Source organism: Pseudomonas sp. P39-UII1 (genome assembly GCF_039672635.1).
Lineage (GTDB): Bacteria > Pseudomonadota > Gammaproteobacteria > Pseudomonadales > Pseudomonadaceae > Aquipseudomonas.
The window spans coordinates 1-57,671 of sequence record NZ_JBDFPP010000022.1 but is presented as its reverse complement, the minus strand read 5'-3'; the positions used below and the strand labels follow the sequence as shown (position 1 = coordinate 57,671).

The following is a 57,671-nucleotide window of genomic DNA, read 5'->3' as shown; positions in this document are numbered from 1 at the left end:
ATTAAGCCACCTAGCATTCACATCGTGCCTGAGCCACCACGATACTGGCACATTGGAAGCAATGATTATCAGCAGGTAATTGTGAGCATTAATCTCATCTGAATATGTCCAGCCGTTTGATCTAGCTAACCTCTGAAGTGTAGGCTTCCTGCCCTAGCCACGAGGCAGTAGACAGCGAATTTCAGGGAGAGACGCTATGAGCATGAGTCAAAGCCAACTCAGCCAACTGGATCGAGAGATGGATCAGAATCACCTTGAAATGGTGATGCTGCCCATAGAGCACTTCATGGTTCAGGCCCGGTCCACGCAAACACAGGTCAGCACACAGCCACCGCAGGTTTGTAGCCGCACGACGAGCGAGCTCTTAACCGGTATAGGGCAAGGCCTTAAGTCTACTTATAATGGCTTGCCTCACACGTTCGTCAACACGACATGGGGCGTACCCGCAACCATGGCCGCGTGGGACTTACGCAACGCGGCTATTTTCGTCCGTGATATGGGTGGAGTCGGCACCAAGGTGCGCTTCACCGTGCACAAGGGTAAGCAATTCGTGATCATAACGGGTTACCCTGGATTGCGTCAGACGCTCAATGCACCCCGCTATGGCATTCAGAACGCGAAGCTGATCAGCATGGGTATCGGCAAATATGGCGTTCGCGGTTCGTCCATCAAAGGATTCAAGCTCTCATGCTGGGTTGCCGTAGGTATTGAAGTGGCGGAGTGGGTGTTTGGCGACGAGCATGTGATGACTGATTTGTTCGGTGGCGTTGGGGTCGAGTTGATCAAAGCAGGTATTGCCTCGGCCGTAGGCTATGCATTCGCGGTAGTGATTGGTTCGATGGCCACATTTGCCGTCGCACCCGTGATCGCAGGGGCGGCTATGGTATTCGCAGTGGGTTGGGGTCTCAACGTACTTGACACTCAATACGGTATAAAAAACTCTGTCAAAGCCGGACTGCGCTATGCAGTGGACAACCTTGAGAACCTGCATCAACAAGCCATTCGCATCCGCACTGAGGATATGAAAAGATACGCAGAGGAGAAAATCACTAACTTAGCGGGTGAAATCGCGGACAACCTCTATAACGAGGCCAAGCGCTGGGCGCTGCGAAAACTCCAACCGGGAGACCTCAATCTACCTGGTTGGCCGTCGATGCCTGAGCTACCCTCTATGCCTTCACTCCCGACTTTCAATCTGCCAAAGTTCTGATAATGACTACACATCAACCCTACGAGTTTCACGAACGCTCTCCCCATCTATTCCGTGTTGTGGCTTTTATCACCTGCCTGTTTACCATCACTATGGGCCTGTTGTCGGGGTACTGGCTGATTAACGATGTGCTGCCATTATTCGGTAAGTTATTAAGCAACGCGCCCATTGTGATTACGCCCTATCTGGGTTTTATGCTAATTGGCATGTGCACGGTTAGCCCCATACTGGTCATCACGACAGCCTATGCCTGTTGGCGCGCAAAGAAATTTGATCCACCCACCCATTCTCTCCTCTTCAAATTCCAATACTACTCGTACAAATTAACTCTGTGGTCAATGATCGGCATGGCGCCGGCAATTGCGATACTTGTGACACTTGGCTTATGGGGCAAGGGTTATACGCCCTGCCAAAAATTATTAATTTCGGGGTCGGCATGGAAAGTGTACTGGGTGAATGATGCACGGTATTGCTTCACACCTGATTCTTACACCAGCGACAACCAACCTTGCAAGCGTATAGGGGATAAGAATATTTGTCTACAGGCTGATGGGCAGCGATGATTACTCCGAATATGATAGGCACCATTTCCAACCAGGGCTGAACATGAACACTCAAACGCTAAAGCAGAAGTCACTGAAACTTCGGCTGATCATCGATAGCCTGAAAGCGCAAGATCCCGCTGCCCTGAAATTGAGCGTCGAACTTGAGCCGTTGATGACCGCGGCAGATCAGGAGTTGATTCGTACACCGATGGAGTGGCGCGATATCCCGGGTCGCTACCTGTTTACCGAGAGAAGGGCTGCAGAGATATGGAGAATTGGAACACGCTTTTGCGGAGTTTCGTATCGAATTGACGGGCGGCGAGTCACCTACCCTGCGACGCCTCAAGGCGAGCATGGGCGAGAAACCTGACCGGGGGTGAGTACTGCACGCTGGATGGCACGGGCTTCGCCCGTGTTCGCGGGGCGAGCCCGCTCCCACACGGACTGCGTAAGCAGTGAGAACGCTCCAATGATCGTTAGCCCTCTAGGTATTGCCTCCTGAAATTCAGACTACTCGCCACGCTGACGCTTCTGATCTGCTCTGCCGTGGGCATATTTTCGGCCTATTGGCTAATTGCACACGTGCTGCCAATCTACGGACAGATCTGGCGCCAAGCCTCTGCCATTGAAGTGCCCTATATGGCTTTTGGTTTGCTCATGGCGCCGCCGGTCATGCTTGCGTGCGTTGTAGCGAGCGCATTCGCAATCTGCACTGGCAAAAAATTTGCACCGCCGGCCAAGTCGGGGCTTGCAAAGTTCGAGACTGGAATGATGAAAACTTCGGTTTACGCTTTAGTTCTAATTGCACCGCTCGCGGCTATTGCTACCACGCTGACACTCAACGCCCTGGACTATACAACCTGCCCACAATTGAGAAAATCTGGCTCGGCCTGGCAGACCTACTGGGTAAGCCACCCAGGTTTCTGTTTTGTGCCTGACAGCTACACGGAAAACAAATGGCCCTGCAAAAAAGTAGAGGGTAAAAAATTATGCCTTAATATGGATGAATAATACTGACTATTGCTTCATACCTTAGTTCTCGCCTTGGCGGTACCAGCGCACCAGAGCGTCGGCAAAGGTAGCGTAATCGAACCTGCCCTTGGCTGCGTAGGTATCCGCCAGGCATAGCGCCATGCTGGTATCGTCGGTCTATTCTCCCGGCGCCAGGCGCAACGGCCCACCGCCCATCATGTCGAGGACGTCACCCTGATCGCGACGTTGAAATTCCAATGTCGTACCCACCGCATCTCCAATTGCCAGGCCGAGCAGTGCGCAGCTCCATACAGCTCTGGCAAAATCAACGATCAAGCCCAGCAAGGAACGCTGCCGTCATCATGAAATCCCATCCCGAACTCCATGTCAGATCCCCGCTGCTTTTTCGCTGCGTGGCCATCGGCTTTGCGCTGTGCATGCTGATGGCGTGCGCACTTGCATTTTACGTACTGTGGGCCGAACTGCTGCCGCTGTATGGCCGCATCTACAGAAACGCGCCGGTCGTGGAGACTCCGCTCAAAAGCTTCTTCGTACTCGCGGCCATTCCGGGAACGCCCTACTGTCTCGTTGCCTGCGCCTTCGCGGCATGGACCGGTCAGAAATTCGACCCGCCCAGGAAATCGAGGCTTCACACCTTCGAAATCCGGTCGTTGCAGTTGATGGTCGCGATGATGTGCTTCGCTGCCCCGGCCATGATCATCGCGACCACAGCCACACTTTCTGCTAAGGGCTACTGGTCTTGCCCAAAGCTCCGAATTTCTGGCTCCGGATGGCAGATGTTCTGGGTGAACGATGAGCGCGTGTGCTTTACACCCGATTCCTACATCAACGACCACTGGCCGTGCAAAGTTGTCGGGGACAAGAATATTTGCATCCAGGTGGATGGCAGGTAGCCACCTGCTCCTTCCAAACGAGCGACATGGCGCGCACTGCCTGGTTTTTGCGCGATGAGGAATACCCCGGGTGGGCCCGGGGTACTTTCAAGTTTTGGGCCAGGTGGTTGCTTGAAGATCGACGGCCCGTGCGCCGTATTTCGTCGCATTGCCATCATTGGATGGCCCGGAATAAAGCGCCGCGAGTGGGATTTCACACCGCCAGAAATGAGACCTGCTTCACCTTTTGATAAACATTTTTTGATCTTTTTTCCAGACCATTTGTGTCGCCTGAAACCCCTTACCTGTGGGGCCAAGCCCCTATTTTACGTGCCCAAAACGCTCAAGCAATATCATTGAGACATCATTGCACTGCATCACAAACCGGGAAAAAATCGCGCCCCTCGCAGGAACTTCTTCCCTAGCGAGGTGCCCTACACGGCATTGCTGGCAACACGATATTCATGTGCCAGTACCGAGTTTCAAGTCCACGCCACCGGCGTATCAGGACGATTCAAAAAGGCTCATGGACGATGTACCGATGACACAGACGTTCGATGTCGAAGCACTGATCCGGCTGCGCAGCCAGACGCGGGCAATTGCCGACGCGCTCAAGGCGCAGGCGTCGGATTACCTCGCTACCATGGCGCCGCTGATTCGTCCGCAGACGCTGTTTGGCGAATACCTGCAGGGCGCGCAGCGCAGCAGCGGGCGCGAAACCCAGGGCCACTTCCAGTCGCTTATCGAACTGTACGAGCGCATCGGCTCGGCCGCGCCGTTCCAGCTGGTCAGCGAGCTGGAAGTGCCGCTCAACCTCATCAGCACCACCCCCGAACTGTTCCCCCTGGAATACGACAAGGCCCTCGCCCCGAGCGGCCAGGTCATCCGCATCACCAGCCCGGTGCGCTGGGTGGTGGGTTTCCAGGGCTTCGAGCTGGCGCGCTTTCGCACGGTCATCAACGACCCCAACCGCAGCAGCGCCGAGCTGTACCGCTTCGTGGTGCACTACCTGGTGCTGTTCTATTGCCTGAGCAAGTCGCCAGGCCTTGGCCGGCTGTTCGAAGGCCTGCGCTTCGGCTTGAGCTTCGAGCGCCTCAAGGGCCTGGGCGACCTGCCCTTCTGCGTCATCAGCTCGCCGGTGCGTTCGGAACTTCCGGACGATTCGGTCATCCGTAGCAGCACGCAAATTGCCGGTAACACCAGCTTCGAAGAGCTGGTGGGCCGCGACAACATTCTGGAAATGAACGACGAAATCCGTCAGCGCCTGCTGGCGACGATCGAAGGTCTGTAACGCGCAGGGCCGGGCAACCGGCCGCGCAATGATTCGCAGCGAACTGCTCGCACTGGAGAACACGATGGCGAAGAAGGAAAGTACCCAGCACAAACTCGACCGCGTTCGCGCGCCCCGGGTCCATATCACCTACGACGTGGACATCGGCGATGCGCTCGAGAAAAAAGAGCTGCCCTTTGTCGTCGGCGTGCTGGGCGACTTCTCCGGCAACCCGCTGGAGCCTTTGCCCAAGCTCAAGGACCGCAAGTTCGTCTTCATCGACCGCGACAACTTCAACGGCGTACTCAAGGGCATCAAGCCGCGCCTGACCTACCGCGTCGACAACACCCTGGCCAAAAACGGCACTCAGCTGGGCGTGGAACTCAACTTCAACGCCCTGGAAGACTTCGAGCCGCAAAACGTGGTCAAGCAGGTCGAGCCGCTGCGCAAGCTGCTGGAAGTGCGTAACAAGCTGGCCGACCTGCGCAACAAGATGGGCGGCAACGACAAGCTCGAAGAGCTGCTGATGGACGTGCTGCAGAACACCGAAAAACTGAAAACCCTGGGCAAGGAATTCGGTCGCGAAGCCGCCGTCCCCGCCAACGACGGCAAAGAGTAAGCAGGAGCCAGACGATGACCGACAAGCAAACACTGCCACAACAGGACGCCGACCTGGTCGAAGTGGAAAGCTTCGCGCCGCAGGCCTCGCTGCTCGACAGCATCATTTCGCAAAGCCGTGTGGCCCGCTCCGACACCGAGCGCAACCGCACCCGCGACCTGATCGGCGAGCTGGTCAACCAGGTGCTCGAAGGCGAAATGACCCCGAGCAAAGACCTGATCGCCGTACTTGACGCGCGCATCGCCGAGATCGACTCGATGCTTTCCGAGCAGATGAACGAAATCATGCACGCCCGTGAGTTCCAGCAGCTGGAAGCCTCCTGGCGCGGCCTGAAGTACCAGGTCGACCAGACCGAGACCAGCACCACGCTGAAAATCCACCTGCTCAACGCCTCGAAGAAAGACCTGGTACGCGACCTCAAGGCCGCCAGCGAATTCGACCAGAGCGCGCTGTTCAAGAAAGTCTACGAAGAAGAGTACGGCACCTTCGGTGGCGCGCCGTTCGGCATGCTGATCGGTGACTACGAGTTCAACCGCAACCCCGAAGACATGTACCTGCTCGAAGAGATCTCGCACGTGGCTGCCGCGGCCCACGCGCCGTTCATTTCGGCCGCCTCGCCCGAGCTGTTCGGTTGGGACTCGTTCACCGACATGTCCGGCCCGCGCGACCTGGCGAAAATCTTCGACACCGTCGAATACGCCAAGTGGAAGTCGTTCCGCGCCTCGGAGGACTCGCGCTATGTCGGCCTCACCCTGCCGCACGTGCTCGGCCGCCTGCCGTATGGCCCCGATACCACCCCGGTGGAAGAATTCAACTTCGTCGAGAGCGTCGACGGCCGCGACCACAACAAGTACCTGTGGATGAACGCCGCCTACGCCCTGGGCACCCGCGTCACCGACGCCTTCGCCCGCTACGGCTGGTGCGTGGCGATCCGCGGCGTGGAAGGTGGCGGCCTGGTCGAAGGCCTGCCGACCCACACCTTCAAGACCGACGATGGCGAAATCGCCCTCAAGTGCCCGACCGAAATCGCCATCACCGACCGCCGCGAAAAAGAGCTATCGGACCTTGGCTTCATTCCGCTGGTGCATTGCAAGGGCACCGACTACGCCGCGTTCTTCGGCACCCAGTCGGCGCAGAAGCAGAAGCAGTACAACACCGACATCGCCAATGCCAACGCACGCCTGTCGGCGCAGCTGCAATACATCTTCGCCACTTCGCGCATCGCCCATTACATGAAGGCGATCATGCGCGACAAGATCGGCAGCTTCGCCTCGCGCATGGATGTCGAGCGCTTCCTCAACCAGTGGCTGGCCAGCTACGTGCTGCTCGACGACACCGCCAGCCAGGAAGCCAAGGCCAAGTTCCCGCTGCGCGAAGCGCGCGCCGAGGTGTTCGAGGTGCCGGGCAAGCCTGGCGTGTACAAGGCCGTGACCTACCTGCGCCCGCACTACCAGCTGGACGAACTGACCGCCTCGCTGCGCCTGGTAGCCGAACTGCCACAAGGCGCGCGCGGCTGAACCGGCCTACGTGTTCAAGGATGACACATGAGTAATCAGGCCCGCTTGCTGCCCTCGCTGCTCGACCGACTGCTGGACGACCGTCCATACCAGTCGGCCGAGCCCGCTTTGCAGCGCACCTGTTCGCTGGCCGAGTACAAGGCGAGCATCGTCCGCGACCTGGAGGTGCTGGTGAACACTCGCCAGTCCCTGGTCGCCGAAGAGCTCGACGGCTTCAGCCAGCTGGGTGGGTCCATCCTTGAATACGGCATGCCCGACTTCATCAGCCGCAGCGTGCTCGACCCGCATGACCGGCGCCTGATCCAGCAACAGCTGGAGCGGGCGATCAGCACGGGCGACCGGCGTTTCCGCCGGGTGCGCGTGCAGCTGTTGGCCCAGCAGAACGGCCATCGCATGTTGACCTTCCGCGTGGACGCCGTATTGCGTCTGCAGGACATCAGCCGCCAGGTGTCGTTCGACGCCGTGCTGCAGGTCAACACCCAGGAATACAAAGTGCAGAACCTCAACTGATGCTCGACGAACTGCTGCCCTACTACGAAAAGGAACTGTCGCACCTGCGCTTCCTCGGCCAGGAGTTTGCTGCGCAGTACCCGAAAATCGCCTCGCGGCTGCTGATCGAGGGCGACAACTGCGAAGACCCGCACACCGAGCGGCTGATCGAGGCGTTCTCGTTCCTGTCGGCGCGCGTGCATAAAAAGCTCGATGACGAGTTCCCCGAAATCGTCGAGTCGTTCCTTGAGGTGCTGTACCCGCACTACCTGCGCCCTACGCCGTCGATGTCTATCGCCGAGCTGAGCCTGGGCAAGCACGAAAAAGTCACCGAAGCCTACCGCGTGGCCCGGCATACCGAGATGCACGCCAATGCCGTCGAAGGCGTAGTGTGCAAGTTCCGCACCTGCTACCCGGTGGAGTTATGGCCGATTGCCGTGCAACAGGCATCGTTCGCCGAGATGGAACGTTCGGCGTTCAACGGCCACAGCGCCGACCTGGTGGCGCGCCTGCGCATCCGCCTGCAAGCCACCGGTGATGCGCTGTTCGGCCAGTTGGAAGTTGATCGTTTGCGCTTCTTCCTCGATGGCGAAGCAACGCTGATGCACCAGCTGTACGAGCTGCTGTTCAACAACCTGGCCAAAGCCACGCTCAGCTTCCAGGATGAAGGCCGCAACCGCGAAGTGGCGCTGCCGGCCGATGCCTTGAAAGCCGTGGGCTATGCCCGCGACGAGGGCCTGGTGGACTATTCCGAGCGCTCGTTCCTGGGCTACCGCCTGCTGCACGAGTACTTCACGTTCCCCGACAAATTCATGTTCTTCGACCTTTGCGGGTTTGCCCGCATCCTGCAGGGCAAGGCCATCGAGCAAGTCGAGCTCAACTTCTATTTCAACGACTACGACCTTAGTGACCGCCTGTCACGGTTGACCCAGAACATCGGCCGCAACAACTTCAAGCTCAACTGCACGCCGATCATCAACCTGTTCCGCCAACAGGCCGAGCCGATCAAGCTCACCCATACCCAGCACGAGTACCCGGTGACCCCGGACATTCGCCTGCACAACGCCGCCGAGGTGGTGTCGATCGACCGCGTGCGCCGCGTGCGCAAACTGGGCGGTATCGACCACGTTGGCACCTGCCAGCCGTTTTTCGAACCGCGTGGCGAGCAAGACCCGCACAACAGCTACTGGATCGCCCGCCGGCGCAACCAGGGCGATGCCACCGCCATGAGCATCCGCGTGGTCGACCGCGACCTGGAGCTGATCGACGGCAACAGTGACACCCTCAGCATCAGCCTCACCTGCAGCAACCGCGATGTACCGCTGATGCTGCCGTTCGGCGGCGAGCGTGGCGACTTCAACATCCCGGCCAACTCGGTGATCAAGGACATCCGCTGCCTGCGCAAACCCACCGCCACGGTGCGCGTCCCGTTGGGCAAGGGCCTGATCTGGCGGCTCATCGCGCACCTCTCGCTCAACCACCTGTCGCTGGTCAGCCAGGGCCGCGAAGTGCTGCTCGAACTGCTGTCGCTGTACAACTACCGCAACGTGTCGGCCATCCGCAAACAGATCAACGGCATCAAGGCGATCAGCAGCGAGCCGGTGGTGGCACGCATCGGCCACCCGCGGCCGAACTTCGTACGCGGCGTGGGCATCACCCTGACCTTCGACGAAAGCCAGTTCACCGGCAGCGGCGTGTTCCTGTTCGGCATGGTGCTGGACCACTTCTTCGGGCAGTACTGCTCGATGAACAGCTTTACCCAATTGACCTTGCGCACCCAACAACGAGAAAAGAGAGTCGTCCAATGGCCAGCCCGTACTGGCGATCAGCCCCTGGTCTGATCGATCAAGCCAGAGCCGAGCCGCACCGATTCGAATTCTTTCAATTGGTGCGCTTGCTCCGCCTGCATTACAGCCGCACCGGCCGCATGGACCTGGCAACCCGGCCGCACGAAGACCCGCTGCGTTTTCGCAGCCAGTTGTCGTTGGCGTTCCCGGCCAGTGAAGTCAGCGAGCTGCACTTCGAACGTGAAGGCAAGGTGTCGACGGCCGGCCTGCCGCTGTCGGAAGTGCAGGTGACGTTCATGGGCCTGGTCGGGCCGTCGGGCGTGCTGCCGCGGCCATACACCGAGCTGCTGCTGGAGCGCCACGTGCAGTACCGCGACGATGCCGCCCATGCGTTTCTGGACATCTTCTCGCACCGCATGACCACGCTGTTCTACGAAGCCTGGCAGAAGTACAAATTCCATATCGAGCACGAGCGCAACGGCACCTCGGGCTTCGATGGCTACCTGCTCAACCTGGTCGGCCTCGGCCCGCGTGCGCAGCACTTGAAGTTCGAGCAGCCGCAACCGGTGCTGCGCCGCGAACTGTTCAGCTACTTTGCCGGGCTGCTCAGCCAGAAGCCGCGCAACGCGCTCAACCTGGAGCGCATGCTGGGCTTCTATTTCGGCCTGCCGATCCAGGTCAAGCAGTTCGCCGGTCGCTGGCTCAACCTGCAGCCCGAGCAGTGCACCCAGCTGGGCCGCAAAAACGCCCAGCTTGGCCATAGCGCCGTTGCCGGCAACCGCGTGTGGGATTACCAGTCGTGCATCCGCATCGAACTGGGCCCCTTGGCCCTGGCCGATTACCAGCGGTTTCAGCCGGGTACCGAGTGCTACAAAAAGCTGGTCGAGCTGGTGCGCTTCTATATAGGTGCCGAGCTGGACTTCGAAATTGCCCCTCGCCTCAAGCGCGAGGCCGTGCCGCGCGCCCAACTGGGCCGCAGCGGCAATGTCGCGCTGGGCTGGCTGGGCTGGCTCAAACGCCCTGGCCGTGACGCGGAGCCATCGCGTTGCGCCGTCTTCCACATTCCTTACGATGGGGTCGCCTTGTGAACCTGAAGTCTCTGTTCGCCAAGCTCAACGAAACCAGCCGCACGGCCACTGAAAGCGCGGCGGCCCTGTGCCTGTCGGAGCACCACTATGACGTCGAGGTGGAGCACCTCTTGCTGCAACTGCTCGACAACAGCGACAGCGACCTGCCGGTGATCCTGCGCCATTACGACGTGGTCGCCGAGCGCCTGCAGGCGCAACTGGTCACCGCCCTGGGCACCTTCAAAAAGGGCAACACCCGCACGCCAGCCCTGTCCCCGCACATTACCCGCATGATCGAACAGGCCTGGGTGCTGGCCTCGATCGAGTACGGCGTCGGCCAGGTGCGCAGCGCCCACCTGCTGCAAGCGTTGCTCGACGACGCCGAGCTGCGCCGGGTGGTAATCGCCTCTGCACCGGAGCTTGAGAAAGTGAACGCCGACGACCTGCGCCTGAACCTGGCGGCACTGGTCGAAGGCAGCGCCGAATCGAAGCTGGCGAGCCCGTTGGCCAGCCCAGCTGCGCCGGTGACCGGCGCTGGCAAGGTGGGTGGCAAGACCCCTGCCCTGGACCAGTACACCGTCAACCTCACGCAAAGCGCCCGCGACGGCCGTATCGACCCGGTGCTCGGCCGCGAGTTCGAAGTGCGGCAGATGGTCGACATCCTCACCCGCCGCCGCCAGAACAACCCGATCCTTACCGGTGAGGCCGGGGTCGGCAAAACCGCTGTGGTCGAAGGCCTGGCCCTGCGCATCGCCCAGGGCGATGTGCCGGCGGTGCTCAAGGACGTGGCCCTGCACACCCTCGACCTGGGCCTGCTGCAAGCCGGTGCCGGGGTAAAAGGCGAGTTCGAAAACCGCCTGAAGGCGGTGATCGAAGAGGTCAAGCGCAGCCTGCACCCGATCATCCTGTTCATCGACGAAGCCCACACCCTGATCGGCTCTGGTGGCCAGGCCGGGCAGAACGACGCCGCCAACCTGCTCAAGCCAGCCTTGGCCCGTGGCGAGTTGCGCACCATCGCCGCCACCACCTGGGCCGAGTACAAGAAGTACTTCGAGAAAGACGCCGCCCTCGCCCGCCGCTTCCAGGTGGTCAAAGTCGAAGAGCCTGACGAAGACAAGGCCATCTATATGCTGCGCGGCTTGCTCGGCAAGATGCGCGAACACCACAAGGTGGCGGTGATGGACGAAGCGCTGGTGCAGGCTGTACGCCTGTCCAACCGCTACATCACGGGCCGTCAGCTGCCAGACAAGGCAGTCAGCGTGCTCGACACCGCCTGCGCGCGCATCGCCCTGGCGCAATCGTCGCAGCCAGGTGCCCTGGAAGACACCCGCCGCCACATCGACAACCTGCAAGCCGAAATCGCCGTGCTCGACCACGAGGCCGGCAAAGGCCACGACCATGCTCGCCGCCTGGCCGAGCTGCAAGCCGCCCTGCAGGCCGAGCAGGTCCAGGAACAGCGCCTGGCCGCCCAATGGCAGCAAGAGCTTGAGCTGGTCGAGCAGCTCAAGGCCCTGGACAGCGCCAAGCAGGCCGATGCAGAGCAACTCAATGCCCTGCGTGCCGAGCTCAGCAATGTGCAAGGCGACCAGCCACTGGTCCACGCCCTGGTCGACGCCGGCGCCATCGCCCAGGTGATCAGCGGCTGGACTGGCATCCCCCTGGGCAAGATGCTGCGTGACGAGATCGACACCGTACAGCGCCTGCCAGCCCTGCTCGGCGAGCGCGTGCTGGGCCAGGACCACGCCCTGCACGAGATCGGCAAGCGCATCAAGATTTCCCGCGCGCGCATGGAAGACCCGAACAAGCCGATCGGCGTGTTCCTGCTGCTCGGCCCCAGCGGCGTCGGCAAGACCGAAACCGCGCTGGCCCTGGCCGACACCCTGTACGGCGGCGAGCGCAACTTGATCACCATCAACATGTCCGAGTACCAGGAAGCCCATACCGTGTCGAGCCTCAAAGGCTCGCCGCCCGGCTACGTCGGTTACGGCGAAGGCGGCGTGCTGACCGAAGCCGTGCGCCGCAAGCCGTACAGCGTGGTGTTGCTGGACGAGGTGGAAAAGGCCCACCCCGACGTGCTGGAACTGTTCTTCCAGGTGTTCGACAAGGGCGTGCTGGACGACGGCGAAGGCCGGGAGATCAACTTCCGCAACACGGTGATCATCCTCACCTCCAACACCGGCACCGAACGCATCATGCACACCTGCCTGAACGCCGAAACGCTGCCAACGCCGGAGGCTATCGTCGAAGGCCTGCGCGATGAGCTCAACCGGGTGTTCAAGCCGGCCTTCCTCGGCCGCCTGAGCATCGTGCCGTTCTACCCGGTACAGGACCAGATCCTCGAACGCATCGTCGCCCTCAAGCTCGACCGCATCGCCAAGCGTTTCGCCCGTAACCATCAGGCCGAACTCAGCTACGACGATGCACTGGTCAAGGCCATTGCGGCGCGTTGCACCGAGGTCGACAGCGGCGCGCGCAACATCGACAACATCCTGTCGCGCACCTTGATGCCCGAGCTGGCCCAGCACGTGCTCGAGCGCATGGCGCAGGACGCGCCGATCGAGCGCCTGACGATCGAGCTGGGCAGCGATGGCGATTTCGCCTATCGCCTGGCCTGAATCAGTACCTGGAGGTTTAGCCGTCATGCAACGCAGCCACACCACACTCAAGCGCCTGAGCGCTGTCGCCCTGCTGCTGGCACTCGCCGGTTGCGGGGTTACCGACCGCATCGGCAAGCGCATGGACGACAGCTGGGCAGCTGACATGCTGGCCGACAGCGAGAAGGTCATCCTGACCTCCGATGGTGGCAACCAGCTCAACCCCGATGCCGAGGGCAAACCGTTGTCGGTGGTGATGCGTGTGTACCAGCTGACCGACCTCGAACGTTTTGCTGCCACCGATGCCGACACCCTCTGGGAAGCCCCGGAAAAAGCCCTGGGCAACACCCTGGTGGAGGCCCGCGAGCTCACCCTGCTGCCAGGCATCGGCCAGATCGACCAGTGGCCGCTGGCCAAAAGCGCCCGGTACGTCGGTATGGCCGCGTTCTTCCGCGACGACCAGGATGCCCGCTGGAAGGTTGCCTTCGACGCCAACTCGCTGCGCAAGGACGGTATCTGGTTCTCCTCCGATGGCCTGCGCATTCTCGTTGACAAGACGGCGATCACCGCCGTGCGTGGCGTGGACGTGCTGAACAAGCCGCCCACCGCCGAGCAAGTGGCGGCCGCCCAGGCCAAGGACACCGCGCCGACCATCAGCGACAAAGTGCAAGACGCGGTGATCGACAAGGCCACGGACGCTGCCGGCCAGTCGGCACAAAACGCCATGGATTCAAAATTCAACTCTTTAGTGGATAGCGTCAAATGAGCAAGCAGAGCCGAGTGATGTGGTCGGAAGGCATGTTCCTGCTGCCCCAGCACTTCCAATACCAGGATGAGTTCCACCAGCACCAGCTGGCCGAGGCGACGCTGCGCGGCACCCCGTTCCATTGGGGCGTGCAGGCGTTGCAAGTGGACGAGGATGCCCTGGCCAACGGTTCGCTGCAGCTCAAGCGCCTGAAACTGGTGTTCCCCGACGGCAGCCTGTACGACGCGCCGCAGCACGACCCGCTGCCGGCCGCCCGCGACCTCAAGGACCTGCTCAAGGCCAATGACCTGAAGGTTTATGCCGCGCTCAAACTGCCCGAGCCCTTCGGCCTCAACTATGTCGAGGATGGCCAGGAGCACAAGGCTGCACGGCGCTTTCGCAAACAGTTCGATACCCTGCCCGACCTCAACGAAGGCGAGCTGGAAAACGAAATCACCAGCCTGCGGCTGAACGTGGTGCTGCTGGTGGACGGCGACAGCCTCGATGGCTACAGCCATTGCCCGTTGGCCAAGCTGACGCGCAACAGCATGGGCGGCTTCAACCTCGACCCGCATTTCGTTCACCCCACCCTGCACCTGGGCAGCCACGACACCCTGGCCGGTATCGGCAAGCGCCTGCTCGGTGCGCTGCAGGCCAAGAGCAAGGCGCTGTCGGGCCGGCGCCGAGAACGCGCTGACCAGATCGCCGAATTCGGCTCCAGTGACGTGACCCTGTTCTGGCTGTTGAACACCGTCAACCGCGCGCACCCGCAACTGGCCCACTTGCTGGCTCACCCGCGCCTGCACCCGGAGCGCCTGTACCTGTTCCTGGCAGACCTGGCCGGCGGCTTGCTGACCTTTACCCTGGACACCCAGCTGAGCGATGTGCCGGATTACGACCACCACGACCCGGCCGCGTCGCTGGTCAAGCTGGACGAGATGATCCGGGTGATGCTCGACAATGTCGTGCCCAACCAGTGCATCGTCATCAACCTCACCCAGACCAAACCGAGCTACTGGCAAGGGCAATTGCGCGACCCGCGCCTGGCCGAAGCCGACTTCTATATCTCGGTACACGCCGACATGCCCGGTGCCAGCCTGCTGGAACTGGTGCCGCGGGCGTTCAAGGTCGGCTCGCCGGAAGACATCGAGGTGGTGGTCAACAGCGCCATGCCGGGGGTCACCCTCAACCATGCCGCGCGGCTGCCCAACGCCATTCCGGTGCGCCTGGACAACCAATACTTCGCCATCGAGCCACACGGCAATGTCTACGAGCGAATGATGAACGCCCAGACCATCTGCTTCTACGCGCCCAGCGCCTTTACCAACCTCAAGCTTGAACTGATGGCGGTGCTCAAATGACCGAAGCCGTATTGCAGCAAGGCGCCGTTGCGGCCGCCGACGACAAACCGAAGCTCAAGGACCTGGTCCAGGACTTCATCAGCATGGCGCTGATCGTGCGCCGCGGCCGCCAGGTCACTTCGGTGCAGGCCTTCGAGGGCAGCGTCGAGCGCTTCTTCGCCAACCTGGAGCGCGATGCCCGCGCCGCCAACTACAGCGTCGAGCAGGTCAAGGACACCCAATACGCGCTGTGCGCATTCCTCGACGAAAGCGTGCTGCGCTCGGGCGATAGCGAGCTGCGCCGGCATTTCGAACTGCAGCCGCTGCAGTTCCGCTACTTCGGCGTGCACCTGGCCGGTGAAGGCTTCTTCGAGAAGGTCGACGCCCTGCGCGCCGACGTGAAACAGAACCTCGATGTGCTGGAGGTCTACCACCTGTGCCTGGCCCTGGGCTTCGAAGGCAAGTTCAGCCTCGGCCAGAAAGACCAGCTGCGCTACCTGGCCAATTCCCTGGGCCAGGACATCGCGCGCTACCGCAAGGCGCCGAAGGCCCTGTCGCCGGACTGGGCCCTGCCCGACCAGGTGTCGCAGATGCTGCGCCACGAGGTGCCGCTGTGGGTGTACCTGGTGTTGATTGCGCTGGTCTGCGTTGCGGTGTACCTGACGCTCGACTGGTTGCTCGACAAGGACGTCGCCGCCCTTTCCGAACAAATCCGCCAGCTGTTCAGTGCCTGAGCCCCTATCAGGTAGCCGAGTCAGGAAGACATGAAAACATTACTGCGTCTGTTGAAGAGTTTCTGGATCCTCCTGCCACTGCTGTGGCTGGTGAGCTTGTTGATCTGCTGGCTGGTGGCCCCACTGGTGCCTTGGCTGCGCCACCACGTGCCCGAAGCGTTGGCCATTATCAGTGCCTGCTTCTTGCTGGTGATCGTGCTGCGCCAGTACCAACGCATCCGCGCCGAACACAACCTGGAGAACCTGCTGCAGCTCGAGGTCGATCGCTCGTGGAACGCCACTGGCGAATTCCGCGACCAGCAAGTGCTGCGCGAGCGCCTCAAGCACGCCATCGCCATGCTGCGTACCGACCGCTCAGCCGGCGGTGGTGGCAAGGCGGCGCTGTCGGACCTGCCCTGGTACCTGGTGATCGGCATGTCGGCCGCCGGCAAGACCTCCCTGCTGACCCACTCGGGGCTGTCGGCGAGCATTGCGACGGCCAACGACAGCGAAAGCGGCACCCAGCACTGCGACTGGTACTTCAGCCCCGACGCGGTGATGATCGACACGGCGGGCCGCTACCTACGCGACGACCAGTCTGCCAGCGAGTTCTCGGCCTTCTTGCGCATGTTGCGCAAGCAGCGCGGCAAGGCGGCGATCAACGGCCTGGTACTGGTGGTCAGCCTGCCCGAGTTGTTGGCGGCCAACAGCGACGAGCGTAACGCCCTGGCGGCACAACTGGTGACGCGGGTCGAGGAATACGCCGAGTGCCTGGGCACCAACCCGCCGATCTACCTGATGCTGAGCAAGACCGACCAACTGCCAGGCTTCAACCAGGCATTCGAAGGCCTCGACCTGCACCAGCGCCAGCAGCCACTGGGCATGACCTTTGGCCTGTCGGAGATCCGCAACAATGGTTTGCACAGCGTCATCAATGCACGCCTGAAAAACCTGCAGAGCCACATCCGCCAGCATGTCGATGCGCAAATGGTCAGCCTGGGCGCCGATGCCGACAGCACCCTGGTCAACTTCCCGCAATATTTCGCTGCACTCAATGGCGTGCTCGAGCAGTTTCTCGAACACTTCACGCGCAGCCAGCACGGCAGCGCCCCACTGCTGCTGCGCGGCCTGTACTTCACCAGTGCACTGCAGACCGACCAGCAGTTGGGCCACGTCTACGAAGACGAGATCGCCGACAGCTTTGCCCTGCAAGCGGCCTATGATGATGGCGCGCAGGCCGATGGCAAGGCGCCGGGCAACCGCAGCTACTTCATCACCGATACCTTCCGCCAGGTGATTTTCCCCGACCGCGACCTGACCCTGTACCAGTCGCGCCTGGGCCGCCAGGCCGCGTTCAGCCCGCTGATGCTGGGCCTGGCCGCGGCTGCCGGGGTGGCGTTCATCGGCTGGCAGGCGCTGTCGTTCGCCAACAACCGCCAGTGGCTGGACAGCCTGCGTGGGCAGTTGGCCGAGATCGAGCAATCGGCTGACCGCGAACAACTGCTGGCAGCCGGCAAAGGCCTGGAAGTGCTGCGCGGGCAGATGGCCACGGTCGAGGCTCACCGGCTGCAGGGCGTGCCGCTGCAGCTGAGCGCCGGCCTGTACCACGGCGAAGCGATCCACCAGGTCGCTCGCACCGCTTACCTGGCGCAACTGCGCAGCCAGGCACTGGAGCCGATTGCCCGCAATCTGCAGGTACAGATGCGTGCCTTCAACACCTTTGCCAGCGGTATCAATCAGGAACTGGAATTCACCCCGGCACCGAAGAGCCGCAATGGCAAGCCACTGGCGCCACGCCTGGCGGCCAAGGCCCAGGCCGCGCTCAACAAGACCCGCGCCAGCGCCTACGCCGCGAAGGTCAACCTGGCGACCGCCAGCGATGCTGCCGAGCTGTCCGCAACCACCGGCGGCCTGTCGCTCTCCGAAGAGATGCTTGGGCGCCTGGATGAGCAACAGGTCGCGTCGATCATCGAGGCCTACAACACCCTCAAGCTGTACCTGCTGCTGACTGAGCCGCAGGCCCACCCGGACGCCGCCTTCGTTGCCGCCAGCCTGCCACAGGCCTGGGCCGCCGCAGCCTCCGAAGGTACACCGGCGGACGAAGGGGTTATCAGCGAGAACGCACCGCTGTACGTGCAATTGCTCGAACAGGGCCAGGCCCCTTCGCTGCCACGCAACGCACAACTGATTGACGAAACCCGGCAGAACCTCAAGTCGTTCATGATTTCCAGCTCGCTGGTCGACCGTGAATACCTGCGCCTGCAGCTGGAGTCGAGCCGCCAGTTCCCGGCCCTGAGCCTCAACGACCTGGTGCCGATGCCTGGCCGCACGCTGCTGTACAGCTCAGCGGGCGTGCCGGCGATCTACACCCGCCAGGGCTGGGACACCTTCGTCAAACCTGAACTGATCAAGCTGGTGTCGGGCAACCTGCGCAACGATACCGACTGGGTACTCGACGGCGAAGGCGGCGATGCCATCGTGCAGAAGGCCAACTTCGTGCGCGAGTTCATGACCCGCTACAAGCGCGACTACACCCAGGCTTGGTACAAGATGGTCAACAGCGTCGGCGTGCGCCACTTCGCCGACCTGGCGTCGGCCACCGAGCACCTGGGGCTGCTCAGCGACGTGCAGAACTCGCCAGTGAAAAACTTGCTGGCCGCGGTCAATGACAACACCCAGTGGGACCTGCCGGCGCAGCGGGAAGCAACGCCTACGGGCAATGCCCGCGTGGACGGTTTCTGGAGCAAGGTCAGCGGCCTGCTCGACGACGCCAAGGACAGCGTACCGGACGCCGTCGCGCCGAGCCTGCCAGCGGTCGACGACGGCAGCCTGGCCAAACGCTTCGAACCGGTGGCGCGTGTGTTTGCCGCCAACAACGCCGAAGGCGCCGACAGCACCATCATGGACCGCTACCTGGCCGCCCTGCGCAAGCTCAAGGTGCGCATGAACAACATCCAGCGCTCGCAGGACGTCGGCAAGGGCAGCAAGCTGCTGATCAGTGAAACCCTGGAAGGTCAGCCGAGCGAAGTGACCACCGTACGCAACTACGTGGAAACCAGCGTCGACACCAGCCAGGACGGCCTGTCGCGCTCGCTGCAGGGGCTGTTCAGCCTGCCTATCCAGTACGCCTGGGAAACCCTGCGCGACCCGGCCGGCCAGCAGATCGCCAAGGCTTGGGCACAGCAGATAGCCAAGCCCTGGGAACAGGTGATGGCGCACCGTTACCCGATCGCCACCGGCAGCCGCAACGAGGCGTCGGTCAAAGACCTGCAGCGCTTCGTCGACCCCGACAGCGGCCTGCTGCCGACCTTCAAGCGCAACGAGATCGGCAACCTGTCCGGCGGCGAAGGCCTGGGCCTGAGCAACGGCAAGGCGCCGGCCCTGGTCAACCCTGGCATGCTCAACAGCATCGACAAGGCCAGCTCTGTGGGCCAGGTGATCGCCAGCCTGTCGGACCGCGACAACGGCTTCGAGATCATGCTCGAACCGTCGGCCAACTTCACCGACATCGTGTTCACCCTTGACGGCCAGGAACAGCACTACCGCAACGGCCGCAGCAGCTGGAACCGCTTCGCCTGGCCTGGCACCAGCAATGCGCCGGGCGCACGTCTGGACGTGGTGACCCTGAGCGGCGCACGCCTGAACGTATTCGACTTCCCGGGCCGCTGGGGCCTGCTGCGCATGAACGAAAGCGCGCGGGTGGACGACCTCGACGGCATCCAGCAACGCTTTAGCTGGAACACGGCCAATGGCCGCGTCAGCCTGGTGGTGCGCAACTTCGGCGGCGTCAAGCTGACCGACCTGGGCGACGTCAAGGCCTTGAGCGCGCTGAACGGCGCTGGCAGGGGCGCACAATGATCGGTTGCTTCGGCAAGCTCCCGTCGAGCGCGGACTTCGTCAGCCTGCATGGCGCGGCGGAGGAAGTCTGCGAATTCGACGCCTGGCTGCAGGCCTCGCTGGCGGCGATGCGCCACCGCGAGGACTGGCAGGCGTTGTTCGACGCGCTGCCGATGTGTTTCTTCAGTTACCGCGCGCGCAATGGCAACCGGTTGCTGGGCGGCCTGCTCAGCTCCCGCGATGCCAGCCAGCGGCGCTACCCGTTTTTCATCTTCCAGGTGCTCAAGGGCCAGGAAGGTGAAGCGCTGCTCAACCCGTTCACCCTGGGTGAGCTGTTCAGCGCCCAGATCAAGCCGCTGCTGCACCAGGCGGTGCAAGGCTCCGAGCCCGCTGCTGTGTTCGAGCGCATCAAGGCCTTGCGCCCACTGCAGGCCCAGGACCTTGACCTGTTCCGCCGGGTGCACGCCAAGTTCCTCCATGATTTCAGCTTTGCCGACGTTGCCCGAGCGCTGCACGGTTCCTGGCCAACCTTTGACGGCGCTACTGCGCTGGCACGCCTGCAGCTTGCACACGCGTCGCTGCACAGCGACTTCGAGGGCGCTATCGAGTTGCCACTGCCAGCCGAGCGTGGCCTGAAAAACCCCACCGCCGACCTGTGGCTCACCTGGCTCACGCGCATGAGCGGCCGCCAAGGTGCGCCTGCAGTCAGCCTGCTGGCAGACAACTTCATGCACCCACGGCTGTTGTGCTTCCCGTCGCGCCATGCCAATACGGCCTATCGCCTGCTCAGCGGCACGGCCGATGCCCGCCAGCACCTGGACCTGCTCAGCCCATTGGCGCAACCGGCCCGCGCACACGATTACGACCGACCTCTTGAACACGTCATCGACCAGTTCGTCGATACGCTGGATGCGACGCCTGTATGAACAAGATCAAGTACTACTGCCTGCGCTACCAACCCTACCTGCTGGGGCTGGCCTTCTTCCTGGCGATTTTCGTGGTCTGGGCCATTGGCCGGGCCCTGGGCTTCGCCTCGCTGCACAGCCTGCTGGCAGGCATCGGTGTGTTCCTGCTGTTGTCGGCGGGCTATGTGCTGCTGCTGTACCGCGGCGCCGGCCAGCACCACAACCTTGAGGCGTTGCTGCGCGATGACGCCGACCAGGCCGTACTCAACGCCACCCCGGCCGACCGCGAGGAGGTCAGCCTGCTGCGCGAACGGCTGCTGCAGAGCATCGAGCGCCTGCACAGCAACAAGCCACGCGGCACCCCAGCCAAGGACGCCCTCTACGCCCTGCCCTGGTACCTGGTGGTGGGGCAGCCCGCCGCGGGCAAAAGCACCATGATCCTGCAATCGGGGCTGAACTTCCCCTATGCCGAGCGTGAAGGCGCTCGCGTCGCAGGCCTGGGTGGCACGCGTAACTGCGATTGGTTCTTCAGCTCCGAAGCCGTGCTGCTGGACACCGCCGGGCGCTACATGAACAGCCCTGAAGAAGCCGGCAAATGGCGCGGGTTCCTGCAGCTGCTGCGCCAGCAGCGCCAGCGCCGCCCGCTCAATGGCCTGATCGTCAGCGTCAGCATCGCCGACATCCTGCACGGCTCGGCCGAGGACCAGGAGCGCGTGGCCAAGCGCTTGCGCGAGCGCATTCAGGAAAGCTGCGCGTTGCTCGAGGTGCGCCTGCCGATCTACCTGGTGTTCACCAAGTCCGACCTGATCCCGGGCTTCACCCCCTTCTATCGCCAGCTGGACGACAGCGCACGTGGCGAAGTAATGGGCAAGACCTTCTCGCACAAAGGCTTCGAGCAGGCCGACTGGGGCCAGCGCTTTGGCAAGGCCATGGACGAGCTGACCGGTTACTGGCAGCAGGTCGCGAGCCAACAGCTGGTGCAGCAGGACATTCAGGTCACCCGGCATAACGACGCGGCCTACCGCTTCCCGCTGGAGCTGGCCGCGCTCAAGCCGCGCCTGCAACGCTTCGTTGACAGCCTGCTGCGCGCCAACCCGTACCAGAATGCCGAGCTGCTGCGTGGTTTCTACTTCACCGCCGCGCTGGAAGCCGACGAGGCCCAGTGGGGCAGCCACGGTGAGCATGTGGCCGAGCGCTTTGCCCTGGCGCATGGTGAGGGTGCCGCCCAGGGCGGCAGCCAGCCGTCGCCGCTGTTCATCAACAGCCTGTTCCGCAAAGTGATCATCCCCGACCAGCACCTGGTGGCGCTGTATACCAGCAACCGCCGCGAGCGCCGGCGCAAGGCTGCCTGGGTGGGTGCCGCCAGCCTGGCGGGCTTGCTGCTGTGCAGCCTGTGGGGCTGGTCCTATTTCAACAACCGCGCCACCCTCGGCAGCATCGCCGGCGAGCTGGCTCAGGCCAAACGCGAAGATCAGGCCAACCCCGGGCAGTACGCCGCCTGGCACAGCCTGGACCGCCTGCGCTTCTGGGCCGCGCACTACTACCAGCAACACCACGAGCACGCCGTGCCACTGGGTATGCGCCTGGGCCTGTACCAGGGCCATGCGGTCGAGCCGGTGCTGCGCACTCGCTACTTTGCCACTCTGCAGAACGTGATGCTCAAGCCCACGGCGGACAACCTCACCCGCACGCTGTACCTGCTGACCACGCTCAAGGTGTACCAACGCAATACCCGCGAGCTGCAACCGGTCACCGGCGTGGACAGCGTCGAGGCCGAAGCCCTGCCCCATGACAACCGCGCTCAGTCGATCGCCGACTTCGGCAAGGCAGCCCTGGACACCTACGTGATGCTGTCGCCGGCGCAGCGGGAAAAGGCCGACCCGGCGTTCCTCAAGGCGCGCCTGCCAGACTACTGGTACCCCGCCATCGCCCGCCACACCGGCAAGAGCATGGTCGCCACCGGCAGCGACAGCACCGCCAGCCAGGACTACCAGTACGCCAGCCGGCAGATCGTGTTTTACAGCGACCAGATCCGCGAACCGGACGTGCCGCGCATTCTTGACAATGCGTTCCTGATGTCCAGCTCGCGCAACTACATCAACAGCCTGCTGACCCAGTCGTTGCGCTCGATCGAGACCATCACGCTGGAGTCCGACACCCTGTTCGCCTTCGCCCGTGCCGACTTCCAGAGCCTCAAAAGCGAAGGCCAGAGCCAACTGAGCGCGATCGCCAACAAGCTGCTGAACACCCCGAACATCGGCAAGATCGTCATTTCTGGCCATGCCGACCAACTGGGTGACGCGCAGGGCAATTTGCAGGTTTCCCGGCAACGGGCGCAAACCATCCGCACCTACCTGGTGGGCAAGGGTGTGCCCGCCGAGCTGGTCACCGCCCAGGGCGAAGGCAGCCGCAAGCCGCTGGTCAATTGCGACATGCAGCAAGCACGGGCACAGCTGATCAAGTGCCTGGAGCCCAACCGCCGGGTAGAAATCGAAGTGCGCGGGCTCAACTGAGGCCGCGCCGCAAGAACCGGCCAGCCGGGCCTCACAGGAGGAGGCCCGGCTGGCGGCAAGCTACCTCTGCTGACGCTGTCAGAGAGGTCAACACGAAGGGACGCATGAGCGACCTTTAATTGATGTTAATGGAGAGTTTCACAATGGCATTTGACGCGTATATCCAAATCGACGGCATCCCGGGCGAAGTACTGGATGACAAGCACAAGGACTGGATCGAAGTGCTGGGCTACGAGTACGGCGCCACTCAGGCCACTTCGGCTACCGCAAGCTCCTCGGGCGGTGCGTCCTCCGAGCGCGTGGCGCTGAGCGACTTCAAGATCCGCAAGGCAGTCGACAAGGCTTCGGCCAAACTGTTCGAACACTGCTGCACCGGCAAGCACATCGCCAAGCTGAAGCTGAACGTCAACCGTGCCGGTGGTGACAAGGTCACCTACCTGACCATCGACATGGAAGAAGTGGTGGTGTCGTCGGTCAAGTTCGTGGCCGGTGGCAACCAGGGCGGTGAAGACAAGGCGGTCAGCGACCTGCCGATCGAAGAAATCAGCTTCAACTTCGCCCGTATCAAGACCACCTACACCCAGCAGAACCGTACCGACGGCCAGGCTGGCGGCAACATCGTCGGTGGCTGGGACCGCACCGCGAACAAAGTGTTCGCCTAAGCACTTGCTTGGCATGGGCCGCACATGCGGCCCATATCCTGCGGCGTGCCGGGGCTCCCGGCACGTTGTTCACCCCTGATCAGAGTGTTTTATGCCTGAATTCCTCAACGACCTTTCGCTGGCCGAGCTGGCCGCGCCGATCGACGGTGGCAGCGGCGAAGACTTGAGCTTCTCTGCCTTGTTCGACCAGATCAAGGAGGCGCGCCGGGCAGACCCTGATTACCTGACCCAGGGCGACTGGCAAACCGACTTGAAGACTGCCGACTGGGAAAAGGTCATCAACCTCTCGGCCCAGGGGCTTGCGCAACAGAGCAAGGACCTGATGCTGGTCGCCTGGCTCAACGAAGGGCTGGCCCAGCGTGACCACTTTGAAGGCATCACCTTTGGCCTCACCCTGACCGAACGGATCCTGGAAAACTTCTGGAGCAGCGTCTACCCGTCGCTCGAAGATGGCCTGGACGAGCGTGCCGCACGGTTGTCCTGGCTCAAGACCACGCTCACCGACATCACCGGTGGCTTGCCCATTACCCAAGGGCAGAATTTCGGCGTGTTGCGTTACGACGAATCACGCCATGTAGAAAACCTCGCCTTGCAGAACCCCAAGGCGATGCAGACCGCGCTCAATGAAGGCAAGATCAACGCCGAGATTTTCCAGCGTTCGGTGGTCCTCAGCGATAGCGATTACCTGCGCAGCAAAGCCTTGCAGATTACCGCCAGCTTGCAGGCCTGCCAGCGTCTGCAAGCGACCACCGACCGCCTGTTCGGCGCCGAAGCGCCCAGCTTCGCCAGCCTCGCCGACATGCTGTCGCGCGCCAGCCAGCTGGCAGAGAAACTGCTCAAGGACCGCGGTATCGAGCTGCACCCCGCAGCCGCTGCGCCTTCAGAACCTGTTGCCCCCCCCAGCGCTGCGCCCACCGAGCCAGGAGAAGCGATGAACAGCCCCGTCCAGGCTGCGGCCCCCGCAGCGATGCGCACGACGCCACTGACCCGTGACGAAGCCTTCACCATGCTCGCGGGCATTGCCCAGTTCTTCAAGCAGAGCGAGCCGCAAAGCCCGGTGCCGTACCTGATCGAACGCGCCATCAAGTGGGGCAACATGCCGCTGGAAGGCTGGCTGAGCGATGTGATCAAGGACAGCAACGTAGTCGACAACATCCGCGATGTGCTGGGGACGCGCGAACAGCGGTCATGATGACTGCCGTTACTGCCCGCGGCTGAGCAACGCGGTGATGCGCGGGGCACCCGCCGAGCGCCAGCAGGGTCAACGCCCTGCCGTCTGCTCGACCAGCAGCTGCCAGTTGCGCGCCTCTTGCCGGTCCTCGCCAAACGACAATTCAACCCAGCAAGGCTGCTGCCCAGCGCTCTGCAACTGAATGCCTAGCGTGTAATCGCGTAATACCTGATGGGTGGTGGTCGACTTGGAGCGCGAGGTGCCTGGGCCAATCACGCCCCAAAAAGAGGTATAGGCGAGCACGCTGCGCCGGCCATGCTTGGTGGTGGTCCTGGTGGTGCTGCTGGTAGTCGTGTGCTCATCTACGCGCACCTGCTTGACGACGCGTGGCGCGGCCATGAGGGCATGCTGGTTACCGCTGTCCGGTGAGAGTACGTAGAGCATCTGGCTTTCGGTAAAGACACCTAGCATTCGGTCGCGACGGCATACCCAGCGGTAGGCGCCAAGCTGCTGGCTGGCCATGAACGCTTTGCCCGCCTCCACCCGTGCCGCGTTGGCGTTGCGATAAGCCTGGTCTCGTGCGCGCTTGCTCGGGTACCACAACAGGGACAGCGGCCAATAGAGCAACGCCAGCACAAACCACATCACGACCGCAAGAACAGGCCCCAGGATGTAATGGCCGCTGAACATCCAGCTGATCATCCAATAGCCGCAAAACAACGCCTGAACGACCAGGAACGCGAGCGTGATCTGCGCTTTGCGCTGTTCGAAAATACGTTCGGCCTGTTGCGCTTGTTCTATGGCTTCGGCGAGGAACGTTGGCGGTGTGGTAAACGTGGCATCGGGGGTGGTTAACGTTTGTTGAGACGACATATGCATCCTGCACGGGGTGAGGCCCACGGCTGTGGGCACGAAGAGGTGGGAGTATAGCGCGCGTGGAAAGCCGGTTCGACCCAGTGATCGGCCGCACTCGCCCATGGCGCCTGCAATCCTGTTAACGTGAGAACTTTCCACCCACCAGGACCGCCCCATGCCGCCCCGCCACCCTACCCCGCCAGGCTTCATCCGCGTACGTGGCGCCCGTGAGCACAACCTCAAGAACGTCGACGTCGACATCCCGCGCGACGCGTTGGTGGTGTTTACCGGGGTCTCCGGCTCGGGCAAGTCCTCGCTGGCCTTCTCCACGCTCTACGCCGAAGCCCAGCGCCGCTATTTCGAATCGGTCGCACCCTATGCCCGGCGCCTGATCGACCAGGTCGGCGTGCCGGACGTGGACGCCATCGAGGGGTTGCCGCCGGCCGTGGCCCTGCAACAGCAACGCGGTACTCCCAGCGCGCGCTCGTCGGTGGGTAGCGTCACCACCCTGTCCAGCTCGATCCGCATGCTCTACTCCCGCGCCGGCAGCTACCCGGCCGGGCAACCGATGCTGTATGCCGAGGATTTTTCGCCGAACACACCGCAAGGCGCATGCCCCGAATGCCACGGCCTGGGCCGGGTGTACGAGGTGACCGAAGCGACCATGGTGCCTGACCCGTCGCTGAGCATCCGTGAGCGGGCGGTGGCGGCCTGGCCGATGGCCTGGCAGGGGCAGAACCTGCGCGACATCCTGGTGACGCTGGGCTATGACGTGGATGTGCCCTGGCATGACCTGCCGCAAGCGCAACGCGACTGGATTCTCTACACCGAAGAGACACCCACCGTGCCGGTGTACGCTGGCCTCACCCCGGCGCAGACCCGCACCGCACTGAAGCGCAAGCTCGAGCCGAGCTACCAGGGCACCTTCAGTGGCGCACGACGCTATGTGATGCACACGTTCATGCATTCGCAGAGCGCGCAGATGCGCAAGCGCGTGTCGCAGTTCATGCGCCCCAGCCCCTGCCCGCTGTGCCAAGGCAAGCGCCTGAAGCGTGCAGCGCTGGACGTGACCTTTGCCGGGCGCGACATTGGCGAACTGTCGCAGCTGCCTTTGCAGGCACTGGCCGAGGTGTTGCGCACGGTGGCCGCACCCGGCTACCTGGAGCAGCATGAAGACACCCTGACGCTGGAAAAGCGCCTGGCTGCCCAGCGCATTGCCCACGAGCTGCTGGAACGCATCGCACCGCTGCTTGACCTGGGCCTCGGTTACCTGGCCCTGGAGCGCAGCACGCCGACGCTTTCCTCGGGCGAGCTGCAACGGCTGCGCCTGGCCACCCAGCTCAACTCGCAGCTGTTCGGCGTGATCTATGTGCTCGACGAACCCTCTGCCGGCTTGCACCCGGCCGACAGCGAAGCGTTGTTCGGCGCCTTGCAACGGCTGAAGCAGGCCGGCAACTCGGTGTACGTGGTGGAGCACGACATGGACACCATGCGCCGCGCGGACTGGTTGGTGGATGTCGGCCCCGCGGCCGGTGAACATGGCGGGCAGGTGCTGTACAGCGGCCCGCCGGCAGGCCTGGCCGAGGTTGAGGCGTCACGCACCCGCGCCTACCTGTTTGCCGCGCCGGAGCCAGCCGCGCGGGTGCCACGCCAGCCGCAGGGCTGGCTGCAGCTGGACGGCATCACCCGCAACAACCTGAGCAACCTCAGCGCAGCCTTCCCGCTGGGCTGTTTCACCTCGGTCACCGGCGTTTCCGGGTCGGGCAAGTCGAGCCTGGTCAGCCAGGCGTTGCTGGAGCTGGTGGGTGCCCACCTGGGCCATGCCGAGCAGCGGGCCGAGCCAGAGGAGCAGAGCCTTGAGGATGAACCCGAGCAAACCAGCAGCGGGCGCGTGAGCGCGGGGCTTGAGCAGGTCAAGCGGCTGGTGCAGGTGGACCAGAAACCCATCGGCCGCACGCCGCGTTCCAACCTGGCCACCTACACCGGGTTGTTCGACCATGTGCGCAAACTGTTTGCCGCCACCGAGCAAGCCAAAGCCTGCGGTTTCGATGCCGGGCGGTTCTCGTTCAACGTCGCCAAGGGCCGCTGCGAAAACTGCGAGGGCGAAGGCTTCGTCAGCGTCGAGCTGTTGTTCATGCCCAGCGTCTACGCGCCCTGCCCGACCTGCCACGGCGCACGCTACAACCCCGAAACCCTGGCCGTAACCTGGCAGGGCATGAACATCGCCGACGTGCTGCAGCTCACCGTCGACCAGGCATTGCAGGTGTTCACCGAACAGCCGCCGGCGCGGCGCTGCCTGCAGGTGCTGCAGGACATCGGCCTGGGTTACCTGCGCCTGGGCCAGCCGGCCACCGAGCTGTCCGGCGGTGAAGCGCAGCGCATCAAGCTGGCCACCGAGCTGCAACGCATGGCCCGTGGTGCCACGTTGTACGTGCTGGACGAGCCCACCAACGGGCTGCACCCGCAGGACATCGATCGGTTGCTGGTGCAGTTGAACCGCCTGGTCGAGGGCGGGCACAGCGTGGTGGTGGTCGAGCATGACATGCGCGTGGTGGCGCAGAGTGACTGGGTGATCGATATCGGCCCGGGGGCCGGGGATGCGGGGGGGACGGTGGTGGTGAGTGGTACGCCGGCGGTCGTTGCCCAGTGCGGTGATAGCCGCACGGCTGAGTTCCTGGCCAGAGTGCTTTAGCGTCGGTACTGGCCCTATCGCGGGCAAGCCCGCTCCTACAAGAACCTGTAGGAGCGGGTTTACCCGCGAAAGGGCCGTTGTTGTCGCAACATCTTCGGCAGGTCAAATCCTTCCTATACTGCCAAAGGCATCCCCAAATGCCATCTGCCCAAAAGCGTGCAAAACCTCACACAACAACAATCGAGGTGGCAAATGGTCTGGCAGCAAATCTACGACCCGTTCGCAAGCCCGGTGCTCTCCACCCTCATGGCCGCCGTCCCGGTGGTGGTCATGCTGGCAGCCCTGGCCTTCTTCCATATAAAAGCCCACATCGCCGCCCTGCTCGCCCTGGGGTCGGCGCTGTTGATCTCGATCGTCGCCTTCGGCATGCCCGCCAGCATGGCCGGTTCGGCGGCGCTGTACGGCGCCGCCAACGGGCTGCTGCCGATCGGCTGGATCGTGCTCAACATCATCTTCCTGCACCGGCTCACCACCGAGAACGGCTCGTTCAAGGTGCTGCAGGACTCCCTGGCACGCATCACCGACGACCGCCGCCTGCAACTGCTGCTGATCGCCTTCTGCTTCGGCGCCTTCTTCGAGGGTGCGGCGGGCTTCGGCACGCCGGTGGCGGTGACCGGAGCCATTCTGATCGGGCTGGGCTTCTCGCCGCTGGCGGCCTCGGGCCTGGCGCTGATCGCCAACACCGCACCGGTGGCGTTTGGCGCGCTGGGCACGCCGATCATCACCCTGGCCAAGGTGACCGGGCTGGATGAAATGGAGCTGTCGGCGATGGTCGGCCGGCAACTGCCGTTCTTTTCGGTGATCGTGCCGTTCTGGCTGATCTGGGCCTTTGCCGGCTGGCGCAAGATGCTTGAAGTGTGGCCGGCGATCCTGGTGGCCGGGGTCAGCTTTGCGGTGCCGCAATTCGTGGTCTCCAACTACCACGGCCCGATGCTGGTGGACGTGATCGCGGCGCTGATTTCCATGGCCTGCCTGACTGGCTTTCTGCGCGTGTGGAAGCCGGCCACCGTGCATACCTCGGCGGCGCTGACCGGGCGTGTCGACAACTCCAAGGTCGAGCCCGACGACCGGCCGGGCGCCACCACCACGTTTACCCAGACAGACCAGCGCAGCGTGCTCAAGGCCTGGATGCCGTGGATCATCCTCACCGTGTTCGTGTTCGCCTGGGGCACAGCGAGCTTCAAGAACCTCTTCGACACCCGTGCGGCGCTCGACCCCGCTAGCGGCGTAGCCATGCTCGACCCGCAAGGCAAGCCGCTGCGCGAGGCCAACCCGGTGTTCGCGCCGGTGTTCACCTTCGACGCCATCCACCAGCAGATCGAAAAGGTGCCGCCGGTGGTGGCCACGCCGAAGAAAGAAGACGCCCAGTACAAGTTCACCTGGTTCACCGCCACCGGCAGCGGCATCTTCCTGGCAGCGATCCTCGGGGGGCTGCTGATGGGCTACTCGCCGCTGGAGCTGGGCCGCCAGTACCTGCGTACGTTGTGGGTGGTGCGCTATTCGCTGATCACCATCGTCGCCATGCTCGCGCTGGGCTTCCTCACGCGGTATTCAGGCCTGGATGCGACCATGGGCCTGGCGTTCGCCGCAACCGGCATCTTCTACCCGATGTTCGGCACCTTGCTGGGCTGGCTGGGTGTGGCCCTGACGGGTTCGGACACTGCCTCCAACGTGCTGTTCGGCGGGTTGCAACGGGTGACTGCCGAACAACTGGGGCTCAGCCCGGTGCTGATGGCGGCGGCCAACAGCTCTGGCGGGGTGATGGGCAAGATGGTCGATGCACAGTCCATTGTCGTGGCCTCCACCGCGACCCGCTGGTACGGGCATGAAGGTGAAATCCTGCGCTATGTGTTCTTCCACTCGATCATTCTGGCGATCCTGGTGGGTTGCCTGGTGACGTTGCAGGCTTATGTGGCGCCGTTCACGTCGATGGTGGTGGGTGGCTGATCCGCTGAGGCAACACTGGCCCTATCGCCGGCAAGCAGGCTCCCACAGGTTCACCGCAGGTTCAAGAACCAAGGGGTGCCTGTGGGAGCCGGCTTGCCGGCGATAGGGCCGCAACGTACAGTCAGCGCCATGGACAAATACGCCCCCCACCAGTGGCTCCCGCACGAAAAGCCCAGCCTGCCCGGCTCACCTTCAACGCCCTTGCATTCCCCGGCCAAACGCCTGGCCTTCGGCGTGGTCGGGCTGCTGGTGGCAATCACCGGCGGGCTCGGCAACGCGCTGGTCACCGCCAACCTGGTATTCCTGCAAGGCGCCCTTGGCGCGACCACTGCGGAAATGGCCTGGTTGCCGGCTGCTTACGTGATGACCAACGTGTCGATCAACCTGCTGCTGGTCAAGTTTCGCCAGCAGTTCGGCCTGCGCGCGTTCACCGAAGTGTTCCTGGTGCTGTACGCGCTGGTCACCTTCGCCCACCTGTTCGTCAATGACCTCAACTCGGCCATCGCCGTGCGGGCCGCCCACGGCATGGTTGGCGCCGCGCTGAGTTCGCTGGGGCTGTACTACATGATCCAGGCGTTCCCGGCGCAGTGGCGGCTCAAGGCCATGGTGCTGGGCCTGGGCGCCTCGCAGCTGGCGCTGCCGTTGGCGCGGATCTTCTCCGAAGACCTGCTGCAGATCGCCGAATGGCGCGGCCTGTACCTGTTCGAACTGGGCCTGGCGCTGGCCGCGCTGGGGTGCGTGCTGATGCTCAAGCTGCCCCCGGGCGACCGCTTCAAGACTTTCGAGCCGCTGGATTTTCTCACCTTCACCCTGATGGCCAGCGGCACCGCCCTGCTCTGCGCGGCGCTGTCGCTGGGGCGCATCGACTGGTGGCTGGACGCGCCGTGGATCGGCGTGGCCCTGGCGGCCTCCATCGCCCTGGTGTTCAGCGGCCTGGCCATCGAGCACAACCGCCAGAACCCGCTGCTGATGACGCGCTGGCTGGGCAGCGGCGCGATCATCCGCCTGGGCCTGTGCGTGATCCTCATTCGCATGGTCACCTCCGAGCAGTCCACCGGCGCCGTGGGTTTTCTGCAGGTGCTGAACCTGGGCAGCGAGCAGATGCGCTCGCTGTACTGGATCATGCTGCTCGGCGCGGTGGCGGGCCTGGCCACCAGCGCATTGACCATCAACCCCAACCACCTGGTGATTCCGCTGTTCATCTCGCTGCTGGCGATGGCCACCGGGGCGTTCATGGACAGCAGCTCAAGCAACCTCACCCGCCCGGCGCAGATGTACCTCAGCCAGTTCCTGCTGGCCTTCGGCAGTACCTTCTTCCTCGGCCCATCGATGGCACTGGGCATCAGCCACGTACGCGCCAACCCGCGTAACCTGGTGAGTTTTTCGGTGCTGTTCGGCATCTGCAACAACCTCGGCGGGCTGATCGGCGCGGCGCTGTTGGGCACCTTCCAGACCTGGCGCGAAAAGTTTCACTCCAGCCACCTGATGGACCGCCTCAGTTTCCTCGAACCGCTGGTGAACGCCCGCGTTCAAAGCGGTGGCGCAGGTTACGCCGGTATCCTCGCCGACCCGGCCCTGCGCAGCGAGGCCGGCATGCGCGTGCTGGCCAGCGCGGCTACCCGTGAGGCCAACGTGATGGCCTACAACGATGTGTTCATGCTGATCGGCAGCATCGCCGTGCTCACCATGATCTGGATTTGCATCCGCGGTTCCTGGCTGTGGTACACCGCCCGCCAGGCCGCTTCACCCGACTCCACCAGCGGTACTGCCAGCCGATGACCGACGAAACCCGCACGACCACCACCACTGCCATTGCCGAAACCCCGGAAGGCGCGACGCCGCCCAGCGAGCCGACCAGCCCGGTACGCACGCGGCGGGTGCGCATCCTGTCGTCGATCCTGTTCGCCTGCGTGGCCCTGGCCGGCATCCTGCTGGTGCTGTACGCCTGGCGCCTGCCGCCGTTCAGCAGCGCCATCGAGAGCACCGAGAACGCCTTGGTGCGCGGGCAGGTGACGATCATCGGGCCGCAGCTGAGCGGCTACATCGTCGATGTGCCGGTGCATGACTTCCAGTTCGTCAAGGCCGGCGACCTGCTGGTGCAGCTCGACGACCGCATCTACAAGCAGCGCCTTGCCCAGGCCATCGCCCAGCTGCAGCAGCAGCAGGCGGCGCTGGCCAACAACCTGCAGCAGCGCAAAAGCGCCGAGGCCACCATTGCCCAGCGCCAGGCCGCCATTGGCGATGCCTCGGCCCAGGCCGACAAGGCCGGCGCCGACCTGCGCCGCAGCCAGGCGTTGGTCAGCGATGGTTCGGTGTCACGCAGCGAGTTCGACCTGGCGCGTGCCAGCCAGGCCGCCGCGGTCGCCACCCTGGCCCAGGCCAAGGCGGCGCTGGCCATCGCCCGCCAGGACCGCGAGACGGTGATCGTCAACCGTGCAGCGCTGGAGGCCGCGGTGGAAAACGCCAAGGCAGCCGTGGAGCTGGCCCGCATCGACCTGGACAACACCCGGGTGACGGCGCCGCGCGATGGCCAGCTGGGGCAGATCGGCACGCGCCTGGGGGCCTACGTCAACTCTGGCGCGCAACTGATGGCGCTGGTGCCCGATACCCTGTGGGTGATCGCCAACATGAAGGAAACCCAGATGGCCGATGTGCGCATCGGCCAGCCAGCGACCTTTACCGTCGATGCGCTCAACCACCTGAAGTTGCGCGGCCATGTGCAGCAGATTTCACCCGCCACCGGCTCTGAGTTCGCCCTGCTGCAGGCCGACAATGCCACCGGCAACTTCGTCAAGATTGCCCAGCGCATACCGGTGCGGATCATCGTGGATGCTGACCAGCCAGAGGCCCGGCGCCTGCGCCCGGGGATGTCGGTGGTGGTGAGCATCGATACCCGTGGCGAACCCTGAAACCGCCGCGGTGCGAATATGAGAACCGCGTCGAGATGCCGTCCTGCCACGATTGCGCCGCTCTAAACCGTGGGTTCTAATTCCGACCCACCGGTTTTATCTTCGCAATCCAAGGACGCTTGATCATGTACAGGACGATCGCACCGCTGGCGCTGCTGGCCTCTCTTGCTGGCTGTTCGGACACCAAGGACGTCAGCGAAGCCAATTTCCACAAGGCCGCCCAGGCCTACCTCGACACCCAGTACCCGCATTGCTTCGTGCTCAGTGCCTTCCCCACCAAGACCCAGGACTTCGACACCAACGGCACCAACAAGGCGCTGCATGCGCTGGCGCAGGTCGGGGTGGTCAGCGAGAAGGAAATTTCCCGCACCGAAGTGCCGGAACGCCTGTGGCAACCGGCCCGCACCGACATCTACTACGCCTACGACCTGACCGACGAAGGCCGCAAGTACTACAAGGCTGACGCGCAGAAAATGCTCAACGGCAGCACCCGTGGCGGGCTGTGCTTCGGCAAGGCGCAGGTCACCCGCATCGAGCGGTTCACCGAGCCGGGCGAGCTGAGGGGGCAGACGGTTTCCGACGTGACCTATGCCTACAAGATCACCGGTTTACCGGAATGGGCGGGCAATCAGGAGGTGAAAGCCAGCATTCGTCCGCTGGGCGAGGCCGTGGCCACCAATGAGACGCCGGCCAGGGAAACGCGGGTGATGGTGCTGACCGACAAGGGTTGGGTGCATGAGCGGATGTTCGATCACTGATGGTGCCTGTACCGGCCTCTTCGCGGGGCCGGTACAGTCATAACCACCAGGCCAGCACCAGCGGCAACCAGGCAAACGACAGCACGGTGGAGCACATCACCAGGTTCGCTACCTGCTCCGGCTCGCGGTTGGCGCGCACCGCCATCAGATAGTTGAACACCGCCACCGGCATCGCCGACTGCAGCATCAGCACCGCCCGCTCCATCTGCTCCAGGCCAAGCGCCGCGCCCACCGCCCAACCTGCCGCCGCCCCCAGCACGATGCGCAAGCCGCCCAGCAGCAGGCCCTTGCCGATATGCTGCGGGCGAATGCTGGCCAGCGACACGCCGAGGGTCAGCAGCATCAGCGGGATCGACATGCCCCCTAGAAGGTCCGCCGTGTTGGCCAGCCAGCGCGGCAACTCGAAGTCGAGGAAAATGATCGGCATGGCGCCCGCCAGGCTGATGACGATGGGGTTGCGCAGCAGCGCCTTGAACGACGCCGCGGTGCCGGCGATGGCCATGCCGAGGGTGAACTGCACGATCGACAGGGTCAGGAAGAACGCCACGGCCAGGGCCAGGCCGTGCTCGCCAAAGGCGTACAAGCTGATCGGCAGGCCCATGTTGCCGGTGTTGGGGAACATGAACGCCGGCAGCAACACGCGCCAGTGCTGGCCCGAGGCACGGCACACCAGCCACCCGCCGACGGCCATCACCAGCGTGCACAACAGGCAGGCCATGGCCATGCTGGTGAAGGCTGCCGGGTCGAGTTCGGTGCGGCTGAGCGTCGACAGCACCAGCGAGGGCGTACCGACCGTCATGACCATCCTGGCCACGAAGGCGGTGGGGTAATCCAGGCCCTTGCGGGCCCAGGCGTAGCCGATGCCGGCGACGATGAAGACCGGGGCCAGGACGGCGAACAGTGAGGCGAGCATTGGGTTGGGCCTTCCTTGGAGCGTTTGGGCGACATTATGCCGCAGCCTTCAACATCCCGGGGCTGCTTTGCAGCCCTATCGCCGGCAAGCCGGCTCCCACAGGGACAGCAGTAGGCTTGGGGGTGGGAGCTGGCTTGCCAGCGATTGGGCTGCAAAGCAGCCCCACTCGATGTCGGCTGCAGGCACAAAGCTGAAGCATTCCGACCTGCGGCGTCCCGTCGCACGCTACACCCCCTTGGGCAAACCCCTCGAAGGCCGTAGAATCGCGCCTCCTTTTCGCCCGTCGCCTTGAACGGTGGCAACCGGCAGCAACGACAAAGTCCGTGCCTGACCACATGCCCATCCATGTGAAATAGGCTCAACCGACCCGCGCGGCCCGCTTTTACAGGGTCCAGCGGTTGAGTCTTGCCCAGGTCGCATCCAGCCCAGGCACATCCGTGCAGCCTCCTGGCCCATTACGGGCCTGTTTGGCGTGCGCGTTCGAAGAGGCGTTCCCAACCGCCACTCCAACTTGAGGTATGTATGTCTGCGCGTTTGCTGGCCATGGCGCTGGCGCCCCTGCTCGGGCTGTTCATCATCGCCCTGGGCAATGGTTTCATGTCTTCGCTGACCACCCTGCGCCTGGGCGCTGCCGGTGAATCGGCGACGATGATCGGTATCGTTTCGTCGAGCTACTTCCTGGGCCTGACCCTCGGCGCGGTCTTCAACGACCGCCTGATCCTGCGCATCGGCCATATCCGCGCCTACACCAGCTTCGCCGCGCTGATTGCCGCCACCATCCTGCTGCAAGGGGTGTTCTACGACACCACCTGGTGGTCGATCCTGCGCCTGATCAACGGCTGGGCCGCGGTCGGCGTGTTCCTGGTGATCGAGAGCTGGCTGCTGCTGGCGGGCGACGCGAAGATCCGCGGGCGCCTGCTGGCGCTGTACATGATCAGCTTCTATGGCGCCGGGGTGATCGCCCAGGCCTGCCTGGGCGAAATCACCCATCTGGGTGACAGCGCGCCGTTCATGCTGGCCGGCGTACTGGCCGCACTGTCGGTGCTGCCGATCGTGATCCTGCCGCGGGTGTCGCCGCTGCTGGAGCAGGTCGAGCCGCTCAAGCCACGTCAACTGCTGGGCGTTGCACCGTCGGGCCTGGTCGGTTGCTTCGGCTCGGGTGTGGCCATTGCCGGTATCTATGCCCTGCTGCCGCTTTACCTGCAGCGCATCGGCCTGGACGTGGGTGAAGTCGGCAACATGATGGCCTGGGTGATCCTCGGCGCCATGTTGCTGCAGTACCCGGTGGGGCGCTGGTCCGACCGCCAGGACCGCCAGGATGTGCTGATTGCCTTGGCCGCGCTGTGCGTGGTGCTGTCGCTGATTACCGTGTTCCTGCCGTCGCAGTCGGTGCTGCTGCCGGTGATGCTGTTCCTGCTCGGTGGCGGTGTGTTCACGCTGTACCCGGTGGCCGTCAGCCACGCTGCCGACCGCGCGCCGTCCGATGCGCTGGTGCCGATGATCCAGGGCCTGTTGCTGATCAACTCGCTGGGCTCGGCCATGGCGCCACTGGCAATTTCGCCGGCCATGACCGAATTTGGTGAAGCCGGGCTGTTCTGGGCCTTTGCCGTGGTCAACCTGGGCATGGTGTGCTTCTTCCTCTGGCGCCGCGGCAAGCGCCCGGCGGCGGAACACCCGGCGCCGTTCACCGCGTCGACCACCTTTTCGCCAACCGGTGCCGAGCTGCGCGTGACCGAAGACCTGATGCATGCGGCGCAAGAGCATCCTCTGGAACACCCGCCGCTGCAGCCAGAAACGCCTGCGGCTCGCGCGGAAGTTCAGTGAAACTGGGGCCGCTTTGCGGCCCATTCGCGGCGCAAGGCCGCTCCCACAGGGTCCGCGTACATCCTTAAAAAGGGTCAGAACGCGGTCAGTGTGGGAGCGGCCTTGTGCCGCGAATGGGCCGCAGAGCGGCCCCTGCATTCCCAACTAACTTTTCATGACCGCCCGTCGCCCAGAGGGCACCCCGCCAGCACGCTCAAGCCAAACGAATGACAGATCATCCGCTCAGGAGATTCGCCATGATCCGCATTCGTCCACTTCCGCTACTGCTCACCCTCGCCCTGGGCCTCGGCTCGGCCACCAGCTTTGCCGCCTCCGATACTTCCGACACCAACACCGACGCCTACCCGAAAACCGACCAGCAAGGCGGTAAAACCGCCGGTGAAGGCAGCAGCGTCAACAGCCCAGGCAGCGGCCAGGACAACGACAGTGCCGACACCGGCGACGATGCCGCCGACGGTGCCGCAGGTGGTTCCAACAGCACCGGTGAAGCCACAGGCTCTGGCGCTGGCCACAGCGGCGGCACCGCCGAGGACCAGGACAGCCGCTGACGGCAGGCTGAACTACACTGCGGCCATCGCCCTGCCAAGGAATCGCCATGAACCTCAAACCCTGGCTGTTCGCCGCCCTGCTACCGGGGGCTGCACTGGCGGCCGGTAGTGGCTCCGGTGCGTTGTCGATCAGTTCGTCTTCGTTCACCGATGGCGGGGTGATCGCCCTGCAGCAGGTCGGGCCCGACCCGGCCTGCGGTGCGGGCGAGGAGCGTACCCCGCAGTTGAGCTGGAAAAACCTGCCGCCAGGTACGCGGTCACTCGCGTTGGTGATGTTCGACCCGGACGGCGGCAAGGGTATCGGTGTGGTGCACTGGCTTGCCTACAACATCGACCCTGAGCTGGACGGGCTGGAAGAAGGCAAGTTCGCCCTGACCACGCAGGCGGTGACCGTGGGGCGTAACTCGCGGGGCACCCTCAACTACCGAGGGCCTTGCCCACCGGCCGGCGATAATCCACATCACTATGCGTTGACGTTGATTGCCACCGATATCCCCATCGGCACATTGCCTGAGGGCTTGGATCGCACAGGGTTGATGGAGCTGCTGCAAGGGCATGCGCTGGGGGCGCAGAGCCTGGTGGGTAAATATGGACATTGATGCTGGCTTCGCCGGCCCTTTCGCGGGACATGCCCGCTCCCACAAATCCCCTACCTGACTCGAAATTAACCCGGAATTTGTGGGAGCGGGCTTGCCCCGCGAAGAGGCCGGCACTGACTCACCGCCAATACTGCGGATCATCGACAATCCGCTCATGCCCCGCAAACAGCGCCGGCAGCTGCTCCTTGAGGTAATCGATCCAGGTCCGCACCTTGGCATCCAGGTAATGCCGCGACGGATAAATCGCATACAACGCACTGTCCCGTAACCGGTACGGCGCCAGCAACCGCCGCAAGCGCCCCTGCTCGATCGCCTGGCTGGCCGTGTAGAACGGCAGCAGCCCAATCCCCATTCCCAGCTCACTCGCCACCAGCATGGCATCGGCGACATTGGTCAGGAAGCTGTCGCGCGGCGCGATCACGCAATGGTCCAGGCCTTCCGGGAATACCCAGTCGCCCTCGTACATCGGGTAGGCCATGCGCAAGCAGCGATGTTCATGCAGGTCTTCAGGCCGCTCTGGCACGCCATGGGCCTCCAGATAGCTGGGCGCGGCGCAAGGGATGCTGAAAATCTTGCCCAGCGGCACGGCGATCAGTTGCGAGTCGGGCAGAGCCTCGTCCACGGTGATCACCACGTCGTGGCCTTCGGCCAACGGGTCGGGGTTGCGCTGGGAGAGGGTCAGCTCGATTACCACCTCCGGGCACAGCGCGTTGTAGCCGGCCACCAGCGGCATCAACAGCATGCCCAGGCCATGCGGGCAATGCAGGCGCAGGCGGCCGCGCGGGGTCAGGTGCGCGCCGCGGGCCTCGCCCACCGCCTCCTCAGTCAGCAGCATGATCTGCCGTGCACGCTCCAGGAACCGCTCGCCGGCCTCGCTCATGCGCAGGCGCCGTGTGGTGCGGTGCAGCAGGCGGGTCTGCAGCTGGTTCTCAAGCTCGGCAACAATGCGCGATACCTGCGCGGCAGAGATATCCAGGGCGTTGGCAGCGGCGGCGAAGCTGCCGCACTCCACAACCCGGGCGAAGGTTCGCATGGCGTGCAGCATGTCCATGGGGCTGGGCTCCTTGTGCGTTCTTATTCGTACGTTCCAGGCAGGAATCTATCACGGCTTGGCCCATTTATTGTGCAGGGCCGTTGAATACATCATGGATAAAACATTGAAAAAGGAGCCTGCCATGAACATCAAACGCTCGATCGCCCTGCTCGCGCTGTCTGCAACCTTCGCTTCATTCGGTGCCCTCGCCGACCAGGCCGCCAGCCAACCGGTCGCAGGCAGCGGCGCAAACTACGAATACGGCATGCCGCTGGACGTGGCCAAGGTCATCTCGATCACCCCGGCCAGCAACATTGCCGACTGCCAGATTGGCACCGCGCACATGGTCTATGTTGACCACCAGGGCCAGACCCGCGAAATCAATTACCGCGAAATGGGCAACTGCTCGCAGATGTGATTCACGCCAATACCTGAGTTATCCAGCCGACCTGCGTGGCAAACATGCGTTGTTTTTCCTGCGGGATTGCATCCCGAGCACGCTCGAAGTTGGCCAGGGTCTGTTGCTTCTGGCGCAACATGCGCTGCCACTTGGTGAGGAATGCCGGGCTTTTCTCACGCATCAGCAGCGGGCCGAAATACAGCTCTTCTTCGCTGTAAACCACCGCCCCGCCCGGCTCGGCCACGAGGATCTCGTAGTCGAAGCGGTTCTCGCGCAGCAGCTCTTCACCCACGATCCGGTAACCGTTCGCCATCAGCCAGGCACGCAGCTCGCGCTCGCCGCCATTTGGCTGCAGGATCAAGCGCTCGCTGCCGTTCAGGTGCGCCTTGCCGCGTTCGAGAATTTCGCACATGGTTTCGCCGCCCATGCCGCAGATACTGACCGCCGTGATGCGGTCCTGCGCCTCGATCGCCGCCAGGCCATCGGCCAGGCGGATGGTGATGCGGTCCTGCAGGCCGTTCCTGCGCACATTGCGTTGGGCAGAAGCATAAGGCGTCTGCGCTACCTCCCCGGCCACACCGGCTTCGATCACGCCACGCAGCGCCAGGGCCACCGGCAGGTAGCCATGGTCCGAGCCGATATCGGCCAGGCGCGCGCCCTGCGGCACATGCGCCGCCACACGCTCCAGGCGCATCGACAATGTCTGTTCGTTCAACTGATATTCCTTGCTCGACAATCGGCGCGATTCTGACGGCCATGACGCACTATTACAATGCGCGCGGGCCAGACGGCGCGCTGTGGCTCGACCCTTGCGCCGCGCTCGCGTAGGCTTGCGCCTTTCCTCCCGTTGCAAGGCAAACCTCCATGGCAAACCTCGTCTTCACCCCGGATTCCGATGCCGAGTCGATCTCCTCCGACGTCGCCGAGTACAATGGCATCCTGGTCACCACCCAGATCCCCGCCGATCTCGACGGCGACATCGTGCAACAGAGCGAAAGCACCTTGCAGGCGCTGAAAGAGGCGCTGGAAAAGGCCGGCAGTGGCATGGACCGCGTCATGCACCTGACCATCTACCTGACCGACATGGCCGACCGCGCCGCGTTCAACGAGGTGTACCAGCGCTTCTTCAGCAAGCCTTGGCCAGTGCGTGCCGCAGTAGGTGTGGCGGCGTTGGCGTATCCGCAAATGCGCGTTGAAGTGACCGCGATGGCGGCCAAGGGCTGATAACGCCGTTGCCTTAAGATCTTGGGGCCGCTTTGTGGCCCCTACCAAAGCAGGACGCAGCTCCAATGCATCACCCTCTACGCCGCAAGGCAATGTTCGCCCTGGCGCCTACCTTTGGCCTGTGTACCCTCGCCTACGCCGAACCCGCCACGACTTTCAACCTGCTCGAACCGGTGGTGGTCACGGGCACCTACGCCCCCAACCCCAGCTTCGACCTGCCCTACTCCATCGACACCGTCGAGCGTAGCCAGATCGCCGATGGCCAGCTGGGCGTGAACCTGTCTGAAGCGCTCAATCGTGTCCCTGGCCTGGTGGTGCAAAACCGCCAGAACTACGCCCAGGACCTGCAGATTTCCTCGCGCGGCTATGGCGCCCGCTCGGCCTTCGGCATCCGCGGCATCAAGCTGCTCAGCGATGGCATCCCCGCCAGCACCCCGGATGGCCAGGGCCAGGCGGCATCGCTCAACCTGGACGTGGCCGAGCGCATCGAAGTGCTGCGCGGGCCGGCTTCGGCGATCTACGGCAGCAATGCCGGCGGCGTGATCCAGATGTTTTCCCGCGATGGCTCCGGCCCGCCCAAGGTCGGCGCCGAAACCACGTTCGGCAGCGATGGCTTCAACAAGAACCACGTCTACAGCGAAGGCGGCAGTGAACAGGCCGGCTTTCTGGTCGATGCCTCGCGCATGGACACCGACGGCTACCGCGACCACAGCGCCGCACGCCGCGACCAGACCTTTGCCAAGGTGCACGTCAAGCCCGATGAAGACAGCCGCCTGGCGCTGATTTTCAGCACCCTTGAACAGAACGGCACCGAAGACCCGCTCGGCCAGACCTGGGACGCCTACAAGCACGACCCGCGCTCGGTGGCAGCCCGCGCCGAGGAATACAACACGCGCAAGAGCATCCACCACCAGCAGGTGGGCATGAACTATGAGCGGTACTTTGGGGAGGCAACCCTGCAGTTCAACCTGTATGCCGGCAAGCGCAGCGTGATCCAGTACCTGTCGATCCCCAAGGGCACACCAGCGAACACCCGGGGCGGCGGCGTGGTCGATTTCGACCGCGAGTTCCACGGCGGCACCCTGCGCTGGGTCCAGCCGATCAGCGCCGTCCCCGGCAACCTGACGCTGACCTTCGGCGCCGACTACGACCGTAGCCGCGATGACCGCCGAGGCTTCCAGAACTTCAGCGGCGACACGCTGGGGGTAAAAGGCGAGCTGCGCCGCGACGAAAAAGACACCGCCACCAGCCTGGACCCTTATGTGCAGGCGCATTGGGAGCTGGACCGCTGGACCATCGACGCCGGCCTGCGCCATAGCAGCATGGAAATGGAAGTGGACGATCGCTTCCTCTCCAACGGCGATGCCAGCGGCTCGAAGAAGTACCAGCGCACCACGCCGACCTTGTCGGTGATGTACGCCTTCACCCCTTCCCTGCACGGCTACATCAGTGCTGGCAAGGCCTTCGAGACCCCAACCCAGGCCGAAATGGCCTATGCGCCGGGCGCGCTGGAAGGCTTCAACTTCGGCCTGGAACCGGCCACCAGCACCCAGTACGAGCTGGGCCTGAAGGCCCGCCCAGACGAGCGTACCCGGATCAATGCAGCGATCTTCGAGATCCGCACCAAGGACGAAATTGTCGTGGCGGCGTCGGAAGGCGGCCGTACCAGCTACCGCAACGCCGGCAAGACTTTGCGCCGCGGCTTCGAACTGAGCGTGCAGCGTGAGTTGAACGATCGGTGGCAGGCCAACCTGGCCTATACCCTGCTCGATGCCACCTACGACGAAGCCTTCAGCCAGGGCACCAGCACCATCGACAAGGGCAATCAGCTGCCGGGCGTACCGCGCAGCAGCCTGTTCGGCGAGCTGGTGTGGAAGCCGCGCGACGACATCAGCATGGGGCTCGAGGGGCAGTACCGCAGCAAGGTGTATGTCGAGGACACCAATGACCAGCATGCCGCGCCGAGTTATGCGGTGTTCAACTGGCGGACGCGTTTCGAGCAGCATGTCGGGCCGTGGACGTTCCATCAGCTGGTGCGGTTGGACAACCTGCTCGACCGGCAGTATGTGGGCTCGGTGATCGTCGGTGATGGCAATGGCCGTTACTACGAAGCGGCGCCGGGGCGCTCGTGGTATGCGGGGGCCGGGATGGAGTATCAGTTCTGACCCACCCCTATTGGCTGGGCTGGCCTCTTCGCGGGGCAAGCCCGCTCCCACAGGTACACCATAACCCTCGAGTACAGGGACAACCTGTGGGAGCGGGCTTGCCCCGCGAAGGGGCCGGCCCAGTCACCCCACCTCTGGGCACCCAAAGCATGCCACCCACTCATTTCCCCGGTACAATGCCGCCCTACCGTGACAGCCCGAACCTATAACGACATGTCCCTTCCAAAAAATCATCTGGAACTGCTCAGCCCTGCCCGTGACGTGGCCATCGCCCGCGAAGCGATCCTGCACGGCGCTGATGCCATCTACATCGGTGGCCCGAGCTTCGGCGCGCGCCACAACGCCTGCAACGAAGTCGGCGAAATCGCCGAGCTGGTGGAATTCGCCCGCCGTTACCACGCGCGCGTGTTCACCACCATCAACACCATCCTCCACGACAACGAACTGGAGCCAGCGCGCAAGCTGATCCACCAGCTCTACGACGCGGGCGTCGACGCGTTGATCGTGCAGGACCTGGGGGTGATGGAGCTGGATATCCCGCCGATCGAGCTGCACGCCAGCACCCAGACCGACATCCGTACCCTGGAGCGGGCGAAATTCCTCGACCAGGCCGGCTTCTCGCAACTGGTCCTGGCCCGTGAGCTGAACCTGCAGCAGATCCGCGCCATCGCCGCCGAGACCGATGCAGCCATCGAGTTCTTCATTCATGGTGCGCTGTGCGTGGCCTTCTCCGGCCAGTGCAACATCTCCCACGCGCAGACCGGCCGCAGCGCCAACCGCGGCGACTGCTCGCAGGCTTGCCGCCTGCCGTACACGCTCAAGGATGACCAGGGCCGTGTGGTGGCATTCGAGAAGCACCTGTTGTCGATGAAGGACAACAACCAGACCGCCAACCTGCGCGACCTGGTCGATGCCGGCGTGCGCTCGTTCAAGATCGAGGGCCGCTACAAGGACATGGGGTATGTGAAGAACATCACCGCCCATTACCGCAAAGAGCTCGATGCCATCCTGGAAGACCGCCCGGCCCTCGCCCGCGCTTCCAGTGGCCGCACCGAGCACTTCTTCCTGCCCGACCCGGACAAGACCTTCCACCGCGGCAGCACCGACTACTTCGTCACCGACCGCAAGGTCGACATCGGCGCCTTCGACTCGCCGACCTTCACCGGCCTGCCGGTAGGTGTGGTGGAAAAGGTCGGCAAGCGCGACATGCAGGTGGTCACTGAAGTGCCACTGACCAACGGAGACGGCCTGAACGTGCTGGTCAAGCGCGAGGTGGTGGGCTTCCGTGCCAACATCGCCGAACCGCGTGGCGAGTTCGAGGAAGACGGCCAGAAGCGCTACCGCTACCGGGTCGAGCCCAACGAAATGCCAGAGGGCCTGCACAAGCTGCGCCCGAACCATCCGCTGTCGCGCAACCTGGACCACAACTGGCAGCATGCCCTGCAGCGCACGTCGGCAGAACGCCGCATCGGCGTGGATTGGCATGCTGTGCTCACCGAGCAGCGCCTGATGCTCAGCGTCAGCAGTGAAGAAGGCGTCAGCGTTCAGGTGGCCCTGGACGGCCCGTTCGGTGCCGCGAACAAACCGCAGCAGGCGCTGGACCAGTTGCACGACCTGCTGGGCCAGCTGGGCACCACGATGTACCACGCCAACAGCATCGAGCTGGACGCGCCCCAGGCGTACTTCATCCCCAACTCGCAGCTCAAGGCCCTGCGCCGCGAGGCCATCGAGGCGCTGACCGAGGCACGCATCAAGGCCCACCCACGTGGCGGGCGCAAGGCCGAGACCACGCCGCCGCCGGTGTACCCCGAGTCGCACTTGTCGTTCCTGGCCAACGTGTACAACCAGAAGGCCCGCGACTTCTACCACCGCCACGGTGTGCAACTGATCGACGCGGCGTACGAAGCGCACGAAGAGCACGGCGAAGTGCCGGTGATGATCACCAAGCACTGCCTGCGTTTCTCGTTCAACCTGTGCCCGAAACAGGCCAAGGGCGTGACCGGCGTGCGCACCAAGGTGGCGCCGATGCAGCTGATTCAGGGCGATGAAGTGCTGACCTTGAAGTTCGACTGCAAGCCGTGCGAGATGCATGTGATCGGCAAGATGAAAGGCCACATCATCGACCTGCCGACCCCAGGCAGCGCGGTGGCCCAGGTGGTCGGGCACATCAGCCCGGAAGACCTGCTGAAGACCATCCCGCGCGCACCGCATTGAGGGTTCGCCTGTAAGGGCCAATCGCCGGCAAGCCGGCTCCCACAGGTACATTACAAGTCTTGCGACTTGTGGGTTAGCTGTGGAAGCTCACAGGTACAGCACAGGTCTTGAGACTTGTGGGGTACCTGTGGGAGCCGGCTTGCCGGCGATTGGGCTGCAAAGCGGCCCCTTGCAGCCTCAGAGAATCCCCAAGCCCCGCGCAGTGCGGTCCACGGCAATGCGGGTCTTCTCCACCAGTTCATCCAGCTCGGCATGCGTGGCCACCAGGGCCGGCGCCATGATCATGCGCCCCAGCGTCGAGCGAATGATCACGCCTTCCTCGAAGCCATAGGTCCGGCACTGCCAGGCCAGGTCATTCTCGTTGGCGTAACGCTTGCGGCTGCCCTTGTCTTCGGCAAACTGCAACGCCGCCACCAGCCCGGCGCCCTGCACCTGGCCGATCAACGGGTGGTTGGCAAACGTCTCGCGCAGCATGCGCTGCAGGTATGGCCCGGTATCGTCCTTGACCTGGCGCACGATGCCCTCGTCGCGCAGGGCCTTGAGGTTGGCGATGGCCACGGCAGCCGCCACCGGGTGGCCGGAATAGGTCAGGCCGTGGGCGAATACCCCGCCGCGCTCAACCAACGCTTCAGCAATGCGCTTGCTCAACACCAGGCCGCCCATGGGCACATAGCCCGACGTCAGGCCCTTGGCAATGGACAGGGTGTCGGGCTCGAAGCCGAAGTACTCATGGGCGAACCATTCGCCGGTACGGCCAAAGCCACCGATCACTTCGTCGGCGCACAGCAGCACGTCGTACTGGCGGCAGATGCGCTGGATTTCCGGCCAGTAGCTTTCCGGCGGGAAGATCATCCCGCCCGCGCCCTGGAACGGCTCGGCGACAAAGCCTGCAACGTTCTCGGCGCCCAGTTCGAGGATCTTCTCCTCCAGCTGCAACGCGCAGCGGCGGCCGAACTCGGCCGGCGTCAGCTCGCCGCCTTCGGCGTACCAGTACGGCTCGTCGATGTGCGCCACGTCCGGGATCAGCCCGCCCATCTCGTGCATGAACTTCATGCCGCCCAGCGCCGTGGCCGCCAGGGTCGAGCCGTGGTAACCGTTCCAGCGGCCGATCATGATCTTCTTGTTCGGCTGCCCGACCACCTGCCAGTAGCGGCGCACGGTACGGATCAGCACCTCGTTGGCCTCGGAGCCAGAGTTGGTGTAGATCGCGTGGCTGTAGTGCCCGGGCAGCAGGCTGAACAGCAGCTCGGACAACTCGATCACCGCCGGGTGGGTGGTGTGGAAGAACATGTTGTAGTAGGCCAGCTGGTCCATCTGCGCGGCAGCGGCAGCGGTCAGGTCCTTGCGGCCGTACCCCAGCTGCGTGCACCACAAGCCGGACATACCGTCCAGGTAGCGCCGGCCGTCGTTGTCCCACAGGTACAGGCCTTCACCCCGGGTGATCACCCGCGGGCCTTCGGCGTTCAGGGCCTTCTGGTCGAGGAAGGCATGGATGTGGTGGGCCGCGTCGCTGGCCTGGTAGTCGCGGGTGTCGCGTTGCGGCTGGAAAGGTGCGTTCATTGTTGTTCTCCGTGAGTGAGGGTCAGCGCAGCTGGAACCAGGTGGTCTTGAGCTGGGTGTACTTGTCAAAGGCGTGCAGCGACAGGTCGCGGCCAAAGCCCGACTGGCGGCCGCCACCAAACGGCACCGCCACATCCAGGGCATCGACCGTGTTGACCGAGACGGTGCCAGCCTTCAGGCGCCGGGCAACGCGGTGAGCACGGTTGAGGTCGTCGCTCCACAGCGAGGCGGCCAGGCCGTAGACGCTGTCGTTGGCCAGGCGCACGGCCTGCTCTTCGTCGTCAAAAGCGGTAATCGCCAGCACCGGGCCGAACACTTCTTCACGGGCCAGGGCCGAGCCCGGGCGCACGTCGGCAAACACGGTGGGTGCGATGAAGTTGTTCGAGCCGTTGAAGCTCAGGCGCTGGCCGCCGCACAGCAGGCGGGCACCGTCGCCCTGGGCCTGCTCGATGGCGGCCATGATGCGCGCGCTCTGTGCGCCGTCGACGATGGCTCCGGCGCGGCTGGCCGGGTCCAGCGGGTCGCCGGGCTGCCAGTCGCGGGCCTTGGCCAGCAGGCGCTCGACGAATTCGTCGTGGATCGAGCGCTGCACATACAGCCGTGAGTTGGCCGAGCACACTTCGCCCTGATTGAAGAAGATGCCAAAAGCTGCCTTCTCGGCGGCCAGGTCAAGGTCCTGGCAATCGTCGAACACTAGGTTCGGGCTCTTGCCGCCGCACTCCAGCCACACCTGCTTGAGGTTGGATTGCGCCGAGTACTGCATGAAATACTTGCCCACCTGGGTGGAGCCGGTGAACACCAGGCAGTCGACATCCGCGTGCAGGCCCAAGGCGCGGCCGGCGCTTTCGCCCAGGCCCGGCACGACGTTGAGCACGCCTTCCGGCACACCCGCCTCAAGCGCAAGTTGCGCCAGCCGCAGGGCCGAGAACGGCGATTGTTCGGCAGGTTTGAGCACCACGCTGTTGCCGGCGGCCAGGGCGGGGGCGACCTTCCAGGCGGCCATGTCCAGCGGGAAGTTCCACGGCACCACTGCACCCACCACGCCCAGCGCTTCGCGGGTGACCGTGGCCAGTGCATTGTCGGCGGTGGGCGCGACCTGGTCATAAACCTTGTCCAGCGCCTCGCCGTACCAGGCGAACACGTTGGCAGCGCCGGGCACATCGATATTGTAGGCGTCCATCACCGGCTTGCCCATGTTCAGCGAGTCGAGCAGCGCCAGCTCTTCGCGGTGGGCCAGAATCAGTTCGGCCAGGCGCAGCAGCACGCGCTTGCGTGCCGCCGGTGCCATGCGGGCCCATGGGCCTTGCTCGAAGGCGCGGCGCGCGGAGCGTACAGCCTGGTCGACCTCAGCATCGCCGCAGGCGGCGACCTGTGCCAGCCGTTGCTGGGTGGCCGGGTTGATGGCATCGAAGGTCAGCCCGGACTGCGCCGCCAGCGGGCGGCCGTCGACCAACGCCGTGGTGATGAAAGTTTGCCGTGCAGCGCGCTGCTGCCAATCGCTTTTCGTATGCACGCAGTTCTCCCTAGCGGCCGCACGCGCGGCCGGATTGTTGTTCGAATGAGGTGTCGCGCGGGGGTCAGCGCCTTCGCAGGTAGCTTTCCAGCGGGTCCTTGCTCAAGCCCTCCTGGGCCTGGGCCAGGGAATCGATAAACAGCGAGAACAGCTCGGACTGCTTGGCGATGTCGAGCTTGGTGTAGAGGTTCTTGCGGTGGGTCTTGACCGTGTCTTCGCTGATGCCCAGGCGCTCGGCCAGCGAGCGCGTCGAGTGCCCGCGCAGCAGGTACTGGGCGATGCGGCATTCGCGCTCGGTGAGCAAGGAGGAGCCGAAGTTGTTCAGCGCGGCGTTGATCTGCCGGCCCAGGGCACTCTCGAAGCGCCCGCCGAGTGCGTCGATGTCCAGGTGGCCCCATTGCCGGCGTACCACCGCCGCTACCCAGGGCGCCACGCACTTGAGGTCGTTGACCTGCTGGCGGGCCAGGCGCTGGGTACTGGCCAACGACACGGCGATGGTCAGGTCCTCGTCCAGCGGCACGATGAAGTTCGGTTCGTCTTCCATGTGCGCGTGCTGGTAGAAGGCCAGGTAATACTCGCTGCGCTTGAAGTGGTCGGGCGCCACGTCGCTCAGGCGGTAACAGCCGGCCGCCACACCATCCATGCAGGCCCGGTAGAACGGGCACAGCAGGTAATAGCCTTCAAGGTAGCGCTGCACGTTGCCTTCCGGCAGCCACGGCCCCTCCTCGTCCTTGACGAACAGCGCCGAAGGCAGGCCTTTGCGCGGGTAGAGGAACACGGTGATGGCCTGGCACGGGGCAAGCAGCCTGAGCGCAGCGAACAGCGCGTCGACGAAGCCCGGCGTGCCCTGGGCGTCGATGACACGGGCCATCTGCGCGTACCAGTCGGGCGATTTCAGCCGGTCTTTGCTCATTGTCGTGGTCCCATGCCAGGGTGGTCATGGCTGGGATTCTTGCATGGGTTGCCGGGGCCGGCCATCACCCTTCGGGGTGAGGTTGTGGCATGCTCTGCAGCTCTTTCAATTCAGGGCCTGAACATGCTGATCGACGAAGAACTGACCCTGAAAAAGCTCGAGACTTTTCTCGCCTTCATGCGCAGCGGCAACCTCGGCCGCGCCGCCGCCGAATTGTCTACCAGCGCGGTGAGCGTGCACCGGGCCATCCATTCACTGGAAAGCGCCCTGCGCTGCCCGCTGTTCAAGCACGAGGGCCGCCAGCTGATCCCGCTGGAAAGCGCCTATGTACTGGAAAAGAAAGCCCGCCAGCTGATCCAGGACGCCGAACAGATGGTGCGCCAGACGCGCGAGGCGGCCGGTTTTTACGCCGAGCGTTTCCGCCTGGGGGCGCTGTATTCGCTGACCGTCAAGACCGTGCCGAAGCTGGTGATGGGCCTGAAGCTGCGGCGCAGCGAGCTCAACATCGACCTGACCCTGGGCTCGAACGTCGACTTGCTGCAGCGCCTGAAGAACCATGAACTGGAAGCGATGCTGGTATCGCTGGACGAAAGCGTGGCCGACCCTGCCTGCGAGCAGTTGCCGTTGTTCTCCGATGACATCTTCCTGGCCGTGCCCACCGACTCACCGTTCGCCGAGCAGCAGGAAGTCGACCTGGCCGACCTGGCGGACTCCACCTTCATTACCCTGACCCAAGGCTTTGCCACCCACCGCGATGGCGCGCGGGTGTTCCAGCAGGCGGGGTTCGAGCCGAAAGTGGCGATGCAGGTGAATGACATCTTCACCCTATTGAGCATGGTCAGTTCGGGGGTGGGCTTTGCCTTGCTGCCCGGGCGGATTGCGGCGGTGTACGAGAACCGCGTGAAGCTGATTGCGCTGCAGGCGAGGTATCGGTTGCAGCAGCATATCGGGGTGGTGTTCCTCAAGGCCCGGGAGCGGGAGCCGAATTTATTGGCTTTGTTGGCTGAATGCAGGATGTACAGCCGGGAGAATTGAGGTGGCCCTATCGCCGGCAAGCCGGCTCCCACAGGTATGGACTGCCCCCAGGAAGTTGGACACCAATCCAACCCTTGGGGTAGTCCAGGTATCATCACAGCCTTGAAGACGCTGCTGTACCTGTGGGAGCCGGCTTGCCGGCGATGGGCTGCACAGCAGCCCCAGGAGGGTCAGCCCACCAGCCCCCGCACACAGAAATACAGAATCGAAGGCCCCATCAAGCAACCCAACCCGGTGTGGAAGGTCGCCGTCAGCGCCCCATATGGCACCAACCGCCGATCCGTCGCCGCCAGCCCCGCCGTCACGCCGGACACCGTCCCGGCCAAGCCACCAAACACCATCGCCGAACGCGGGTTGTCCAGCGCCAGCAAGCGCGCCGACACCGGCGTGAACACCATGACCAGGATCGCCTTGATCAACCCGGTGGCAATCGACAGCGCCATCACATCGGAACTTGCACCCAGTGCCGCTCCCGTCACCGGCCCGACGATGTACGTCACCGCCCCCGCACCGATGGTGGTCATGCTCACCGCATCACGGTAACCGAACGCATAGGCCACCCCGGCACCGACCATGAACGGCAGCACGGTGCCCAGCAGCAGCGCGATCGCGCCGATCATGCCGGCCTTGCGCGCTTCGGTGGCCTGCACCTCGAACGCCGTGGCGACAATGGCAAAGTCGCGCAGCATGGCCCCGCCCATCAGGCCGATGCCCGAGAACAGCGCCATGTCGGCCAGGCCCTTCTGCCCACCGGTCACGGTGCCACCGACCCAGGCCAGCACCAGGCCGATGACGATGGCGATGGCCGAGCCGTGCACGCGGCCGAAGGTCAGGTACTTCGACAGCAGTACCGACAACCACATGATCCCGCCCACCACCGCAAAAGCGGTGATCAGGCCGTTGTGTTCCAGGGCATTGTCAATGAGTGGCCACATGTCAGCGACCTCCTGCAGGGGCTACCTGCGCACGGCTGGTGGGGGGCGCATCGAGTGCCGGCAGGGGTTCGCCGCGGTGGCTGCGGCTGATCACGGCGATGGTCAGGCCGCACACCAGCACCGCGCCGACCGCGGCCAGCAGCGCCACCGGCCCGCCGTGCAGGGCGGTGACCACGTTCTGTTGGGCTGCCATGGCCACCACCACCGGGATGTACATGGCGCCCCAGAAGCCGACCCCGAATTCGCACTCCTTGCTCATGCCGCCATGCCGGTGCATGTACAGCCTTGCGCAGATCAGCAGGATCATGGCGATGCCGACCCCGCCCACATTGGATTTGACGCCCAGCAGCACGCCCAGGAAGTCGCCGACGATGACGCCGGCAAGCGTGCACACGGCCAGCAGAGCCACACCATAGATGATCATTGTTGTTGTCCTCAGCTTGTATCGAAGTTGTTTGTTGTTGTCCTTCGAGTTGCAGCGCCGTTATCGCTTGTCGGCCACCTCCTGGCGCAACAGCGCGTCGAGGGTATCCGGCCGGGAGCCTTCGATAGCCAGCACCCTGCCCTGTTCGAACACCGGGCGTGCCAGGCCGCTGAGCACGCTGCCAGGCGGGATCTCAAGGTGCAGGCGCACGCCGCGTTCATAGGCAGTGCGCAACGTAGCACGCCAGTCCACGAGCCTGGCCATGTTGCCGGCCAGGTCGTCCCGCAGGCGTTGCGGGTCGAAGATCGGCCGTGCGCTGCTGCCGCTCAGGTACGTGAGGCGCGGGCGACGCAGGGTAACGTTGGCGAACGCTTCGCCCAGCTCGGCGGCCGGGCCGTCGAGCAAACGGCAATGGGACGGCACGCTGACAGCCAGGCGCCGGGCCACCCCCTGGCCACGGCTGCGCGCCTTGGCCGCGACTTCGGCCATGGCGGTGTCGCTGCCGGCGATGACGATCTGGTTGTCGCTGTTGAGGTTGGCCAGGTACACCTCGCCGCCCACCTCGGCCAGCAGGCGCTCGACGCTGGCCAGGTCCAGGCTGCTGACGGCGGTCATGCCGTAGCCTTGCGGGTAGGCGCGCTGCATCAGCTCACCGCGCAAGGCCACCAGCTGCACGGCATCGGCAAAACCCAGCGCGCCTGCTGCAACTGCGGCGGGATAGGCACCAATCGACAGGCCCGCCACGTAGTCGGGCGCCGGGCTGCGCTGCATCAGCCAACGCGCCCAGGCCACACCTGCCAGCAGCAGGCACAGCTGCACGGCGCGGGTGGACTGCAAGGCCGCCTGGCTGTCCAGCGCCAGCACCTGTTCACCGAGGCTGTCGCTGGCCTCCTCCAGCAATGCTGTCGAGCCTTCGGGCAGGCGATGCAACATGCCAGCCTGCTGGGCGCCCTGGCCAGGGAAAGCGAACAGGCTACTCACGCTGCGTGCTCCAGCAGGGTCCAGGGGTCGGTTACCAACTGGGCGCCAAGCGCCGACTTGAGCAGTACGCGCCGCGCCACGCCGGCCCATTCGCGCAAGGCAATGGCGCCTGCAGGGGTTTCCAGCTGCACATCGATGCGGCAAGGGCCGCAATCGAGGATATCCAGCAGCTCACGCGCCTTGGCCCGGCTCACAGGCTCAGGTGCGCGCAGTACCAGATCCAGGTCGCTGGCGGCGTGCAGCACATTCACCCCGGTGGCCAGCTGATAACCCACCCCGCCCGTCGGCCCCCACGCCAGCCCGCTGGCATCGAGCACCGGGGCCACGCTGGCCAGTGCCCGCAGCGCAGGCCAAAGGCTGTCGCCCTGCCAGCGCAGCGCCTCGGGGCACGACCGCCGGCGAACATCGGCCAGGCGCATTTGCACGCCCAGGCGCTGCGCCCGCCCTTGCCCACGCACGCCCACCGCTACCCAACCTGCGGAGCAGCGCGCACGCCGCACCACCACAGGCTGCCCGTCCACCAGTACCTGCGCGGCCCAGGCGGGGGCATCGGCGGGCAACGCAGCCGGGGGCATCCCCCAGAGCAGGTCATGGGGTTGCGGGGCGTTCATCTCAGGCCTCCTGCCATTGGCTGCGCAAGCGCGCACGCACGTCGCGGGACGCGTTGCGGTGTTGGCCATTCAGGCGCGCCGACAGGTCGGTACAGGTGCCGATATCGCGCACGGCTTCGGCCAGGCAGGCCCGCACCTGGGCCAGGTCGGCTGGGCCTGGGGTATCGGCGTTTTCCACACTCAAGCGCCGCCACAACAGGCCGAGCGAGGCATAGCTGGCCAGGTCATAAGCCATCGGCGGCACTTCGGCGGCCAGGGCTTCGAGCTGTTCGACACTGCGCAAGGTAATGCGCGCTGCGGCGGCTTTGCCCATCGCGTGCACCATCACCCCGCTGTCGTCCAGGGCGATCAGCCGCTGGGCCTGGTAGCCGTGGGCCAGGAAGGCGCCGGACATGGCCTTGCCCACCAGCAGGCCGATCACCGGGTGCCCGGCCAGGCGTGCCTGGGCATAGGCCTGCACCGCGCCGGCCAGGGCCTGATGGATGCCCAAGGCCTCTTCGCGGCGGCCGTATGCCTGGCTGGGCACATCGATGACTGCGACGATGGCGCGTTTCTCGCCGTCGCGGTCCAGGTCGACCGCCTCGCTTACCGCTTTGGCCAGGCCCCAGCCTTCGAGCAGGCCGACCTCACCGTTGCGCGCGCGGGGGAACGGGTTGTGTGCATCCGGCACGACGGCGATGAAGCGCGCCAGGCGGTTGTCCAGTTCGCCGTCAATGACCCGCAGTGACGCGGGGTAACCCGGCAGTGCTTCACCACCGGCCAGGCCCGGCAGCCAGTTCAGGGCGCGGTTCATGAGGTTTCTCCTTGGTAAAGGGCACGCACGGCGGCGGCGTCCAGTTGCGGGCAGTCGGCGCCAAGGCTCGCAAGCCGTTCGCGGTACCAGGCGTGGCGGCCTGCGCGATCGGCACTGGGGGCATCGAGCAACTGCAACAGCTGCTGGCGAATGTCGTCGACGTCATCGGCCACGTAGCCGTCCACCAGGCCGCTGGCGTGGCGCTGTTCACCCCCGGTCAGGCTCCAGATGAACGGGCGGTCCTTGGCGTCGTATTCGCCGATACCCGCCTCCTGCTCGATCACCTGCGGGCCGTTGAGGCCCAGGCGCGCTTCGCGGGTGACCAGCAAGTGGCTGCACAGGCCGGCAGCGATGGACATGCCGCCGAAGCAGCCGACGGCGCCTGCGACCAGGCCGATGACCGGTTGATGGGTACGCAGCTCGACGATCGCGGCCTGGATTTCGGCAATCGCCGCCAGGCCGAGGTTGGCCTCCTGCAGGCGTACGCCGCCGGTTTCCAGCAGCAGCACGGCGCAGGTCGGTATGCCGTTGCGGTTGTCTTCAATGGCCAGTTCCAGCGCGCCGGCAATCTTGGCGCCGCCGACTTCACCCATGCTGCCGCCCTGAAACGCGCCTTCGATGGCGGCAATGACTGTGCGGCGACCGCCCAGCAGTCCTTGGGCGATGACCACGCCGTCGTCGGCCTGGGGCACGATGCCCTGGCGCGGCAGCCACGGCGACATCAAGCGGTCGAACGGCCCCAGCAGCTCGCGGAAGCTGCCCGGGTCGAGCAAGGCGCGGGCGCGCTGGCGCGCACCCAGTTCGACGAAGCTGCGGCTGCGCAGCAGGCGTTCGGTATCAGTCATGGGCGATCTCCTCGAAGCCTTGCTCCAGGCGCAGGCGTACCACGCCAGGGGTGGCGCCGAAATCATGGATGTCGATGTTCACGGCCGGCCACTGGCGGCCTTCGAACAGCCGCTGGAACAGCTGGCCCCAGCGCGCGCCGCTACCGTTGACCGAGGTGACGACCTGGATTTGCAGGTGGCCGGCAGTGCCGGGTTCGATCAGCACTTCCAGGTCACCGGAGCTGACGCAGCCCACCAGGGTGCGGCCACGGCCAGGCTCGGCGGCCGGGAATTGAAAGTTCAGGGTTTCCATGTCACAGGCTCCCGGCTTTGTCGAGGAACAGGCAGGCAGCCAGCAAATCGGCGGCGCCGCCCGGTGAGGCGTTGAGTTGCAGCAGTCGGGCGTCCAGCAGGCGCAGTTGGCGACGGCCTGCGAGCGTGGCACTGCCACCGGCCGCAAGCACCTCGCGGGCACCCTGCTGCAGCGTTTGCAGGCCTTCGCGGCCGGCGCGCCAGAGCACGCAGGTGTCGCTGAGTGCGGCCATGATCGCCAGCAAGGCATCGAGCCGTGCGTGGTTTTCGCTGGCTCCCTTGGCGCGGCTGCGGTGCAGCTGTGGCAGGCCGTGTTCAATGACGGCGGGAAAACCTTGTTGCGCTTGCTCGCGGGCGCCGCTGGCACCGTAACGGCGGCGTACCTGGGTGCCGTGGCTGTCTTGCACCGCGGCGGCCGGGTCATCGATCAGGGCGATGCGGCCGGCGCGTGCGGCTAGGGTGATGGGGTCGGCCTGTGCATCCAGCGCGCGGGCCGCGACCAGCAGGCCAAGCGCCCAGATCGCGCCGCGATGGGTGTTCACGCCAGCGGTGGCCGTCAGCATCGCCGCTTCGCCTTCACGGCCGATGCGGCCCAGGGCGGCACGCAGCGGCACGTCGATTTCGCCATGGGCCTGTGCTGCCTCGGCCATCTGCCGCAGGCAGGGCCACAGGGCCAGCGCCGAGGCATGCATCAGGGCCAGGCTCATGTCGCTGTGCGCGCCGCTGCTGCGGCGGTCTACCAGGCCGGGCTTGGGCGACAGGTCGGCTTCGTCGATCAACGCCTCCACGGCCAGGTCGGCAAGGTGATCGGCCAGCGGCAAGGGTTGCAGGTTGAGTGCTTTCATTACCAGCTCCTGAACCGTGCGGGCGGGTTGTACAGGCCACCGGACCAGTCGACCAAATCGGCGATGCTGCGCGCGGCGAGCAGTTCGCGGCTGGCGTCGGTGCGGCGGATGCCGAGGTCTTCGGGCAGGGCCACCAGGCCTTGCTGGCGCAAGCGCAAGGTGTCCTTGGGGTCGTGGCGCAAGCCGATGGCGGTGACGCCGGCCACGGCGGCGATCATCTGCTGGCGCTCCTCCAGGCTGCGGGCTTTGTACAGGTAGGCGATGCCTTCCTCGGTGAGCAGGTGGGTGACGTCGTCGCCGTAGATCATCACCGGTGCCAGCGGCATGCCCGCTTTCTTTGCCACTTCGACTGCATCGAGCGTCTCGACGAAGGTGGGTTTGCCGCCTTCCTGGTAGGTCTCGACCATCTGCACCACCAGCTTGCGGCCGCGTTCGAGCAGGGTGTCGGGCACGGTCATGTCCAGCCAGGCCGGGGTGGCATGGCGCCGGCCGCGGGGGTCGTGGCCCATGTTCGGGGCGCCGCCGAAGCCCGCCAGGCGGCCACGGGTGACGGTCGAGGAATGGCCATCGCCATCCACTTGCAACGTGGCGCCGATGAACAGGTCGACCGCGTACTGCCCGGCCAGCTGGCACATCATGCGGTTGGAGCGCAGCGAGCCGTCGCGGCCGGTGAAGAACACGTCCGGGCGCTGGGCGATGTAGTCCTCCATGCCCAGTTCAGTGCCGAAGCAGTGCACGCTTTCGACCCAGCCGGTTTCGATGGCGGGGATCAGTGTGGGGTGCGGGTTGAGGGTCCAGTTGCGGCAAATCTTGCCTTTGAGGCCTAGCGACTCGCCATAGGTTGGCAAGATGAGCTCGATGGCAGCAGTGTTGAAGCCAATCCCGTGGTTGAGCGACTGCACCTGGTGTTTTTCGTAGATGCCACGGATCGCCATCATCGCCATCAGTACATGCACGGGCTTGATATGGCGCGGGTCACGGGTGAACAGCGGCTCGATGTAGAACGGCTGGTCGGCGACCACCACGAAGTCCACCCAGGACGCCGGAATATCCACCCGCGGCAGCTCGTCTACGCGGTCCACCAGCTGGTTGACCTGGGCGATCACCAGGCCATCGCTGAAGGCTGCAGGCTCGACCAGCGCCGGGGTGTCCTCGGTGCTGGGGCCGGTGTACAGGTTGCCATCACGGTCGGCCATGAAGCCGGCCACCAGGGTGACGTTGGGGATCAGGTCCACCAGCAGGCGCGAGTACAGTTCGATGTAGGTGTGGATGGCGCCAACTTCGAGCAGGCCGTCTTCCAGCAACTGGCCGATGCGCAGGCTCTGCGGGCCGGCGAAGGAAAAGTCGAGCTTACGGGCGATGCCGCGCTCGAACAGGTCCAGGTGCTCGGCGCGGCTGACACTGGGCATGATCATGTGCAGGTCGTGCAGGCGCTCGGGGTCGGCCTTGGCCAGCGAACGCGAGAGGAAGTCGGCCTGCTTCTGGTTGTTGCCTTCGAGTACCACCCGGTCGCCGGGGGCAATCAACAGTTCCAGCGCTTCGACAATGCGCTCGGTGGGCAGCACCACACCGTCGGCCAGGTGTTTGACCCGGTCCAGGCGGCGCTGCTTCTCGGCGCGCCGCCTGGACCACTGCGGCGGTGGATTCTTCGTTATGGTCATGGGTGACTCCACGGGTTCGCTGTCGTGGGGGCACAGTAGGGCTGGGGTGGGTGGGGGATCAATCAAGCTGGGGGGTTGATCGTTACGGTTAGGGTAATGGTTGGGGCCGTGTGGTGTCTGCTGGCGTATGCCTTGAGTGGGTTGGCGCCCATGGGATCGAGCGCCGCCCGCGCGGCGCTTCGCGAAGCGCTTGGCTTGGGATCTTCAGCGCCCTTGAGATCGAGCGCCGCCCGCGCGGCGCATCGCGGGCAAGCCCGCTCCTACATTTGTTGCAACGCGCCGTTCCAGTCAGGCCATGGTTGTCCGCCTTGGCGCATGACTGAAGACAGGTGAG

Annotated in this window: 48 protein-coding genes and 2 pseudogenes; 33 read left to right on the top strand and 17 right to left on the bottom strand. The window is 64.3% G+C overall.

The features are described from left to right. Positions 1-196: 196 nt before the first annotated feature. The 4 genes and pseudogenes from ABEH27_RS21720 to ABEH27_RS21705 all read left to right on the top strand — a co-directional run bounded on the left by ABEH27_RS21720 (position 197) and on the right by ABEH27_RS21705 (position 2,766). Positions 197-1,210 (top strand): hypothetical protein, encoded by a 1,014-nt coding sequence (locus tag ABEH27_RS21720; RefSeq protein ID WP_346615535.1) that lies wholly within the window; start codon positions 197-199, stop codon positions 1,208-1,210. Between the two features lie 2 nt (positions 1,211-1,212). Further along, positions 1,213-1,773: a hypothetical protein gene (locus ABEH27_RS21715; RefSeq protein WP_346615533.1), complete on the top strand. Its 561-nt coding sequence runs from the start codon at positions 1,213-1,215 to the stop codon at positions 1,771-1,773. Between the two features lie 43 nt (positions 1,774-1,816). Then, positions 1,817-2,135: pseudogene (locus ABEH27_RS21710) on the top strand (hypothetical protein). Positions 2,136-2,337: 202 nt separating this feature from the next. Then, entirely contained in the window at positions 2,338-2,766 is a 429-nt protein-coding gene (locus ABEH27_RS21705; protein WP_346615532.1) for a hypothetical protein, read from the top strand. 24 nt (positions 2,767-2,790) lie between these two features. Here ABEH27_RS21705 and ABEH27_RS21700 read toward each other — a convergent pair. Beyond that, a pseudogene (locus ABEH27_RS21700) lies at positions 2,791-3,027 on the bottom strand (ADP-ribosylglycohydrolase family protein); the annotation flags it as partial. A gap of 62 nt (positions 3,028-3,089) precedes the next feature. Here ABEH27_RS21700 and ABEH27_RS21695 point away from each other — a divergent pair. The 16 genes from ABEH27_RS21695 to tssA all read left to right on the top strand — a co-directional run bounded on the left by ABEH27_RS21695 (position 3,090) and on the right by tssA (position 24,870). Next, positions 3,090-3,641, top strand: a complete 552-nt coding sequence (locus tag ABEH27_RS21695; RefSeq protein ID WP_346615530.1) for a hypothetical protein — start codon at positions 3,090-3,092, stop codon at positions 3,639-3,641. Positions 3,642-4,161: 520 nt separating this feature from the next. Further along, the gene (locus ABEH27_RS21690) at positions 4,162-4,911 is read left to right on the top strand and encodes a hypothetical protein (protein WP_346615529.1); all 750 of its coding nucleotides are present in this window, start codon (positions 4,162-4,164) and stop codon (positions 4,909-4,911) included. A 64-nt stretch (positions 4,912-4,975) separates the two neighbouring features. After that, positions 4,976-5,509, top strand: coding sequence for a type VI secretion system contractile sheath small subunit (gene tssB / locus ABEH27_RS21685; RefSeq protein WP_346615528.1), 534 nt, complete (start codon positions 4,976-4,978; stop codon positions 5,507-5,509). 14 nt (positions 5,510-5,523) lie between these two features. After that, the gene (gene tssC / locus ABEH27_RS21680) at positions 5,524-7,026 is read left to right on the top strand and encodes a type VI secretion system contractile sheath large subunit (RefSeq protein ID WP_176516771.1); all 1,503 of its coding nucleotides are present in this window, start codon (positions 5,524-5,526) and stop codon (positions 7,024-7,026) included. A gap of 27 nt (positions 7,027-7,053) precedes the next feature. Next, entirely contained in the window at positions 7,054-7,536 is a 483-nt protein-coding gene (gene tssE, locus ABEH27_RS21675; protein ID WP_176516773.1) for a type VI secretion system baseplate subunit TssE, read from the top strand. Beyond that, positions 7,536-9,356 carry a type VI secretion system baseplate subunit TssF gene (gene tssF, locus ABEH27_RS21670; RefSeq protein ID WP_346615527.1) on the top strand — a complete coding sequence of 607 codons (1,821 nt, stop codon included), beginning with the start codon at positions 7,536-7,538 and terminating at the stop codon, positions 9,354-9,356. Before tssE ends, tssF begins: the two co-directional genes overlap by 1 nt. Next, positions 9,320-10,390 carry a type VI secretion system baseplate subunit TssG gene (tssG, locus tag ABEH27_RS21665; protein WP_346615526.1) on the top strand — a complete coding sequence of 357 codons (1,071 nt, stop codon included), beginning with the start codon at positions 9,320-9,322 and terminating at the stop codon, positions 10,388-10,390. The genes tssF and tssG overlap by 37 nt, the downstream gene beginning before the upstream one ends. Beyond that, entirely contained in the window at positions 10,387-12,984 is a 2,598-nt protein-coding gene (gene tssH, locus ABEH27_RS21660; RefSeq protein ID WP_346615525.1) for a type VI secretion system ATPase TssH, read from the top strand. Before tssG ends, tssH begins: the two co-directional genes overlap by 4 nt. 25 nt (positions 12,985-13,009) lie before the next feature. Then, entirely contained in the window at positions 13,010-13,729 is a 720-nt protein-coding gene (gene tssJ, locus ABEH27_RS21655; RefSeq protein WP_346615523.1) for a type VI secretion system lipoprotein TssJ, read from the top strand. After that, positions 13,726-15,069, top strand: a complete 1,344-nt coding sequence (gene tssK, locus ABEH27_RS21650; protein ID WP_054901377.1) for a type VI secretion system baseplate subunit TssK — start codon at positions 13,726-13,728, stop codon at positions 15,067-15,069. Before tssJ ends, tssK begins: the two co-directional genes overlap by 4 nt. Beyond that, entirely contained in the window at positions 15,066-15,782 is a 717-nt protein-coding gene (icmH, locus tag ABEH27_RS21645; protein ID WP_054901378.1) for a type IVB secretion system protein IcmH/DotU, read from the top strand. Before tssK ends, icmH begins: the two co-directional genes overlap by 4 nt. Before the next feature lie 30 nt (positions 15,783-15,812). After that, positions 15,813-19,619 (top strand): type VI secretion protein IcmF/TssM N-terminal domain-containing protein, encoded by a 3,807-nt coding sequence (locus ABEH27_RS21640; RefSeq protein ID WP_346615522.1) that lies wholly within the window; start codon positions 15,813-15,815, stop codon positions 19,617-19,619. After that, positions 19,616-20,524: a type VI secretion system-associated protein TagF gene (gene tagF, locus ABEH27_RS21635; RefSeq protein WP_346615521.1), complete on the top strand. Its 909-nt coding sequence runs from the start codon at positions 19,616-19,618 to the stop codon at positions 20,522-20,524. Before ABEH27_RS21640 ends, tagF begins: the two co-directional genes overlap by 4 nt. Continuing rightward, positions 20,521-23,016 carry a type VI secretion system membrane subunit TssM gene (gene tssM, locus ABEH27_RS21630; RefSeq protein ID WP_346615520.1) on the top strand — a complete coding sequence of 832 codons (2,496 nt, stop codon included), beginning with the start codon at positions 20,521-20,523 and terminating at the stop codon, positions 23,014-23,016. Before tagF ends, tssM begins: the two co-directional genes overlap by 4 nt. 143 nt (positions 23,017-23,159) lie before the next feature. Further along, positions 23,160-23,678 (top strand): type VI secretion system tube protein Hcp, encoded by a 519-nt coding sequence (locus ABEH27_RS21625; protein ID WP_016499518.1) that lies wholly within the window; start codon positions 23,160-23,162, stop codon positions 23,676-23,678. Positions 23,679-23,769: 91 nt separating this feature from the next. Further along, positions 23,770-24,870 (top strand): type VI secretion system protein TssA, encoded by a 1,101-nt coding sequence (tssA, locus tag ABEH27_RS21620; RefSeq protein WP_346615519.1) that lies wholly within the window; start codon positions 23,770-23,772, stop codon positions 24,868-24,870. A 69-nt stretch (positions 24,871-24,939) separates the two neighbouring features. Here the strand turns inward: tssA and ABEH27_RS21615 are convergent, their stop codons facing one another. Continuing rightward, the gene (locus ABEH27_RS21615; protein ID WP_346615518.1) at positions 24,940-25,722 is read right to left on the bottom strand and encodes a hypothetical protein; all 783 of its coding nucleotides are present in this window, start codon (positions 25,720-25,722) and stop codon (positions 24,940-24,942) included. Between the two features lie 157 nt (positions 25,723-25,879). Between ABEH27_RS21615 and uvrA the strand changes: the two genes are divergently transcribed. From uvrA to ABEH27_RS21590, 5 genes are all read left to right on the top strand, one after another. Beyond that, entirely contained in the window at positions 25,880-28,396 is a 2,517-nt protein-coding gene (gene uvrA / locus ABEH27_RS21610) for an excinuclease ABC subunit UvrA (protein ID WP_346615517.1), read from the top strand. Positions 28,397-28,588: 192 nt separating this feature from the next. Continuing rightward, on the top strand, positions 28,589-30,343 hold the full coding sequence (locus ABEH27_RS21605) for an L-lactate permease (protein ID WP_346615516.1): 1,755 nt from the start codon (positions 28,589-28,591) through the stop codon (positions 30,341-30,343). Between the two features lie 129 nt (positions 30,344-30,472). Further along, complete coding sequence (locus ABEH27_RS21600; protein ID WP_346615515.1) at positions 30,473-32,122, top strand: MFS transporter; 1,650 nt, start codon at positions 30,473-30,475, stop codon at positions 32,120-32,122. Then, positions 32,119-33,252: an HlyD family secretion protein gene (locus tag ABEH27_RS21595; protein WP_346615514.1), complete on the top strand. Its 1,134-nt coding sequence runs from the start codon at positions 32,119-32,121 to the stop codon at positions 33,250-33,252. The genes ABEH27_RS21600 and ABEH27_RS21595 overlap by 4 nt, the downstream gene beginning before the upstream one ends. 125 nt (positions 33,253-33,377) lie before the next feature. Further along, positions 33,378-34,010, top strand: coding sequence for a hypothetical protein (locus ABEH27_RS21590; protein ID WP_346615513.1), 633 nt, complete (start codon positions 33,378-33,380; stop codon positions 34,008-34,010). Between the two features lie 37 nt (positions 34,011-34,047). On the opposite strand, the gene ABEH27_RS21585 is transcribed toward ABEH27_RS21590, so the two are convergent. Continuing rightward, positions 34,048-34,923, bottom strand: coding sequence for an AEC family transporter (locus ABEH27_RS21585; protein ID WP_346615512.1), 876 nt, complete (start codon positions 34,921-34,923; stop codon positions 34,048-34,050). 522 nt (positions 34,924-35,445) lie between these two features. Between ABEH27_RS21585 and ABEH27_RS21580 the strand changes: the two genes are divergently transcribed. From ABEH27_RS21580 to ABEH27_RS21570, 3 genes are all read left to right on the top strand, one after another. Beyond that, positions 35,446-36,747: an MFS transporter gene (locus tag ABEH27_RS21580; protein WP_346615511.1), complete on the top strand. Its 1,302-nt coding sequence runs from the start codon at positions 35,446-35,448 to the stop codon at positions 36,745-36,747. A 236-nt stretch (positions 36,748-36,983) separates the two neighbouring features. Beyond that, a complete protein-coding gene (locus ABEH27_RS21575; RefSeq protein ID WP_346615510.1) occupies positions 36,984-37,295 on the top strand; it encodes a hypothetical protein in 312 nt (103 codons plus the stop codon). 47 nt (positions 37,296-37,342) lie between these two features. Further along, positions 37,343-37,894 (top strand): YbhB/YbcL family Raf kinase inhibitor-like protein, encoded by a 552-nt coding sequence (locus tag ABEH27_RS21570; protein WP_346615509.1) that lies wholly within the window; start codon positions 37,343-37,345, stop codon positions 37,892-37,894. 118 nt (positions 37,895-38,012) lie between these two features. On the opposite strand, the gene ABEH27_RS21565 is transcribed toward ABEH27_RS21570, so the two are convergent. After that, on the bottom strand, positions 38,013-38,945 hold the full coding sequence (locus ABEH27_RS21565; protein ID WP_346615508.1) for a LysR family transcriptional regulator: 933 nt from the start codon (positions 38,943-38,945) through the stop codon (positions 38,013-38,015). Positions 38,946-39,075: 130 nt separating this feature from the next. On the opposite strand from ABEH27_RS21565, the gene ABEH27_RS21560 reads away from it, so the two are divergent. Beyond that, entirely contained in the window at positions 39,076-39,345 is a 270-nt protein-coding gene (locus ABEH27_RS21560) for a DUF2790 domain-containing protein (protein ID WP_346615544.1), read from the top strand. A 1-nt stretch (position 39,346) separates the two neighbouring features. On the opposite strand, the gene ABEH27_RS21555 is transcribed toward ABEH27_RS21560, so the two are convergent. Beyond that, the gene (locus ABEH27_RS21555; protein ID WP_346615507.1) at positions 39,347-40,042 is read right to left on the bottom strand and encodes a tRNA (adenine(22)-N(1))-methyltransferase TrmK; all 696 of its coding nucleotides are present in this window, start codon (positions 40,040-40,042) and stop codon (positions 39,347-39,349) included. 149 nt (positions 40,043-40,191) lie between these two features. On the opposite strand from ABEH27_RS21555, the gene ABEH27_RS21550 reads away from it, so the two are divergent. From ABEH27_RS21550 to ABEH27_RS21540, 3 genes are all read left to right on the top strand, one after another. Further along, the gene (locus ABEH27_RS21550; protein ID WP_346615506.1) at positions 40,192-40,551 is read left to right on the top strand and encodes a RidA family protein; all 360 of its coding nucleotides are present in this window, start codon (positions 40,192-40,194) and stop codon (positions 40,549-40,551) included. Positions 40,552-40,616: 65 nt separating this feature from the next. Continuing rightward, positions 40,617-42,716, top strand: a complete 2,100-nt coding sequence (locus ABEH27_RS21545; protein ID WP_346615505.1) for a TonB-dependent receptor — start codon at positions 40,617-40,619, stop codon at positions 42,714-42,716. A 213-nt stretch (positions 42,717-42,929) separates the two neighbouring features. After that, positions 42,930-44,930, top strand: coding sequence for a U32 family peptidase (locus tag ABEH27_RS21540; RefSeq protein WP_346615504.1), 2,001 nt, complete (start codon positions 42,930-42,932; stop codon positions 44,928-44,930). 177 nt (positions 44,931-45,107) lie between these two features. Here ABEH27_RS21540 and ABEH27_RS21535 read toward each other — a convergent pair whose 3' ends face one another. From ABEH27_RS21535 to ABEH27_RS21525, 3 genes are all read right to left on the bottom strand, one after another. Then, a complete protein-coding gene (locus ABEH27_RS21535; protein WP_346615503.1) occupies positions 45,108-46,490 on the bottom strand; it encodes an aspartate aminotransferase family protein in 1,383 nt (460 codons plus the stop codon). A 22-nt stretch (positions 46,491-46,512) separates the two neighbouring features. Continuing rightward, complete coding sequence (locus tag ABEH27_RS21530) at positions 46,513-48,003, bottom strand: aldehyde dehydrogenase (RefSeq protein WP_346615502.1); 1,491 nt, start codon at positions 48,001-48,003, stop codon at positions 46,513-46,515. Positions 48,004-48,067: 64 nt separating this feature from the next. Further along, entirely contained in the window at positions 48,068-48,916 is an 849-nt protein-coding gene (locus ABEH27_RS21525) for a helix-turn-helix transcriptional regulator (protein ID WP_346615501.1), read from the bottom strand. Between the two features lie 123 nt (positions 48,917-49,039). Here ABEH27_RS21525 and ABEH27_RS21520 point away from each other — a divergent pair, with 123 nt between their 5' ends. Beyond that, the gene (locus ABEH27_RS21520; RefSeq protein ID WP_346615500.1) at positions 49,040-49,951 is read left to right on the top strand and encodes a LysR substrate-binding domain-containing protein; all 912 of its coding nucleotides are present in this window, start codon (positions 49,040-49,042) and stop codon (positions 49,949-49,951) included. Positions 49,952-50,121: 170 nt separating this feature from the next. Here ABEH27_RS21520 and madM read toward each other — a convergent pair whose 3' ends face one another. From madM to mdcA, 9 genes are read right to left on the bottom strand one after another with little or no spacing between them, the layout of a single operon-like run. Next, positions 50,122-50,886, bottom strand: a complete 765-nt coding sequence (gene madM / locus ABEH27_RS21515; RefSeq protein WP_346615498.1) for a malonate transporter subunit MadM — start codon at positions 50,884-50,886, stop codon at positions 50,122-50,124. Position 50,887: 1 nt separating this feature from the next. Then, positions 50,888-51,310, bottom strand: a complete 423-nt coding sequence (madL, locus tag ABEH27_RS21510) for a malonate transporter subunit MadL (RefSeq protein WP_346615496.1) — start codon at positions 51,308-51,310, stop codon at positions 50,888-50,890. 60 nt (positions 51,311-51,370) lie between these two features. Further along, positions 51,371-52,291, bottom strand: coding sequence for a malonate decarboxylase subunit epsilon (gene mdcH / locus ABEH27_RS21505; protein ID WP_346615495.1), 921 nt, complete (start codon positions 52,289-52,291; stop codon positions 51,371-51,373). Then, positions 52,288-52,902, bottom strand: coding sequence for a malonate decarboxylase holo-ACP synthase (locus ABEH27_RS21500; RefSeq protein ID WP_346615494.1), 615 nt, complete (start codon positions 52,900-52,902; stop codon positions 52,288-52,290). Before ABEH27_RS21500 ends, mdcH begins: the two co-directional genes overlap by 4 nt. A 1-nt stretch (position 52,903) precedes the next feature. Further along, positions 52,904-53,695, bottom strand: coding sequence for a biotin-independent malonate decarboxylase subunit gamma (mdcE, locus tag ABEH27_RS21495; RefSeq protein WP_346615493.1), 792 nt, complete (start codon positions 53,693-53,695; stop codon positions 52,904-52,906). Continuing rightward, entirely contained in the window at positions 53,692-54,540 is an 849-nt protein-coding gene (locus ABEH27_RS21490; protein ID WP_346615492.1) for a biotin-independent malonate decarboxylase subunit beta, read from the bottom strand. Before ABEH27_RS21490 ends, mdcE begins: the two co-directional genes overlap by 4 nt. Beyond that, complete coding sequence (locus ABEH27_RS21485) at positions 54,533-54,832, bottom strand: malonate decarboxylase subunit delta (RefSeq protein ID WP_346615491.1); 300 nt, start codon at positions 54,830-54,832, stop codon at positions 54,533-54,535. Before ABEH27_RS21485 ends, ABEH27_RS21490 begins: the two co-directional genes overlap by 8 nt. Position 54,833: 1 nt before the next feature. Next, the gene (locus ABEH27_RS21480; RefSeq protein WP_346615490.1) at positions 54,834-55,676 is read right to left on the bottom strand and encodes a triphosphoribosyl-dephospho-CoA synthase; all 843 of its coding nucleotides are present in this window, start codon (positions 55,674-55,676) and stop codon (positions 54,834-54,836) included. Then, the gene (gene mdcA, locus ABEH27_RS21475) at positions 55,676-57,337 is read right to left on the bottom strand and encodes a malonate decarboxylase subunit alpha (RefSeq protein WP_346615489.1); all 1,662 of its coding nucleotides are present in this window, start codon (positions 57,335-57,337) and stop codon (positions 55,676-55,678) included. The genes ABEH27_RS21480 and mdcA overlap by 1 nt, the downstream gene beginning before the upstream one ends. Between the last annotated feature and the right edge of the window lie 334 nt (positions 57,338-57,671).

Coding starts and splice junctions, on each gene's coding strand:
- ABEH27_RS21720 (WP_346615535.1), top strand. CDS start 197: ATGAGCATGAGTCAAAGCCAACTCAGCCAACTGGATCGAGAGATGGAT.
- ABEH27_RS21715 (WP_346615533.1), top strand. CDS start 1,213: ATGACTACACATCAACCCTACGAGTTTCACGAACGCTCTCCCCATCTA.
- ABEH27_RS21695 (WP_346615530.1), top strand. CDS start 3,090: ATGAAATCCCATCCCGAACTCCATGTCAGATCCCCGCTGCTTTTTCGC.
- ABEH27_RS21690 (WP_346615529.1), top strand. CDS start 4,162: ATGACACAGACGTTCGATGTCGAAGCACTGATCCGGCTGCGCAGCCAG.
- tssB (WP_346615528.1), top strand. CDS start 4,976: ATGGCGAAGAAGGAAAGTACCCAGCACAAACTCGACCGCGTTCGCGCG.
- tssC (WP_176516771.1), top strand. CDS start 5,524: ATGACCGACAAGCAAACACTGCCACAACAGGACGCCGACCTGGTCGAA.
- tssE (WP_176516773.1), top strand. CDS start 7,054: ATGAGTAATCAGGCCCGCTTGCTGCCCTCGCTGCTCGACCGACTGCTG.
- tssF (WP_346615527.1), top strand. CDS start 7,536: ATGCTCGACGAACTGCTGCCCTACTACGAAAAGGAACTGTCGCACCTG.
- tssG (WP_346615526.1), top strand. CDS start 9,320: ATGGCCAGCCCGTACTGGCGATCAGCCCCTGGTCTGATCGATCAAGCC.
- tssJ (WP_346615523.1), top strand. CDS start 13,010: ATGCAACGCAGCCACACCACACTCAAGCGCCTGAGCGCTGTCGCCCTG.
- tssK (WP_054901377.1), top strand. CDS start 13,726: ATGAGCAAGCAGAGCCGAGTGATGTGGTCGGAAGGCATGTTCCTGCTG.
- icmH (WP_054901378.1), top strand. CDS start 15,066: ATGACCGAAGCCGTATTGCAGCAAGGCGCCGTTGCGGCCGCCGACGAC.
- ABEH27_RS21640 (WP_346615522.1), top strand. CDS start 15,813: ATGAAAACATTACTGCGTCTGTTGAAGAGTTTCTGGATCCTCCTGCCA.
- tagF (WP_346615521.1), top strand. CDS start 19,616: ATGATCGGTTGCTTCGGCAAGCTCCCGTCGAGCGCGGACTTCGTCAGC.
- tssM (WP_346615520.1), top strand. CDS start 20,521: ATGAACAAGATCAAGTACTACTGCCTGCGCTACCAACCCTACCTGCTG.
- ABEH27_RS21625 (WP_016499518.1), top strand. CDS start 23,160: ATGGCATTTGACGCGTATATCCAAATCGACGGCATCCCGGGCGAAGTA.
- tssA (WP_346615519.1), top strand. CDS start 23,770: ATGCCTGAATTCCTCAACGACCTTTCGCTGGCCGAGCTGGCCGCGCCG.
- ABEH27_RS21615 (WP_346615518.1), bottom strand. CDS start 25,722: ATGTCGTCTCAACAAACGTTAACCACCCCCGATGCCACGTTTACCACA.
- uvrA (WP_346615517.1), top strand. CDS start 25,880: ATGCCGCCCCGCCACCCTACCCCGCCAGGCTTCATCCGCGTACGTGGC.
- ABEH27_RS21605 (WP_346615516.1), top strand. CDS start 28,589: ATGGTCTGGCAGCAAATCTACGACCCGTTCGCAAGCCCGGTGCTCTCC.
- ABEH27_RS21600 (WP_346615515.1), top strand. CDS start 30,473: ATGGACAAATACGCCCCCCACCAGTGGCTCCCGCACGAAAAGCCCAGC.
- ABEH27_RS21595 (WP_346615514.1), top strand. CDS start 32,119: ATGACCGACGAAACCCGCACGACCACCACCACTGCCATTGCCGAAACC.
- ABEH27_RS21590 (WP_346615513.1), top strand. CDS start 33,378: ATGTACAGGACGATCGCACCGCTGGCGCTGCTGGCCTCTCTTGCTGGC.
- ABEH27_RS21585 (WP_346615512.1), bottom strand. CDS start 34,923: ATGCTCGCCTCACTGTTCGCCGTCCTGGCCCCGGTCTTCATCGTCGCC.
- ABEH27_RS21580 (WP_346615511.1), top strand. CDS start 35,446: ATGTCTGCGCGTTTGCTGGCCATGGCGCTGGCGCCCCTGCTCGGGCTG.
- ABEH27_RS21575 (WP_346615510.1), top strand. CDS start 36,984: ATGATCCGCATTCGTCCACTTCCGCTACTGCTCACCCTCGCCCTGGGC.
- ABEH27_RS21570 (WP_346615509.1), top strand. CDS start 37,343: ATGAACCTCAAACCCTGGCTGTTCGCCGCCCTGCTACCGGGGGCTGCA.
- ABEH27_RS21565 (WP_346615508.1), bottom strand. CDS start 38,945: ATGGACATGCTGCACGCCATGCGAACCTTCGCCCGGGTTGTGGAGTGC.
- ABEH27_RS21550 (WP_346615506.1), top strand. CDS start 40,192: ATGGCAAACCTCGTCTTCACCCCGGATTCCGATGCCGAGTCGATCTCC.
- ABEH27_RS21545 (WP_346615505.1), top strand. CDS start 40,617: ATGCATCACCCTCTACGCCGCAAGGCAATGTTCGCCCTGGCGCCTACC.
- ABEH27_RS21540 (WP_346615504.1), top strand. CDS start 42,930: ATGTCCCTTCCAAAAAATCATCTGGAACTGCTCAGCCCTGCCCGTGAC.
- ABEH27_RS21535 (WP_346615503.1), bottom strand. CDS start 46,490: ATGAACGCACCTTTCCAGCCGCAACGCGACACCCGCGACTACCAGGCC.
- ABEH27_RS21525 (WP_346615501.1), bottom strand. CDS start 48,916: ATGAGCAAAGACCGGCTGAAATCGCCCGACTGGTACGCGCAGATGGCC.
- ABEH27_RS21520 (WP_346615500.1), top strand. CDS start 49,040: ATGCTGATCGACGAAGAACTGACCCTGAAAAAGCTCGAGACTTTTCTC.
- madM (WP_346615498.1), bottom strand. CDS start 50,886: ATGTGGCCACTCATTGACAATGCCCTGGAACACAACGGCCTGATCACC.
- madL (WP_346615496.1), bottom strand. CDS start 51,310: ATGATCATCTATGGTGTGGCTCTGCTGGCCGTGTGCACGCTTGCCGGC.
- ABEH27_RS21500 (WP_346615494.1), bottom strand. CDS start 52,902: ATGAACGCCCCGCAACCCCATGACCTGCTCTGGGGGATGCCCCCGGCT.
- mdcE (WP_346615493.1), bottom strand. CDS start 53,695: ATGAACCGCGCCCTGAACTGGCTGCCGGGCCTGGCCGGTGGTGAAGCA.
- ABEH27_RS21490 (WP_346615492.1), bottom strand. CDS start 54,540: ATGACTGATACCGAACGCCTGCTGCGCAGCCGCAGCTTCGTCGAACTG.
- ABEH27_RS21485 (WP_346615491.1), bottom strand. CDS start 54,832: ATGGAAACCCTGAACTTTCAATTCCCGGCCGCCGAGCCTGGCCGTGGC.
- ABEH27_RS21480 (WP_346615490.1), bottom strand. CDS start 55,676: ATGAAAGCACTCAACCTGCAACCCTTGCCGCTGGCCGATCACCTTGCC.
- mdcA (WP_346615489.1), bottom strand. CDS start 57,337: ATGACCATAACGAAGAATCCACCGCCGCAGTGGTCCAGGCGGCGCGCC.